This is a genomic window from Streptomyces sp. NPDC049040 (assembly GCF_043197715.1).
Classification (GTDB): domain Bacteria; phylum Actinomycetota; class Actinomycetes; order Streptomycetales; family Streptomycetaceae; genus Actinacidiphila.
Map to the genome: position 1 here is coordinate 1 of NZ_JBICTO010000026.1, position 56,816 is coordinate 56,816.

Sequence of the window (56,816 nt, forward strand, 5' to 3'; positions counted from 1 at the left end):
GCACAACCGGCCACAGCAACCGCCATACCCAAACCGATAGCCACAGCACAAGCGCTGCGCGTCATCCTCGCCATCGTGAAACTCCCTGATCTGTCGTTGTTGTCGCATGCACCGGGAAGGGTCTGCGGTCGGGTCTGCGGGGGCGATGTCCGGCCGCGGTGGCACGCCGCAGTCGGTCGCCGGTCACGGGTTCTGTCACTGCAGGAGGAGGCGAGGCGGCTGAGGGGGTGTGAGCGCTCACTCAGGGCGCGCCGTCAGGAAGGCGTTCGGCTACTGGGGGTGGCGCCCTCTCGCGTCCTGACATCTCCTGCACGGAGAGGCGGAGTTATCTCGTCGATGCTCCGACTCCCCGGTCTGGGCCACTGAAAGTTTCGGTGGCCGTGCGATCGTTTCGGGCACCTTAGGATCGCCGATCGGGGCACGTCAATACATCTCACACCGAATCCCCGACCCCTGGTCGATCTTTTGCCGTCGGCTGGGAGGTGTGAGTGGGAGTTCACCCTGGCGAGGTGTGCGAAAAATTTCGAGCGTGATGACTTATGTTTCGAATATCCGGTGCAGAGAGCCCGGCTGCCCCGCTGGACTCAGAAGCGCTGCCGGAACGGGGCGAGCGTGGCACGCAAGAGGTCCGCGGCGCCCCAATCGGGGTCGAACTGCGCGATCACGGCCAGGTGCTGGCGTAGCTGGAGGATCGGCATGCGATCGCGCCATTCCCGGTCGAGCCCGGTCAGCTCCGCGTACCGCTCGAAGAACACCTGCGCCTCGGGTGGCGGTGCCGTCGTCCACAGGTGGGCCAGGTCGACCTCTGCCCATGTGTACGACACGGCCGGGTCGATCACCGCGGGCTGCCCGTCAGGGGTGGCCATGAGGTTCATCGCCCACAGGTCGCCGTGCGTCAGGCACGCGGGCCTGACCGGCAAAATCTCGGGCAGCCGCTCGCACAGCCGCTCCAGTGCCGCCCGGTCCTGGGCGTCGAGCGCGTCCCGGACGCGGGGCTCGCCGAGCCAGCGCAGCAGGCGGTGCTCGGCGAAGAACGCGAAACCGTCGTCAGCCCAGGTGTTGACCTGCCGGCGACGGCCCAGCCAGTTGTCCCGGTGCCACCCGAAGCGCGGGTGGCGAGAGGTGGTGTGCAGATGGGCGAGAAGGTGGGCGAACCGCTCCCAGAAGGCCTCGGTTTGCGGTCGGGGGTGGAGCACGGACAGCACGAGCAGGTCGCGGTCCGCGAGGATGACCTCGGGTGTGGCGATGCCGCCCGCATCGCTCAGCACCGTGAGCCCTTCGGCCTCCGCGGCGAAGACGTCGTCCGACGGGGGTTCGTCGAACGCCTTGGCGAAGACCGACGAGCCGTCACCGCGGCGTGCGAGTCCCGCGGTTGCGGCGAGGCCTCCGGCCGCCGGCGCGACCGTGAAGACGTCCGTCAGCCCTGCCGCGTGCAGGCGCTGGAGCAGGAAGGGCGGCGCCTCTGCCATGGGTGAACTCCTCGGGCTGCGTGACCGGGTCTGCGTGACCGGGCCTGCGTGGCCCGGTCGGTCGGCCGGCCTGCTCAGCGGCCTTGGCCGAGCATGTCCAGCACCAGCCGGACGACCTCGTCCGTATCGGCCTCGGCCAGCGCCCCGAACGCTCCGCCGTGGCGGGACAGGACGATACCGACGAAGGCCGCCACCGCGAGCTCCGCCCGCAGCCGGGGACGGTCCAGGCCCTCACGGGTGAAGCGCTCGAACAGCGGATCCACGAGTCGCCAGTGCAGCTGGCCGACTGCGGCGGCCTGGACTTCGGGGTCTTCCAGGGGGGAGACCGCGGCACGGAAGACCGGACCCGGTCCGCGCACGTCGACACCGTTCACCAGCATCAGGTTGCGCTCGGGTTCCAGCAGGTCGGCCGGCCTGGCGTTGGCGCGGTCCAGGTCGAGCACCGCGATGTAGAGCTGTGCCTTGCCGCCGAAGTAGCGGGCGATCAGGGCCGGGTCGACGCCTGCGCGCTCGCCGATCTCCCTGATCGTGCTGCGGTCGTAGCCGCGTTCCGCGAACAGGCCGGCGGCCGCCTCCAGCAGCAACTGCCGGCTGCGGGCGGAGTCCCGCCGTTTGACAGGGCTCACCGGCCGGACCGGCCCGCCACCCGGGTGACGCTGTCCTCCGCGGTCTCGGCGTCGGCGATGCTCTCGTCCATCAGCAGTTCCTCGTCCACGGTCGATGGCGTCACGGGGCGCTGCGCTGAGCGCCTCGGCAGGACGATCGCAACGAAAGCAGTGACCACCCAGATCGCACAACCCAGCCAGGCGGCGGTCTGGTAGCCGCTGTTGGCGGGCAGCAGCCGGCCAGGAGCGGTGTGCGCCTCCAGGACGACGGCGCTCAGCACGCTGCCGGTCGTATAGCCGATGGTGCGCAGTACCTGGTTGAAGCTTATGGCGCTGCCGGTCTCGTGCGCGGGTACGGCGTTGACGATCAGGCCGGGCATCACCGCGAAGGTGCAGCCGACGCCGAGTCCGGCGACGCCCATGATCACGAACAGCTCCCACAGCTGGCCGCGGGCGAAGAGGAACAGCACCATCGACAGCAGCGACACCGCACAGCCGATCGGCAGCACCATCGCCGTCGAGGTCCGCCGGGTCAGCAGCGGCACCAGCTTGCTGGAGGCCACGCTTGCGGCGGAGAACGGCAGCAGCACCAGCCCGGTGACCAGCACCGAGGTGCCGAAGCCGTAGCCTGCGGCGCTCGGGGTCTGCACGAAGCGGGTGACCATCGACATCAACATGTACATCGCCACACCGGCTATCAGCCCGGCGACGTTGGCGGTCAGCACGGATCGGTTGCGCAGTGTCCGCAAGTCCACCAGCGGGTGGGCGGTACGCAACTCGTGGACGCTCCAGGCGGCCAGCAGCGCCAGCGCGAACACGACCAGGCCCAGCACCCGGGCCGAGGTCCAGCCCCAGACCTCGCCCTCGCTGAGCGCGAGGAGCAGCGAGGCCAGTCCGACGGCGAGCAGCACAGCTCCCGGGGCGTCCAAGGACTGCTTCTTGCGCCCGCCGGCCTGTGGCACGACCAGCGCGGCGGCCAGCAGGGCGAGACCGCTGATGATCGCTCCGAACCAGAAGCCGGCGTGGATGCCCATCGCCTCGGTGATCAGCCCGGTGAGCGGGTAGCCGAGGCCGACACCGGCCACGGTGGTGATCGAGAGCAGCGCCACCGCGGGGCGGGACTGCTCGGGCGACAGCGCGTCGCGTGCGGTGGCGATGGCCAGGGGGACGAGTCCGAGGCCCACCCCCTGCAGCCCGCGCCCGGCGACCAGGAAGCCGAAGCCCAGCGGCAGGGCCGCGAGCACGCTGCCGACCAGCACCACCGTGATCGCCCCCAGCACCACCCTGCGCCGGTGCGGCCCGTCGCCCAGCCGTCCCATCACGGGGGTGGCGACCGATCCGACCAGCAGCGTGATCGTGAGCGACCACTGCGCGTCGGACAGCGACACATGGTCCACGTCGGCGATCGTCGGGACCAGCGGAGCCCCCAGGCTGCTGATCACCGCGACCACGGTGCCGAGGAACACCAGGACCGGAACCAAGGCGCGCTGCCGCAGGTCAGGCCCTGCGTGTCGGGCAGTCATCGACATTCTCCCCAAGCTTGTCATCACATGATGTCTTCACACGATGACATAACTGGGGCCTGAGCGGCAAAAGAGTGGCCTGGCGGGCGGCGCCGCAGGTCAGACACGCCCTGGCGCGGCAAGCCGGAGTGGCGCATGCTGTGAGACAGCCTTGATCGGGGGGATGACGTGCGGGAGTACGAAGAGGTCGGTCACGAGCGCGCCGTCGCAGGAGTGCGGGGGCCGGACCTCCTGACCCGGCAGCACGCAAGCAGCCTCCCGCCCGCCTGGGTGCGGGGGATTCCCGGCGGCTCGCTCGACAGCGCCCGCGCCGTGCTCTCGATGCAGCGCACGGCCGGAAACGCCGCGGTGGCGACCTGGCTCTCGGCGGCCGGTCGGACCGGCGGCCGCCGGCTCGATGCCCACGTGCAGCGCGACGAGGACATCGCCACCGCCGAGGCGTCGCAGAGCGACCAGGCCGACGGCGATCAAGTGTCCGGCGACGCGGGGATGACGCCTGACGTCTTCCACTGGATGTTCGACCCCGACACCCTCGCCCAGGAGATCGCCAACATCGGCGACTCCGACCTGGGAGCGGCCGACCTGGTGCCCGACACGCCCTGGACTGGAGCCGACGACGACTCGCTCCCCACCGCCCAGGCCCTGTCACTTCAGCGGGACCCGCCGGCCGGCACCGACCCCGGCCTGCGGCTGACGAAACCGGGCAGCGCGGGCGACGTCCTGAAAGCGCTGTCCCAGCTGTCCCAGGTCAGGCAGGGACTGCTCCAGATCAAGCAGATGGCGTTGACCGACTGGAAGAAGCTGGTCGGCGACCCCGTCGCGCTGTCGATCTCCCTGTCCGTGAGCGGGATGATCGCAGCCGGTGCCATCGGCGGGATCGAGAGCAGTCCCGGCACGCGCAGGACGGTCAACCCGTTCCTCTTCGGCAAGGACATCCCGCTCCCGGTGCCCGACGTCCTGGGAGGTGCGAAGCTCCCGGGGCTCTCCTTCAAGGTCCTGGGCGCCGGCGCCGAAGCCAACGGCTTCGTGCTCACTCTCGATTTCGGCAAGGTCCTCGGGTGGAAGGCGCCGTCGGGCTTCGCTCAAGGCGACATCGGTGGCGGCCCCCGGTGAGCCCGTCGGTGTCGACCGTCACGGCAGCAGCACGGCCGCCAGCCGCCGCCACGCGTCCAGCGGAAGCTCGGTCCGCGTGTCGTCGGTGACGACCTGGAGCGCCAGGTGATCGGCCCCTGCGGCGAAGAACTCCTGGGCGCGCGTGGCGATCGCGTCGGCGTCACCGATCGCGAACACCGCGTCCAGCAGCCGGTCGCTGCCGCCGTCGCGCAGGTCGTCCTCGGTGAAGCCGAGCCGCAGCAGGTTGCCGGTGTAGTTGGGCAGCGTGAGGTACATGGCCAGATACGCGCGGGCCGTCGCACGGGCCCGCTCCGGGTCCTGGTCGAGCACCACCTTGAACTCCGGGGCCAGCAAAGCGTCCTGGCCGAGGGCCTCGCGGGCCCGGACGGTGTGCTCGGCGGTGACCAGGTACGGGTGGGCCCCCGCCGACCGGTCCCTGGCCAGCTCCAGCATCTTGGGGCCGAGCGCGGCCAGCACCCTGCCGGCGGCCGGCACCGGCTCCTGCGCGGAGTCCAGCGCGGTCAGGTACTCGCGCATCGCCGAATACGGCTTCGCGTAGTCCTTGGCGAGCACTCCGTGGCTCACCCCGAGCCCGAGCAGGAACCGCCCGGGGTGGGCGCGTTCGAGCGCCGCCCGCTCCTTGGCGACCTCCTCCGCCTCGTACTGCCAGATGCTGAGGATGCCGGTGGCCACCACGATCCGGGGAGCGGCGGCCAGCAGGGGCGCCGCGTACGAGACGGCGGGGCTGGCGCCGAGCCAGATCGTGCCGTAGCCCAGGCTGTCGAGCTCGGCCGCGGCGTCGTCGTGCGCAGCTGAGTACGCGGGGCCGTCGCCGCTCTGGGCAGTGGTCCAGGCGCTGCTCCAGACGCCGATCCTGCCCAGAGGGTTGTGCTGTGGCATGCGAGCCGTCCTCGGTCGTAGAAGATTCGGGATACCTCCGTTGTACACGGCACGGGAGTCCGCCGGGGCGCTCGACTCCCGATCTTCGGCGGTGGCGCCTGGCGCGCACCGCCGCCGCGAAAGACCTCCCGCGATCTTCCGCTTCCCACGTAACAAAGTTGCGTGCCACAGCGTCTGTACAGGTAGTGGCCGCTGTGGCGGCTGGTTCGATTGTTCCGGTAGAGAACTGGAGTTCTGTCTTGTCTTCCCGATTCCTCGGCTCGACCCGTCCGTCCGGCACCAGGCGCCGCGCCCGCGCGGTCGCTTCCGCCGCCGTCGCGTCAGCGGCAACCGCCTCGGTCCTGCTCGCCGCGGGCCCGGCGGGCGCCGCTCCGGCGGCCTCGGGTCCCGCGCCCGACTACGCGGGCCTGCGGCAGGCACTGGCGAGCGTCGTCGCGGCGGGCTCGCCCGGGGCCTTCGCGCTCGTGAGCGACCGCGGCGGCGCAGGAGGGACGGTCAGCACGGGTACCGGCGACCTGGCCACCCAGGCGCCGGTCGACCCGAAGGGGCGGTTCCGGGTCGGCAGCATCACCAAGAACTTCACCGCCGTGCTCACCCTGCAACTCGTCGCCCACCACCAGGTCGACCTCGACGCGCCCGTCACCGGATACCTGCCCGACGGGGTACTCCCGGCAGGATCCCCGATCACCGTGCGGCAACTGCTCGACCACACCAGCGGTTTGTACGACTACAGCAACGACCTGCCCGGCATCCTGGTCGGCGACACGGTCACCGGCTACCAGCAGTTCCGCTACCGGACGTACGCCCCCGCCGCCCTGGTGGCAGGAGCGCTGACGCACGGCTCGCAGTTCACGCCCGGCAGCCGGTACGACTACTCCAACACGAACTTCGTGGTGCTCGGCCTGCTCGTCGAGCACGTCACCGGGCAGCCCTTCGCGAAGGTCCTCACCGACCGGATCCTGAATCCCGCGGGTATGACCGCCACCGGTTTCGTCGTGCCCCGCAAGGAGATCACCGGACCGCACGCCGTCGGCTACCTCACCGAGGACGACCGCTCCAAGCCGCTGTCCGACGCCACCGAGCAGACCGCCTCGTGGATCTGGACGGCCGGTGCGGCCATCTCCACCACCACCGACCTCAACCGCTACTGGCGGGCCCTGACGTCCGGCGCGCTGCTGCCCGCCGCGCAGCTCGCGGAGATGGAGACCACGCAGCCGGCGGACACCACCGGCACCTCGTTCTACGGCCTCGGCATCCGCCAGTACACCCTGTCCTGCGGCACCCAGGTCTACGGCCACGACGGGATCCTCCAGGGCTACCAGACCTACTCCTACACCACGAAGGACGGCTCACGGCAGCTCACCGTCTCGGCCGACGCCTCCAACAACTCCACCGTCTTCGCGGCCGAACGCACCGCCCTCGACCCCGTCTTCTGCGGCGCCCCCGCTTCCCCCGCGGCCACCCGCGGTTCCGCCGCGGCCGCCGCCCACGTCGCCCAGGAAGAGACCACCGGCCGCGCCCCGGCCCTCCTCCGCCACTGATCCACGGCTCGCGCCGCCGTATGCCCGACCGCCGCCGCACCAGGGCGACTTCGCCCGCACGCGGCGGCGGCCGCGGTGCTCAGAGCAGCCAGGGACCCACCAGGCAGAACCCGACCCCGGCCAGGCCCGCGAGCGCGAAGACGAGCCCCGCGCACAGCAGCACCAGAAGGAAGAACACCATGAACACGAGCCCCGCGGTGGACACGGCTTCGTCTTCCTCGTCGCCGGGCAGGAGCCAGACGTGCCGGATCGGCAGCGCGGCCAGGTCCGCGGTCTTGCCGCTGTCCCTGCGCCACAAGACCTGCCGGCTCGTCCCGGTCTGCGCCTGGTAGACCTGCACGAAGCGCCGGTGATACTCCGGGTCGGGCTCCGTACGGACGTACCGTGCCGGAACCCGGCGCGCCCGGTGCACATTCTTCTCCGACCAGAATTCGGCCGTCGAGGACGCGATGCCACCGGCGACCACCCAGACGATGGGACAGACCCAGAGCAGGGCGGGCTCCAGCCACATGCCCCGGACGAGGAACGCCACGGCGGCGTAGGCGAGCAGCAGCCCGCCTGCCGCCCAGGCCGCCCGCAGGGCCAACTGCCCCCGGGTGAACCGCTCCCGCAGGCGCGGCCGTGGCGCGTCCCCTGCCGCGGGGTGGGCGGCCCCCGCCTCTCCCGGCCCGTCCTCCGGCTGCTGATGCCGCTGCGCGGTATCCATGCTCCCCCCCAATGCCTCGACGCTGAGCGGCGGTAGGCAGACGAACCCGCGATCCCGTCACATGCACGAAGGGTCGGGTACAGCGTCGTCGGGAAGCCCCCCGACGACCACGGCCACAGCCTCCGTCGCACCGTACACATCCTGGAGCCGGCCGTCCGCAAACCGAACGCGGAAGCAGCCGTCCCCGATCGCCATGACTCGCGGCAGGTCATGGCAGATGGGAGGTGCAGCCCGACGGCTGAAGGTGACCCAGTGCATGCTCTGCCCCGGCGACAGGGCGCGAAGCCGCGGCTGGGCGAACGCAGCCTCGACAAGCTCGTGCAAGGCCGCGTCCTGCCGGCGCCCGGCGGACTCCCGCAGCCGGCGCCACCGCACCGGTACTGCCTCCCCGCGCTCATACGCCTCGGCCGGCTCCCAGGTCTCGAGGAAGGGCCACTGCGTCACGAGTTCGGACACTCGTGGCGCGCGCAGCCAGGTGTACAACGCACCGGCGACCTCGGCCAGTTGGCTGCTGCCGCCGGCGGCCATCCGGACCCCGCCGGTCCAGCAGTCGACGCGGAAGCTGTGCTCCTGGGGCGCCATCAGGACATTCGCCGACCGATCCCCGGCTGACACCTGCGCCCCCACACGGCGCCAGCCCGGCGAAGACGTCGACTCGACCGTGAGCGCGTAGCCCGCGTGATCCGCCGCCGCTTGAAGCGCGTTCACCAAGGAACCGGCCTTCACCACCTCGGGGTAGAAGGCCGCGTAGTCGTGCGGAACATCGCCGGAAGGCTGCTCGGACATGCGATCGAGTCTGCCAGACATCCCCACCCGCGCGGCCGGCCAATGGTGCGTCACGGATGGGATGGGGGAGCGGTCGGCCTGTCACCCCCGCCGGTGCGGTCCGAGGCGGGGCGGTGTCGCCGCCACAGGCGTTTCACCAGCGCCACAAGCCCCGCCGTGACCGCCAAGGCGAGTCCGCCGAGCCAGGACTGGCTCCAGGGGTGGCCGTGGCCGGTGCGTCCCCCGAAATGCCAGATCAGTACCCCGGCCAGATACGTCCCGACCGCGACCCCCGCCGCTCGTGTGGCTCGCATACGGACCGGTTACCCGCACACCCGTACGTGACGCCTGACCTACGAGGACGCCTGCGCCGTCGCCCAAGCCTTCTCATACAACCGACCGTCCAACCTGCCATGGCCACCGGGGGGCTTGCGGCCCTGGCGAGCCGCGGTGCGTGACGTGCTGCTTCCAGGGCACACGGGCAGTCACACGTGGCTGCGGCGACCGGGAGGTTCCTCGTGGCCCATGGCGGGAGGCGGTTGGGATGAAGAGCACCGGGTTGGCGTACAAGCCGGTCGGCTGGGCGATCGGCGCCGCCAGCGGGGCGGTGGCCGGTTTGCTGTTCAGGAAGGCGTGGACGCTCATCACCGATGACGACGACGCCCCGGACGCCACCGACGAGGACCGCAGCTGGCAGGAGATCCTGCTCGCGGCGGCGATGCAGGGCGCCCTCTTCGCGGTGGTCAAAGCAGCCGTCGATCGAGGCGGCGCCCACTTGGTGAAGCACGTGACGGGCAGCTGGCCCGAGTGACAGCGGCGGTCGGCCGCCGGACGGCCGGCCGCCCCCTGGGCAGCGGAGTGATCGGCAGCCTGCTCTGGGCATCGGAGCCGCCGACGATGTGCGGGGATTGAGGCCGGATCCGCACCGGCGTCGGTACGAGTGCTGAGCTTGCGGACGTCACGTCACTTCTTCGGCTTGGCCGGAGTGCCGTGAGCCGCTGCCTTCTTGGCCTCGTCTGCCTTCCCGTTGCCATTGCCATTGCCGTTGCCGGAGGGGCCGGCAGGGGCTGGTTTGTGCGCGGTGCCGGGCACGGGGTTCTGACCCGCCGGGGGAGCGCCGGCCGCGGGCCCGCCACGGTGCGGCAGGGAAGCCCGCTTGGCGAGGGAAGGGGGCGTGTGCGCGGGGCCGGAAGTGCCGCCCGAAGCGTGCGGGGGAGCGGACGCGGGTGCCGCAGGCGAGGTGGCCGCCGGATCGGCGGGGGCGCCGGCCGGGGCGCTGTGGCGGGTGCCGGCGTCCGGTGCGGACGGACCGGTGTCCATGGCCACCAGCGTCACCCCCGTCACGCCGAGCAGGAGGGCGGCCGTGGTGCCCGCGACGAGCGCCCGGCGGCGCTTCGATCGCAGGGGGGAGTCGAGCGTGGCGCTCACGGTGCGACTCCGGTGAGTGGTGGCGTCGGCGTCGGGGGGCGCAATCGGCGTCGAGGAGATCCTCGCCTCTTCGAGTGCGCGGACGCATCGATCCGCGTCGGGCCGCTCGGCGGGCTCGCTCCGTGTCATCGCCGCGATGACGGAGGCCAGCTCGGGAGGTACCCACTGCGGGATCTCCGGCGAGCGGAAGAGCCGGGCGGTGCCGGCTGCCAACGGGGTTCCCTGGTACTCCCTTTCGCCCTTCAACGCCTCCAGCAGGACCAGGCCGAGCGCGTAGACGTCGCTGGCCGGACCCGAGCCCTTGCCGAGCATCTGCTCCGGCGCCAGATACGGCGCGGTGCCGACGACCATCCCCGGTTCCGCGCGGGTGGGTTCGTCGATCAGGCGGGAGATCCCGAAGTCCGCCAGGTAGGGGGCGTCGCCGGGTCCGAGCAGCACGTTGGAGGGCTTCACGTCCCTGTGGACGATTCCGGCGGCGTGCGCGTGGGCGAGCGCCGAGGCCAACTGCGCACCGATGCGGGCCGCCTGGGCGGGGGGCAACCGGCCCTCCGAGAGGCGTTCGCGCAGGGTGACGCCCTTCACGAGCTGCATCACCACGTAGGCGCCCCCGAGGTACCGGCCCGTGTCGTAGACGGCGACGAGCGCCGGATGGGTGAGCCGGGCCAGCAGGACCGCCTCCTCGCCGAAGCGCGCGGCGGAGACCGCCGTGGCGCCTGGGCGGAAGACCTTGACCGCGACCTCGCGCCGCAGTTTCAGGTCCATGGCCCGGAAGACGTCGGCGGTGCCACCGGCTCCCAGCACCTCGTCCAGCCGATATCGCTCGTCGAGGACATCGCCCGGCTGCGGGCTGCGACGACCCGCAGGACCTTGAAGGGCGACCATGGCACTCTCCGGTGACGGTGATGGTGACGGTTTCGCCCCGCCTACCCTCGCCCCGGCCGCTCATTCGGCCGCTCCCTCCCGGGGAGTGCGGCAGGGCCATCGCTGTGCGGCGCCCCGACCCGGGAAGTCACCCGGTGCTCCGCGAGGGTTCCGTAACCGCTTCTTGGGGGCATATCTCGATGGGAGCGCTCCCATCGCGACGCAAAACTGTTCCGCACAGGGATTACGCACCTTCGTCGCGCTGGTTAGGCTCAAGCCCGGCTGTGCGGGAGCGCTCCCACGAGTGCCCGCGCATCCGGTCCTCACCCGAGGACCCTCTCCCCCCACGAGAGCACGGAGGACAACTGTGACACCCCTCATCCGCCCCCTGCGCCATGCCAGGGCGGCCGCGGCCGCCGCACGCGGGTCGCGGGCGCGCAAGGCTGTGGCGCTCGGCCTGGCCACGGGCCTCGCTGCCGCCGGTATCGCGCTGGGCACCGGGATCACCGCGGGCGCCGCGGTCCAGGGCAGCCTCCCCACCGGCACCCAGCTCTACAAGGACCCCGCCTCCCAGGTCGCCCGCTGGGTCAGCGCCAACCCCGGTGATTCCCGCCAGCCGATCATCGCCCGGCGGATCGCTTCCCAGCCGCAGGCGATCTGGTTCTCCAACTACCGGCCGTCCACGGTCACCAGCGACGTCAGGGCGGTCACCACGCCCGCGGCCGCCGCGGGGCAGGTGCCGGTGCTGGCCGTGTACGAGATCCCCAACCGCGACTGCGGCGGTGCCTCCGCGGGTGGAGCGCCGGACCTGGCCTCGTACGACACCTGGGTGCGCAACTTCGCCGCCGGACTGGGCAGCGGGCAGTCGATCATCATCCTGGAGCCGGACTCCATCGCCCTGACCACCTGCCTGTCCGCGCAGCAGCAGGCCGACCGCTTTGCCTCGCTCTCCCGGGCGGGCGCCGTCATCCATGCCGCCGCGCCCAACGCCAAGGTCTACCTCGACGGCGGCCACTCGGCCTGGAACAGCGCCTCGGAGCAGGCCAACCGGCTGCGCAACGCCGGGATCCTGACCAACGCCGACGGCCTCTTCACCAATGTCTCCAACTTCAACACCACCGGGAACGAGGTCAACTTCGCCAAGAACGTGCTGGCCTCGCTGGGCAACCCGGGCAATCTGCACGCCGTGGTGGACACCAGCCGCAACGGCAACGGACCGGCCGGCGGCGGAGCGTGGTGCGACCCTTCGGGCCGGGCGATCGGCACCTACCCCACGACCAACACCGGTGACTCGGCCATCGACGCCTTCCTCTGGGTGAAGCCGCCGGGAGAGGCGGACGGCTGCGCGGGCGCCGCGGGTACCTTCCTGCCGGACGTGGCCTACGCGCTGGCTTCCGCCGGATCGTCGGACCCGACCCCGCCGACGGCCACTCCCACGACCACTCCGCCCACCACGATCCCGCCGACCACGACGACGCCCACGACGACCCCGCCCACCACGACCCCGCCCACCACGACCCCGCCGGGTGGCGCGGCCTGCTCGGTGACCTACAAGATCGCCAGCGCCTGGACGGGCGGCTTCACCGCGGACGTGACCGTGCGCAACACCGGCAGCAGCACGGTCAACGGCTGGTCGCTCAAGTGGACCTTCCCCGCCGACCAGAAGATCACCAGCGCGTGGAACACCAAGGCCACCCAGTCCGGTGCGGCCGTGACCGCCACCGACCTGGGCTACAACGGGACCATCGCGGCCGGCGGCTCCACCGGCTTCGGGTTCCAGGGGACGGGCTCAGGCACCGGCTCGCCGACCGCCTTCACTCTCAACGGGGCAGCCTGCAGCGTGTCCTGACACGCTGACCGCTCCGTCGCAGCGGCCGGCCCGGATGCTCCCGGGCCGGCCGCCGCGGTATGTCCTCGACACGATCGAGGGCGCTCGGGGGCCGCGACGGGCATGGTGAGGGGCGGGACCGGAGCGGCGCCGGTGAACCGGGACCCGGCGGGTGCGGACGCGCTCAGGTCTTGCCGGCCCTGCCGTGCTCCGTGTGGCGTTGGTGCATGACGCGTCCGATGACCGCCCCGCCGTAGACGACGAACCCGACGCCGGTGAGCCAGGACTGGACGACCAGGATCGTGCCCACCGGCCCGTAGGTCACCGCGTTCGAGGCGACCAGCGGGGAGAACACGAGACCGGAGAAGATCCGCAGGCCGATCAGGCCGAGCGTGGTGGCCACCGCCCCCGGCAGCAGGGCCCGCCAGCTGACCCGTCCGACGAGCAGGAATCGCTGCGACCACCAGAAGAAGAGCAGAGAGATGCCGACGGCGCCCACGACCCCGACGACCTGCTCGGAAACGGTCGTGCCGTGCCCGAGCGCCGCGACCGCGACCAGCAGGAAGCCGATGAACGCCGCGAGCCAGATGACGTGGCGCCACAGGGAGTGCCAGTGGGCGGCCTTCAGCTCCCACGCCTTCTCGTATCCCGTCTGAAGCGCGGTTCCGAAGGTGAGACCGAACGCGGCGAGCACGGCGAGGCCGAAGGCGGTGGCCCGCCGCAGAGCCTGTTCCGGATTCACGACCACCTCGGCGATACGTGCCTGGGACGAGGAGGACAGGCCCAGAACGCGCCCCAGGAACTTTCCCGCTCCCAGGCCGCTGTGCGGGTCGACGGCGCCGACCAGGGTCAGCAGTGGCAGCAGCGTGAGCAGGCTCAGGGCCGCGAAGCTCAGGGCCCGGGACATCAGCTCCATCTGGATGCCTCGGCGCACCACCAGCGCGGCGGAGGACGCGTCCCAGCGCCTCTTCCACCGCTGCCATCGGCGTCCTCGCCCAGATGTGCCTTCGTCCTCGTGGCTCACCCCCTCTTCCTATCTCCTCGCACGTGCCTGCCCGCGGTGTCGACACGGGACCAGGGCGCGATTCACCGGCGCGCCATGGGGTCACGGCCTCACGCCGGGCGCTGCCGGGGGACAGGCCGCCAGGACCGCGGTCGCGGAGGTCGCGGTGGGGAACGCGGAGAAAGCGCTTTTCCAGGAGTGTGGGGTCACCTCGGGGGAGACGTCGTGCCGCCCCGGTCCGATGACGGACCGGGGCGGCGGCTGCGCAGGCGGGCTCGGTGCGGCGGAGCCTTACGCGGTGGCGATTCCGAAGATGTGCATGTCGCCGCCCTGGGTGGTGGCCGGCAGCGTCACGGACGCCAGTTGCTTGCCGGATTGCAGCGTGATCGCCGCGGTGGCGAACACGTCCGTGCCGACCGGGTCGGTCGAGCCGCCCATGACGTCTCGGTAGGTGGTGTGGACGGCGATCGTGTTGCCGAAGGAGGGGGTGTCCCCGCCGCCGCCGAGCGTCCAGTCGCTGAAGCCGATCTCGGCCTGCTGGGTGGTGCCGTCGGTGTAGGTGAGCGTGGCCGTGCCGGACGTGTCGCCGAAGGCGGCACTGCCGAGCAGGCTCAGCCGGGTGGCGCCGGCCGAGGTCTTCGACACGTCGAGCACCTGGTCACCGCCGCCCACGACGATGTTGTCAGGAGCGCCGGGCGCGACGTCGGGCCAGGTGAAGTCGAAGCCGTCGGCCGAGACGGTCCCGCCCGGGGTGGCCCCCGCGGCGGCGAGCGCCTTCGCGGAGTAACTCCAGCCGCCGCCGTCGAAGTTGGCCGTCGGGTTCGCGTCGTCGTAGGAGATGCCATTGCTGTTGACGTACCAGGTGACCGAGCCGTTGACGCCGACCGTCACGCTCAGCCAGGCGGTCGGGGCCTTCGCGCCGTGCTGACCGGTGAGGGTGAACGGTACGCGGTAGACACCGGATTTGGTGTCGGCCGCGACGCTGACGGTCGTCTTGGCGGCGGTGCCGCCGTTCTTGGGCACGGTGACCGTGCCGTGCGAGGGCGACAGGGTGATGCCGGCCGGGGCGTCTGCGCTCCAGGAGACCTTGGCCTTCTTGTCCTGGATGGTCGACAGCGCGAGCGAGGCCGTCGCGGTCTTGCCGGGCTCCACCTTCACCGAGGTGGGGGAGGCGGCCGCGAAGAACGGGGCCTCACCGGTGCGGAAGGACGGCGGAGCGTCCTTGGCGGCGCTGCCCCAGCGGGTGTCGGGGGTGGCGCCGAGGGTGTAGTCCAGGGTGCCGCCGCGGCTGGTGAAGGAGGCGGGCACCCAAGGCTGGTCGGTCTTCTTGCCGTTGACGCGCAGGCCCTGGATGTAGATGTTCGCGGCCGACGCCTGCGGGGCGTTCACCGTGATGGTGTGGCCGGATCCGGTGCGTATCACCGCCTTGGGGAAGATCGGCGTGCTGAGCACCAGGTCGGCGCGGCTGGGCACCTGCGGGTAGAGGCCGAGCGCGGAGAAGACGTACCAGGAGGACATGGTGCCGGCGTCGTCGTTGCCGGGGATGCCGCCGGGGGTGTCGGTCCACAGCTGGTCGGTCTCGGCGCGGACGGTCTGCTGCGTCTTGTAGGGCGCGCCGAGGTAGTCGTACAGGTAGGGCGCGTTGATGTCGGGCTCGTTGGTGGGGTCGTAGCGGGTCTGGTCCTTCGCCGAGAAGTCGAAGGTGCCGTCCGGGGCGCGGAAGAAGGCGTCGAGCCGCTGGATCGCGGCCGTGTCGCCGCCCATCGCCTGGGCGAGCCCGGCGACGTCGGAGTAGACCATCCAGTCGTAGCGGGCGCTGCTGCCCTCGACGAAACCGCTGCCGGTGCTCGGGCTGAACGTGGCGCCGGCCCATGAGCCGTCGGAGTTGCGGTCGCGCACGTAGCCGCCCTGCGCGGTCGCGTTCGGGTCGAAGACGTTGGTCCAGTTGCCACTGCGCTCGGCGAAGGCCTGCTGTGTGGAACGGTCGCCGACCGCGCCCGCGAGTTCCGACAGCCCGAAGTCGGCCGCCGCGTCCTCCAGCGTCTCGGCGGCGCCGCCCCAGCAGTGGCAGTTGTCGGAGGGGACGTAGCCGAGCTTCAGGTACTGGTCCAACGCCGGTCGCTGACCGACGCATTCGACGTTGCAGCCAGCGCTGTCCGAGTCGTCGGCGGTGGGCACGGTGGCGGCCTTGACCAGCGAGGTGAGCGCGCCCTTGACGTCGAAGTCGCGTCCGCCGAAGGCGTAGATGCCGGCGAGGGCCGCGTCCGAGGGGTCACCTGACATGACGCTGGTCTTGCCGTTCTCCAGCAGCCAGCGGTCCCACTCGCCGCCGCGCTGGGCTGCGTAGTTGAAGAGTGATTGGGCGTAGTCGCTGCCGATCCGGGGCTGCAGGAGCGTCAGCAGCTGGACCTGGGCGCGGTATTGGTCCCAGCCGGAGAAGGTGCCGTACTGCGCGTGCTGGCCCTTGGCGAGCTTGTGGACCGCGCGGTCGCCGCCGAGGTAGCGCCCGTCCACGTCGCTGGTGAGCGTGGGCTCCAGCATGGAGTGGTAGAGCGCGGTGTAGAAGGTGCTGAACTGGCCGGGGGTGCCGCCGGAGACCGCAATACGGTCCAGCGCCGCGTTCCAGTCGGCGGTCGCGGCCGCGCGCACGGAGTCGAAGGAGCGCGACGGCGGGTTCTCCGTACGGAGGTTGGCCTCGGCGCCGTCGGCGCTCACGTAGGAGACGGCGACCTTCACCTGCACGTCGCGGGTGCCGGCCGGGAAGGTGATGTAAGCGCCGGAGCCCTTGCCCGCGGTGGGGTTGCCGCTGCTGTTGTAGCCGGTGCCGCCCTCGGCGGAGGTGGATCCGGGGGCGAGCGTGCCGTCGGTCCAGGTGCCGACCTTCGCGAAGGGCTGGTCGAAGTGGGCTGTGAAGTGCAGGGTGTAGACGTCGTGCCGGTTGTTGGCGCTCTGCGGGCCGCAGAAGTTGCCGGCGTCCACCGAGCCGGTGACCGTGCGGGTGGCGGCGTCGACGTTCACCGTGGCCGCGCTGCTGCCGCTCTCGGAGTTGGAGGTGCGCAGCAGCATGCTGGCCGGCTTGTCCGCCGGGAATCCGAACTCGCCCGTGCCGCTGCGCGCGGTCGTGGTCAGTTGCGCCGTGGCGCCGCTGTCGAGGCCGACCTTGTAGTAGCCGGCCTGTGCGGTCTCGGAGTCGTGCGAGAAGGTGCTCGCGTAGACCGCGTCCCGGGTGTCGGAGCTCGGCGAGGTGGTCACGTCGCCGACGAACGGCATGATCGGGATGTCGCCGTTGGCACCGGAACAGCCCACGCCGTTGAGGTGGGTGAGGCTGAAGCCGCGGATCCTGGTGGCGTCGTAGCGGTAGCCCCCCGGGGCCGGGGTGGAGAACTGGTTGCCCGTCGAGGTCTGCGGGCTCCAGGCGAGCATGCCGAACGGGACCACGGCGCCGGGGTAGGTGTTCCCGGCGTTCGAGCTGCCGATCAGCGGGTTGACGTACGAGGCCGGATCGGCCGGTGCGGCGCTCGGGGAGGCAGCCCCGGCGCTCTGCGCGCCGAGACCGAGGCCGAGCAGCGCGGTGACGGCGGTGGCCGCCGTGGCGACCCGGAACCGCAGACGGGTTCTACCGTCGGATGAGAAGGATCTGACTGACACTTTCCTGCCCTTCGGACGTACGGGGAGGAGAGGCGCCCCGGGAGGGTGGTGGGGTGCCCGCCGAGATGGACAACGTTGTCATCGCAACAGCAAGCGATGCTCCTCCGGGGTTCGTGACGTTGTCAAGGCCTCAACGTTCTCCGGGTCTTCGCACCTCAGCCGGGTCGCAGGACAAGTACGTTCATCTTCCCGCGAGTTGCCAGGCGCCCACGCGCGGCCATACCCGCAGCGCGCGCCCGCGCACCGCTCGAGATCGCCGCGCGTCCGCAGGACTCAGGGGGTCGGGTCGACGCTCGTCGTCGTCTCGTAGTCGTCGTCGCTCTCGCCCGGCACCTCGAGGCGTCCACTCACCCCCGCGCGCTCGAGCTCCTCCACCAGGACCGCGAGCATCCGCACCCGCATGGGCGGCGATATGAAGCTCTTGCAGTCCACGTAGACCCAGGGGCCGCGGGGTGAATGGTGGATGTCCGAGACGTAGTTGGGCGTGTAGAGGTCGGTGGTGTCCAACTCCTCGGAGCTGATCTCCCGCCCGTCCTCGGCGACATGGGTGAAGCGCCGCCCGGCCCGGAGCAGCGCGTCCTCCGCGGCGCCGGGGTCGGACGAGCCGATGATGATGACGGATTCGCTCGCATATCCGTCTTCGTTCTCGGCGAAGACCGCCGGGTCGATCTCGATTCCCACTGCAACCCCCTCAGGCGCACGAGCAGGGAAAGCCCGCGCATTCCACGGTATCCGCCCGGCGGGAGCCGGCGGGCTGCCTTCGTGCCGGCGGATCGCGGGCCGGACGGCCCGGCGGGCTCTGCCGTGATCCGGGACCGGCCCGGCGCCCGGTAATCGGCTTGCGACGCCCGAGGCGCCTCTGCTGACATGAACGCATGCGCGTAGCCTCAGAAACCGTCGCTGACGGCGTCCGTGAGCAGCTCTTCACCATCGGGGAAATCCCGGGGGCGCTGTGGACGCCCGCGGCGGGCTCCGGCCCCCGGCCGCTGGTCCTCATCGGGCATGGCGGTGGTCAGCACAGGAAGGAATGGGGCGTCGTCTCCCGAGCGATCCCCTACGTCGTGTCCTGCGGTTTCGCGGTCGCCTCGATCGACGCGCCGGGGACGGGCGACCGGCCGGAACACCCCGAGGTCAAGCGGCTTGTCGCGATCATCCAGGGGCGGGAGGCGGCCGGCGAGCCCGTAGGCCCGGAGTGGCGTGAACTCTGCGACGTCGTGGCGGCGCAACTCATACCCGACTGGCAGACCACCCTGGACGCACTCGGGAAACTGGACTCCGTGGGCGAGGGGCAGCCCGTCGGGTACTACGGCCTGTCGCAGGGCGGGGAAATGGGCATCCGCCTCGTCGCGGCCGAACCGCGTATCACGGCAGCCGTCCTCGGCCTCATCGGAAGCGAGTGGCTCATCGACGACGCGGCGCGGATCACCGTCCCGGTCGAATTCCTGCTGCAACTGGACGACGTGGGCAATCCGCGGGACTCCGTCATGAAGCTGTTCGACGCGCTGGGCTCCACCGAGAAGACCCTGCACGCCAACGTCGGCGGCCACTTCCGAGTCCCGTCCTTCGAAATCGACAGCTCCGTCCGGTTCTTCGCCCGGCACCTCGGCCGCACCGACGGCTCCTGACCACGGCACCGGCGGCATGCACGACCTGGTCGCGGACCTCGCCCGGCTGTGGAAGGACCACGTCCGCGCACCGTTCCCCGCGGGCTTCCGCGGTGTGGACGTCGGCGGCGTGGACCTGATCCTCCTGGACGCCGACGTCGCCGGCCTCGTGCAGGGGGAGTTGAGCGGAGGGCTCGATCACGGGGGCGTCGCCTCCCTCTGGCGCTGCATCGCCGACCTCGACACGATCCTGCCCCTGATCGACGAGGAGTACGGCGCCGCCTACTTCACGAAGCTTCGGACGATGGCCCGGATCGCGGCATCGCCCCACCTTCCCACCGCGATCTGACCGCCGGAAGGCAGGTCCGCTCAGGAGCGGTGATACGCCTGCGGGATGTAGGGCTCAGCGCCGAGTTCCTCGGCGGCGTGGCGCGCCCAGTACGGGTCGCGCAGGAGTTCCCGGGCCAGCAGGACCGCGTCGGCGCGTCCTGAGGCCACGATCTCCTCGGCCTGGGCGGGCCGGGTGATCAGGCCGACCGCGGCGACGGGCATGCCGGCCTCGTTGCGCACGCGTTCGGCGAACGGGACCTGGAAGCCGGGGGCGGACGGGATGCGGGCGTCAGGGGCGTTGCCGCCGGTGGAGACGTCGACCAGGTCCACCCCGCGGGCCTGCAACTCCTTGGCGAAGGCCACGGTGTCCTCGGCCGTCCAGCCCTCACGGTCGTCGTCCGTGTTCTCGCTGAGCCAGTCCGTCGCGGAGACCCGGAAGAAGACCGGCAGGTCCTGCGGCCACACCGCGCGTACTGCCTCGACGACCTCCAGCGGGAAGCGGACACGGTTCTCGAAGGAGCCGCCGTAGGCGTCGGTGCGGTGGTTGGTGTAGGGCGAGAGGAACTGGTGGAGCAGGTAGCCGTGGGCGCCGTGGATCTCCACGACGTCGAAGCCGGCGGAGCGCGCCCGGCGGGCTGCCTCGGCGAACTCCCCGACGATCCGGCGGACGCCGTCCTCGGTCAGCTCCTCCGGCACGGTCGAGGCAGGCCCGAACGGCACGGCGCTGGGACCCACCGGGGTCCATCCGAGCGGCGCGTCGGGCGGGATCGGCGCGCCGCGGTCCACCCAGGTCCGCTCGGTGGACGCCTTGCGGCCGGCGTGGGCCAGCTGGATGCCGGGTACGGTGCCCTGGTCCTTGAGGAACGCGGTCACGCGCCTGAAGGCGTCGACCTGCGTGTCGTTCCAGATGCCGAGGTCGTAGGGGGTGATCCGGCCCTCGGGGCTGACCGCGGTGGCCTCGGTGAGGATCAGTCCCGTACCGCCCGCGGCCCGTGCGGCGAGGTGGGTGAAGTGCCAGTCGTTCGCGGTACCGGTGGCCGCCCCCGTGGGCGCCGCGCTGTACTGGCACATGGAAGCCATCCAGACACGATTGCGCACGGTCAGAGAACGCAGAGCGTACGGCTCGAACAGCTTGGGCATGGGCTGTCTCCGGAGTTGTGGCGGTGCCGGTCGGTGCACGGGTCGAGGGGCCGCCCCGCCTGCCGGCGGGCGACACCTGACGCAACGATACTTGCGCGAGCGGGTATATGTGCGCGCATCGACATGATTTCCGTCACGGACCCCGGCAGTCTCGGAAATCGCGGACCCGGGCGCCCTCGACTGTACTGGGGCGGGTGGACGAAGCTGGGCGCCGGCTGCGGGCCGCGCAGGGCAGGTGAAACGCACGAAGGAGAGGGCGCATGGTTTCGACGTCGAGGATCGAGGCGTTCGTACCCGCTGAGGCGGCGATCACCGCTCCCGTCACCAAGTTCGGAGGCCGGCCGGTGTGGCTCGCCGAGCCGCAGTGGCCGGTGAACGAGGCCTGGGACGAGCCGATGCGCTTCGTCTGCCAGATCGAGCTCGGGGCGGTGCTCGGCGACACGGGGCGGGGCAGGCTCGCCTATGTCTTCGTGACGCACGCCGAGTACGGCGACGAGGTGTTCTTCGACCCCGACATCGCCTTTCCCGACGAGGGCGCCAACGCGGTGATCGTGCAGCCGGGGGGCGTCCACGGCGGCTCGACGCTCCCGATGGCCACCGGGCCCGGCCTCTACCACCGCGCGGACGGGTCCGACGCCGAGTACGGCGTCCGGCTCCGGCCGGGCGAGGACCCCGGATTCCTTCCGCAGTCCCTTCGTGGCGGGCTGACGGCCGCCGACCACGATCGGTACTGGGACGAGGTCGCCGGTGACAAGATCGGCGGAACCCCCGCGTTCTTCCAGGACGACGAGTGGCCCGATGGGGGCCCGTGGAAACTGGCCCTGCAGCTGAATCCGAGCTTCCAGCCATTCCACCTCAATCTCGGCGCCGCGCCGACGGCCTTCGTGTTCGTCTCGCTGGACGCCACGCAGGGACGGTTCCTCGTCCAGGACTCCTGAACCCGCGCCGGCCGGTCACCACGTCGATCGGTGGTGCCCCTCGTCGGCCGCGGAGAATCCGGTACTGCCGTGGCCGACGATCGGGCACCATCACCGGATGGGCATGTCGGATGCGCCCGCGTCGCGGGGACCGTGTACCTGCACCTGGTTCCGGCGGCGGACCGGGCACGCGAGAGGGTGCAGATCGGCAACAACCGCGGGCGCCTGAACGGTTGGACCGGTCACGACCGGGCTTGACGCCGATTGACCGGATTCAACGCCCGCGCACAATCGACGATCGGCAACGGGATGCATTCTTCCGCCCGTTCAGGTTCGGTCCGTGACCGGCGAAGAGAGTCAGCGCATCCTGCTTCTGCGGACCGAAGACCTCTCGGCTGCGGAGCTCCTGGCGCCGTCCTTTCGCTCCTGGCGCTTCCTTGCAGTTTCCACCGCCTTGGCGGCCGGTGGGTTCTTGGGACCCGGCCTCCGGGCTGAGTCCTCCGTCCGCTTCCTCGCCACCGCCTTGGCGGCGGGCGGGTTCTTGGGTCCCGGCGCCCGTGCGGACCGCTCTGCCCGGTTCTTTCTCGCCAGCGCCTTCGCCTTTTCCGCCGGGGGGTTCCTGGGGCCTGGTTCGCGGGAGGAGGGAGTCTGGGCCGGCTTCTTCCTCGGAGATCGGCGCAAGGCGGGCGGCGGCGCTTCCGTTGCCTCGTCCTGGTCTTCCCCTTCTTCCTCGTCGGTCCCGCTGCGGTCCTCCGGCTCTGCGTCTGGCGCTCCCGCTTCGTCGTCGTCCGGTTCCTCGTCGTCCGGTTCCTCGTCTTCCGGCGTCTCGTCCGGGGCCGTCTCGTCGGCCGTGAGGAGGCGGGTGCGTTCCCGCAGAACGGCGGTCAGGGCCTCGATGCCGCCCTCTCCGAGGTCCGCCGCTGAGAGTTCTGAACCTGCCAGTTCGTTCAGAACCTGTTGTCTGAGCTGCTGGAACTCAGGAGCGTCGGCGATCTTCCGTGCCCCCCGGCTGATCAGATCGACCGGATTCACCGCTGGGCCCGCCATGAGGGACAGCAGGCCGAGGGCCAGCTTCCCTCTGTTCTTCCGGCCGGCGACGTATCCCGCCGCAACGCCGGCGGCGAGGGCCGCCCTGATGTCGTTGTCCATGGCGAACGCCCTTTGGGAGAGTGCGACCGTTCGGTGCGAGGGCACTGTGCGGACCTGTCAGGCCCGAGTGCCGGTGCGCCGACCCTGGGCCACTGCGGGACCCGGATCGCCGCGCAATCGAAGGCACCGCTTTTCCTGGCAGCGGCCCTTCCTCCACCCTCCTCCATCGGGCGGGGGGATGCATCTTCGGCTCGGGCGGGCGATCAGGACATACCACCCAAAAGCCCTATAGTTCCCCTATGTCCTCCCGGAGAGATGTGACGGCAGCCGAGCCGGTCGATGTCCTCGCGGTGCTCGACTCCGGTCTGGCGGTGACCACCTGGACCGCGTCGGCCGAGCGCCTGTGGGGCTACCCCGCCGCCGAGGTTCTCCACCGTCCTGTCGCACGCCTGCTGGCCCCGGGCGCCTCCGCTCCCGCTGATGCCCTCGCCGCAGGGCGGCCCTGGGCGGGCCGGGTGCGGGTCAGCCGCCGCGACGGCGACGAGGAGGAAGTCGGCCTCCGGGCCTCAGCTCTGCACGATGGTGACGGCACGGCCGGCTGGCTGCTGTGCGCGTACGACCCGCTCGCGCGCCCGGCGCTCGACCCGGCGGCGCTGCGTGCCCTCGTCGAGCACGCGCCTTTCAGCCTGGCCACCTGGGACGAGGACCTGCGCTGCACGTGGTTCAACGACAGCGTCCACGACCGGGCGATCTTCCGCTCGGGGCCGGAGCTGGGCCGCCATGTCACGGACCTCTTCGACGCCCGGCATCCCGCTTTCCTGGAATCGGCGATGAGGCAGGTGCTGGAGAGCGGTGCGCCGCTGATCCGCCACGAGCTGTGGCCGGCGACGGCGGCGGAGAGTGAGGGCCACTACTCCTGGGTGACCTTCCTGCGCCTGGAAGGACGGGACGGTCGGCCGCTGGGCGTGTGCTCGGTGGCGATGCACGGCAGTGGCGGGCAGGAGCGCGGACGGCTGCGGCTGCTCAGCGAGGCGGAGCGGGCTGTCGGCACCAGCCTGGATCCGATGGTCACCGCACAGGAGCTGGCGGAGACCGCGGTGCCGAACCTCGCCGACTACGCCACGATCGACCTGACCGAGGCGGTCCGGCTGGGGAGGGAGCCGCTGGAGCGGCTGAAGGCCACGAACACCGGCATCCCCGGTTTCTACCGGGCCGGCATGGCCTCCATCCACTCCGACTTCAGGGAGTCGCTCTGGGCCCTGGGCACGGCGGTCTTCGTCCCCCCGGAGTCGCCCTTCACGGCCGTCCTCAAGAGCCGCAGGTCGCATTTCGAGCCGATCCTCGACACCTCACCCGGCGGTTGGCTCGACAACGACCCGGACCGGGCTCGTGTCATCCGGCGGACCGGGATGCATTCCCTGATGATCGTCCCGCTGCACGCCCGGGGGGCGATGCTGGGTATCGCCGTCTTCGTCCGCAGCGAGAATCCGGACCCGTTCACCCCGTCCGACCTGGTCCTGGCCGAGGATCTCGTGGCCCGGGCGTCCTTGAGCCTCGACAACGCGCTCAGCTACACCCGGGAGCGGACCACCGCCCTGACCTTGCAGCGCGCCCTGCTGCCGCACCGCCTGTCGGGCGCCGACGCGGTCGAGGTGGCGTCCCGCTACCTGCCGTCCGACGCGCACCGCGGGGTGGGCGGTGACTGGTTCGACGTCTTCCCGTGCGCCGGCGGCAGGGTCGCGCTGGTGGTCGGGGACGTCGTGGGCCACGGCATCAACGCGGCGGCCACCATGGGCCAGCTCCGTACGATGGTCCGCACGCTGGCCAAACTGAAGATGCCTCCCGACGAGTTGCTCAGACACGTCGACGAACTCGTCGTGGAGATGACCTGGGAGGACAGCCAGGACGGGGACGCCCTGTCGGCGGCGGTCGGGGCGACCTGCCTGTACGTGCTGTACGACTCGAGGGCCCGGCGCTGCACCATGGCCAGCGCGGGCCATCCGCCCCCGGCCGTCATCGCCCCGGACGGTTCCGTCGACTTCGTCGATGTCCCCCCGGGAGCGCCGATCGGCGTGGGGCTCGCCTCCTTCACCTCGGTCACGGTGGAATTGGCGGAGGGCAGCGTGCTGGCGCTCTACACCGACGGCCTGATCGAGACCCGCGACGCCGACATCGACCAGGGCCTGGAGCGGCTGCGTACTGCTCTCGCCGTCCCGGCGGCCTCCCTTGACGACCTGTGCGCCTCGGTCGTCGACACCATGGTTTCCGGTGGCCCAGCCGACGACGACACCACGCTCCTGCTGGCCCGGACCCTCGCCCCCGGACCCGGGCTCGCCCCCGGACCGGCTTCCGATCGTGGCCACGACCCGGCGGCGGGCACCCCGCCCGGTTAGTGCTCCGCCGGGAGCCCTCCGTGTGCCCTGGTCAGCGGCCTGGCGACGATGATGTGACCGCACCCCTGCGGCGCCGGACCCGCATTCGGTAAGCTACGCACACGTCTTTCGTCTATTACACAGGGGTGGTGGGTCATGCGTGACACGGAAATCCGTGACCTGGTGAGCGGCTGGATCGACGGGTGGACCGTTTCCCGTGGCGCGGCCGATCCGGTCGCGGAGCCTTGGGGGTGGACCATCGACGTGGGGCAGGTCGCACAGGTGAGCCGCCATGTGCTGCCGCAGCCGGGCGAGGCCGAGGTGCGCAAGCTGGTGGCGACCACGAGCGCGGCCGGGACCTGGCTGAAGCTCTTTGCCGAGGACGACACCGTGCGTCCGTGGATCGGTGCCGGGTGGCACTTCGCGCCGCCCGGGTACCTGATGACGCTCCCGCTCGCCGCCGTGCGCCCGGAGCCGCGGCCGGGCTACACGCTCACCTCCTGGACCAGGGGCGGGGTCACCAGGGTCCTGGTGCGCAACGGGGAAGGGCACTTCGCCGCACGCGGACAGACAGCGGTGACCGGGGCGACGGCGGTGCTCGACCAGATCGCGACCGCCGCCGAGCACCGCCGCAAGGGACTCGGCAGCCTGGTCGTGCAGACCCTCCTGGCCACCGCGCACGGCGCCGGCGCCGATACCGGCATCCTGGTCGCCAGCCCCGACGGCCAGGCCCTCTACCGCTCCCTCGGCTGGACCACCCGCGCCCCGATGGCAAGCCTCTGCTTCCAGCCGGAAAAAGGCCTGAGTGGCATTCCCCGCCATGGGTGATTCGGAGTCCCTTCTCGACTGGCTGCAGGAGTGGTACGCGCACCAGTGCGACGGCGACTGGGAGCATGAGTGGGGCGTGCGGATCGCCACGCTCGACAACCCCGGTTGGAGCGTCGAGATCGACTTGGAGGAGACCGACCTGGAAGGACGCGAGTACACCCGCCTGGACGTCAGGCGCAGCAGCCGGGACTGGGTACTGGCCTGGACCGCGGAGCAGACCTTCCATGCCGCGTGCGGCCCGGGGAATCTCGCGGAGGTCCTCGCCGTATTCCGGACCTGGGCGACGTCGCCGACCTCCTGAGCCGTAACCGGGCCCGGGCGCGGAGGCGGTGGAGGTCTGCGGGCGGAGCACTAGAGTGGAGCGGTGCAGCCCTCCCCGGAAGACCCGTCGCGACCGGTCAGCGAAGACGACCGCGACAGGGCCGTGCGGCGCATCCAGGACGCGTACGCCGAAGGGCACATCCCGCACGAGGAGATGGACGGGCACGTCCACCAGGTGCTCACCGTCAGGACGCACGGCGACCTGGCGGCGGCCATGGCCTCGCTCCCGGCGGAGAAGCCGGCCACCACGTCCACGATCGGTGCCGCCGGCGGGCGGATCCGGCGGCGCGGCGCATGGCGGGTGCCGCGGGTCCTCAAGGTCGAGTCCGCGTTCGGGAAGGTGCGCCTTGACCTGTCCAGGGCGGTCTTCGAGCATTCGGTGGTCGACATCGAGCTGCAACTCGGTTCCGGCGGCGCCAAGATCACGGTGCCCCGCGGAGCGATCGTCGACATCGAGGGCCTGCGCACCGTGTGGAAGGACCCGCGCTTCGAGCCTTCGCGGCACTCCGTTCCCGGTGCTCCGACGATCCGGATCTCCGGGACGATGGAGTACGGGCGGCTCAGGATCCGCCACGCCCGGCGCTGACGGCAGGACCGCGCGGGAGCGCCGAGTACGGAACGGGGCGATGAGGGGCGTCCGCGTCGGTGGATCCCCTCCCCTTGCCATGAGCCATGCCACCGGGGCCGGAGCTGGAGCCGAGGCCGGGGCCGCGAGGGTCGAAATTCTGCGCGGCCGAATCGAGTTCGCCGGACTCGTCGCGCTGGGAATCCCGCGGAGGGGTAGACGGGCAGGGCGGCGCGGGGCGGTCCGGCGCTCGGTTCGAGGGAGAGTCAGCGGATGCAGTTCGACGATGATGCCGCCCTGGACACCTCCGAGGTGCAGGACAACCGGGGTGGTGCGCTCGGCGGGATCCCCGGTGGCGGAAAGACCGTGGGTGGCGGGGTGATCGGACTACTGGTGGTGCTCGCCTCCGTGGTCTTCGGGGTGGACCCGGGACTGCTGAGCTCGGGCGGGGGCACCACCACCGGCGCGCCCTCCGGTGCGACCGGCAGCGGCGACCTGGCGGCGGAGTGCCGCACCGGTGCGGATGCCAACAGCAAGCAGGACTGCCGGGTCGTGGCCGTGGTCGACAGTGTCCAGGCCTTCTGGAAGCAGACCGAGGCAGCCGCGGGGAAGCCGTACACGCAGGCCACGACCTGGCTGTTCACCGACAGTGTGAACACCGGCTGCGGGAACGCGACGTCCGAGGTCGGGCCGTTCTACTGCTCGGCCGACGACAAGGTCTACCTCGACCTCGGCTTCTTCGACGAACTCAGCAGCAAGTTCGGCGCCAAGGGCGGCCCTTTCGCCGAGGCCTACGTCATCGCGCACGAGTACGGGCACCACATCCAGGACCTCAGCGGCACCATCTCCCAGGGCAGCGGCCAGGGCCGCGACAGCGGCTCGGTGAAGCTGGAACTCCAGGCCGACTGCTACGCCGGGGTGTGGGCCCATCACGCCACCACGACACCTGACCCGAGGAGCGGCAAATCGCTGATCACCGAACTGACCACGTCAGACATCAACCTGGGACTGGACGCCGCCGCATCCGTCGGCGACGACCGCATCCAGCAGCGGTACCAGGGCAAGGTCACCCCGGACACCTGGACGCATGGTTCCGCGGCCCAGCGGCAGCAGTGGTTCACCACCGGCTACCGTACGGGCCGGGTCGCGGCCTGTGACACTCTCGGCCAGGGCGACTGAGGTGGTCCGGCCCAACCGGTCCGCGAGGTGAGAGGAGGCCGCCGATGGCTGCCGGCAGCGTGCCGCAGGAGGGTCAGCCGTGGTGGAAGTCCGCGGTCGTCTACCAGGTCTACCCCCGCAGCTTCGCGGACTCCGACGGCGACGGCATCGGCGATCTGGCAGGCCTCACCGGCCGCTTGGACCACATCGCAGACCTGGGCGTCGACGTGCTGTGGCTGTCTCCTGTCCACCCTTCACCGCAGGCGGACAACGGCTACGACATCAGCGACTACCAGGACATCGACCCCGTCTTCGGCGACCTGGCGGCCTTCGACCGCCTGCTGGCCGCGGTGCACGAGCGCGGGATGAAACTGGTCATGGACCTGGTCGTCAACCACACCTCCGACGAACACCCCTGGTTCCAGGAGTCGCGCGACCCGGACAGCCCCAAACGCGGCTGGTACTGGTGGCGTCCGCCGCGCGAAGGGCGCGAGCCCAACAACTGGGGCTCGTTCTTCTCGGGTTCCGCCTGGGAGCGGGACGCCGCGAGCGACTCCTACTACCTCCACCTCTTCTCACCGAAACAGCCGGACCTCAACTGGGAGAACCCGCAGGTGCGGCAGGCCGTCCACGCCATGATGCGCTGGTGGCTCGAGCGGGGGGTGGACGGTTTCCGGATGGACGTCGTCAACCTGATCTCCAAGGACCCGGCCCTGCCCGACGGTGTGCTGCGCGGCGACGGCCTGTTCGGCGACGGGTCGCCCCACTACCTGTGCGGGCCGCGTGTCCACGACTACCTGCGGGAGATGAACCAGGAGGTGATGGCCCGGTATCCGGGCCGGCTGCTGACCGTCGGGGAGATGCCGGGGGTGAGCGTCGAGCAGGCCCGGCTGTTCACCGACCCGCGGCGCGCGGAAGTCGACATGGTCTTCCAGTTCGAGCACGTCGGACTCGACCACGGCCGGAACAAGTTCGATCCGCGGCCGCTGCGCCTGACCGACCTCAAGGCGTCGCTGGGGCGCTGGCAGGCCGGTCTCGCGGACGTCGGGTGGAACAGCCTGTACTGGAACAACCACGACCAGCCGCGCGCCGTCTCCCGGTTCGGCGACGACAGCCCCCGCCACCGCAAGCGGTCCGCGACCATGCTGGGCACGGTGCTGCACCTGCACCGGGGCACGCCGTACATCTACCAGGGCGAGGAACTGGGCATGGCGAATGCCCCCTTTGGCACCATCGAGGACTTCCGCGACATCGAGTCGCTGAACCACTACGCGGAGGCGCTGCGCGCGGGCGCGAAGCCCGAGGAGGTGCTGCCCGGCCTGCGGGCGATGGGCCGGGACAACGCCCGCACGCCCATGCAGTGGGACGACTCGCCGCAGGCCGGTTTCACGACGGGCACCCCCTGGCTGCCCGTGAACCCCGACCACACCGAGATCAACGCCGCTGCCGCCCGAGCGGACCCCGGCTCCGTCTACCACCACCACCGCCGGCTGATCGCCCTGCGGCACAGTGAACCGGCGGTCGTGCACGGCGACTTCACCATGCTGCTGCCGGACCATGAGCAGATCTACGCGTTCACCCGCGGGTATGGCGACACGGAGCTGCTGGTCGCCGGGAATTTCAGCGGCGACACCGTCACGGCGGAGCTGCCCGCAGGCTGGGACGACGCCGAACTGGTCCTGGGCAACGGGCCGTCGGCTCCCGCCCCGACCGGCCGCCTGGTGCTCGAACCCTGGGAGGCCAGAGTGCACCGGCGCACCCGGCGCCGCGACGGTGATTCGGGACCGTCTCGATGATCCCGGCGGCCGCGGCATCGGGGTCATCGCCGGCCGCGGGTGAGCACGGCCCTTGACGAGCCGGACCGGGCGACCGGGGCCCGAGGTCCCGGCCCGTACGCGCCGCACGTCGCGGTCGCGCCGGGGCATCACTCCCGATCATCCGAGCGTTCATAAGACTATAAGATGGTGCAAAACACCCAAACCTTGAGGTAGGACATAAGGCGGGAGAACGTGCACGGGAACGATCGAGGCCCCGTCCGAGCCGAGGCGCGCGAGGCGGCGACACGGGTCGATCATGCCTTCGACAGCACCGCGCGTGCCGTGGGAGCGCATGTGGGCAACCTCTTCCTGCACGTCCCGGAGCGGCAGGCGCTGCAGATGACGTCGGTGATCGGAGGGCCCAGCAGGCTCGCCAAACCGTGGTCGCCGATAGCGCTGGCGGCGCCGGTGCCGGCGGCCGAGGCGGCCAGGTCCCAGGCACCGGTACTGGTCGCCGACCAGCAGCAGATGGCGCGCCGATTCCCGCAGGCCGCGCTCGTGTTCCCGTACTCGGTGGGGATCTACGCCGTTCCGCTGATGGCCGGCGGAGCCTGCTGGGGGGTCATGCAGCTGCTCTGGCCCGGCAGCCACGCAGCACTGTCCGCCACCGAGCTGGCGGCGACCCGGGAGGCCGCCGAGCAGATGGCCTGGACGCTGAAAGAGGCCGCCGACCAGGGGCATCCGGTGCGTCCGAGGGACGAGCCGCTCGTCGTGCAGCAGCCCCCGCCGGTCCCTCGTGAGGGGCCCGCCGCCGCGCTCACCGAGCGCTTCTCCGAAGGGTTCGTCGCCCTCGACTTCCTCTGCCGGATGACCTTCGTCTCCGCCCGGGCGGCCCGGTTGCTCGGTCGCGACCGCGCGGAGCTGCTCGGCGCCGACATCAGGGACGTACTGCCCTGGCTGGCCGACCCCGCACACGACAACGCCTATCTCTCGGCCTTCCTGAGCCGCGTGCCCACGGGCTTCGCCGCCAGGCGGCCGGACGGCGCCCGGCTGTCGGTCCTGCTCCATCCCGACGCCACCGGCATCAGCGTGCGCATCGTGCCCGCGGACAGCGCGGACAGCGCGGCCGGGGCGCCACAGCACCCAAAGGACGCCGCTGCCGCCGCCCCGACCACCACCGGCACCCTCTTCCACCTGCTGCACCTGACAGCCGCGCTCACGGAGGCGTCGGGAGCCAAGGAGGTGACCGAGTCGCTGATCGAGCAGATGATGCCGATACTCGACGCCCAGGGCCTGGCCCTGGTGGTCGCCGACGAGGGCCGGCTGCGGGTGATGGACTCGCGCGGCTTCCCGCCGCGGACGCGCGAGTACTTCGACGGCATTCCGCTGGCCACCAGGACCGAGGGCACACGGACCATGGAGACCGGCATACCGCGCTTCCACCCCGACACCGCACAGCTGGTGCGCGACTTCCCCCAGCACCGGCTCCACCGCGACATGGCCGCCTTCGCCTTCCTCCCGCTGACCGTCTCCAGCGGCACCTTCGGCTGCTGGGTGCTCGGATACGACGAACCGCATCCCTTCTCCGCGGACGAACGCGCCGAGCTGACCTCGCTGGCCGGGATGATCGCGCAGGCGCTGGAGCGGGCCAGGCTCTACGACGTCAACGCCCACGTGGCGCGTGGCCTGCAGGACGGGCTGCTGCCTCGCCGGCTGCCCGAGGTGCGCGGCCTGGAGGTCGCCGCCAGGTACCGCCCCGCGACGCACGCCGTCGAGGTCGGCGGCGACTTCTACGACCTGGTCGACTTCGGCGACAGGTCACTGGGGGCGGTGATCGGCGACGTCCAGGGGCACAGCGTCCAGGCGGCGGCCCTGATGGGCCAGATCCGCACCGCGGTGCACACCCACGCCCGGGTGGGCGCGCCGCCCGAGGAGATCTTCGCCCGCACCAACCGGTTGCTGATCGAGCTGAGTGGCAGCATGTTCTGCAGTTGCCTCTACGCGCACCTCGACCTGCCGGGGCGGCGGGCCGTCCTGGCCTCCGCCGGTCACCCGCCGCCGATCCTGCGCCATCCCGACCACAGTACCGAGGTCGTCGATCTGCCGCCCGGGCTGCTCCTCGGCGTCGAGGAGGACGCGCCCTTCCAGCCGGTGGAGCTGCCGATGCCGCCCGGCAGCCTGCTCGCCCTCTACACCGACGGCCTCGTGGAGCGGCACGGCGTCGACCTCGGGCTGTGCATCGACAGCCTCGCCGAACAGCTCGCACAGGCGGGGGACGAACCCCTCGACGACATCGCGGACGCCCTCGTCGCGCGGGCCGAGGAGACGGTCGTGCCGCAGAGCAGCGACGACATCGCCTTGTTGCTGCTGCGCTGCCCGGGATGACCGGAGCACGACCGTGCGACGCGACGGCCACCGGCCGGGCTGCCCCCACCCCGGCGCGGGGATGCCTCCATGTCCCGGCGCGGCGGACCTACGGCTTGTGGGTTGTCCAGAGCAGCTCCGCCGGCCAGCGGTGTGCCCAGTCGGGTGGGTCGGTCTCGTTGTAGCCGTTGGGTGTTCCGCTTGCGGGCCGCGGCTCGATGAGGTCGTCGATGACGAGACCCGCGCCGCGCAGGACCTTGACCCAGCCGCCGTAGGTGAGCTGGTAGCTGGTCGCGCCGTCGCCCTCGGCGATGGTGTCGAGCCCGAAGTAGTCCTGCCGCAGCGTCGTGGTCACGCGGCCGGCGGCCTCGTCGTAGCAGGCTTCGAACCATGGGCTCGCGACGTTGAACACCAGGCGTCCGCCTCGGCGCAGGACGCGTGCGGCCTGCGGGACGGCCAGGTGCGGGGGCGCCCAGCTGAGCCCACCGAAGTCGCAGAACACCAGGTCGAAGCTGTCCGCGGCGAAGGGGAGTCGTTCGGCGGCGCCTTGCACCAGCGGGTGGCGGGCCGCTCCCATCGCGCGGGCCGCTGCGGCGAGTTGCGCTTCCGAGAGGTCGAGCCCGACCACGGTGGCGCCCTCGGCGGCGAGCGCCCTGGACCACTGGCCTGCGCCGCAGCCGAGTTCGAGGACCCGCTTGCCGGTGACGTCGCCCAGGGCGTGCAGGTGCGTGTCGGGGACGGAGTACATGCCCCACAGCCGGGGTGCGGCGCCGATCTGCGGGTCGTGCTTGTGCTGGTAGGCGCTGCTGATCCGGTTCCAGAGCCGCCGGTTGGCGGGGATGCTGTCCACGTGCCGACTCCAGCACTGCCTGCCGGGGGCGGTCAACACGACGGGGGCACCGGCCGGCCCCGGCCCTGGCCCGGTCCCGTGATCCGGCAGACCCTAATCCGTGTCGGTGGCGGCCACCACGGCCAGGCGGCGGCCGTCCGGGGTGAGGGCGGCGATGCCGTAGTCGGCGGAGAGGTCGTTGCAGAACCACTCGGCGTCGGTCTCGAAGCGCCACCACGTGCACGCGAGTGCCTGCTCCTCGACCCGGTCGAAGGAGGCGTGCAGGTCCGCACCGGACAGCGCGCAGACGGACCTCCAGGCGGCCAGCCGCCCGTACGCGCCGTACAGGCCCTCGGACCCGATGCCGCCGCTCGCCGCGCTGTGGTAGAGCAGCTTCCACACCTCGGCGAGGGAGCTGGGCGAGACCTCGAAGCGGGTGTCGTCCTCCAGGCCTTCCAGGCACTCGAGCGGCAGGGCGGCGAGCACACCCGGCAGCGCGTCGTGCGGGATCGGCCGTTCCATGGTGAACGCCCGTCCTTCGAAGGTGAGCATGTCGCCTTTTCGCGGCGCTTCGGTGAGCGCGGTCCGCAGATCCACCGAAGCCGTCTCGCGGAACCGGTACGCGGCCCCCTGGCGGCGGACGTCCGGGCCGATCTGCGCCGGCGCGGCCATGTCGTCCGCGCCGCCGGGGCTCCCTCCGCCGTCGTAGGAGTAGCTCGGAAAGAACAGGCCGCGCTCCGGCTCGCGGATCTCCGTGGGCAGCCAGCTCAGATCCGGCGACAACCACGTCGGCATGCGGCGGCGGTTGGCCCGCCTCAGCACCTGGGGATCGGCACCGCGCAACAGCAACTCGTGGTAAAGGCAACCGCCCAGTACGTCCGCCCTGCCGGTGGGAGGCTCCTGCGCGAGCACGTACAGCGCGTCCTCGAAGGACTGCTGGCTGGCGATCATCGACGCGAGCAGGCTCTCGCCGCCGGCCCCTCCGTACACGCGCAGCAGCTGCTCCATGAACCGCCTGCCCGGTGTCACCGCCAACACCTTGAGCACGTAGGAGAGATGGGTCTCGACGCTGCGTGCGTACTCTCTGGAGCGGTCCCGATCCGCCACCAGCGGTCCCACCACTTCGGCGATCCTTTCGGCCTCGCCGTCCCTCGCCCAGCCCGCGAGCGTGGTCCTGTCCGCCATGGCCATCCCTCCCGGCGACGAGGCTACGGGAGCGCGGGGCTGTCCTGCCAACGACGGGACCCGTGTGGGTGTGGGTCATCGGCGGCCGGCGGAGAGCCGGCCGCCGAAGGCGGTGTCGCGGTGGTGCCGCCGGTCGTGCGTCACGGCGTGCGCGGCATCAGGAGGGAGGCATCAGGACGTTGTCGATGAGGTAGACGGCCGCATTGCGGGTCTTGACGTTGCCGCACACGATGTTCGCGGTGTTGTTGACCTTGAAGGTGGTCCCGGATCCGGACGTGGTGAGGCTGGCGCCTTCCAGCGTCTTGAACGACCCCTTGGGCAGTTCGGCGGGCGTGATCCGCTTGTCCCCCACGACGTGGTAGCTGAGGACCTTCTTCAGCTGGGACGGATTCGCCGTCAGCGAGGCCAGCTTGGACGCGGACAGCTTCTTGAACGCGGCGTTGGTCGGCGCGAAGACCGTGGCGTTCTGAGCCGAGTTGAGCGTGTCGAACAGACCGGCCCGCTTGAGCGCCACGACCAGGCTCGCCAGTTGGGGGTTCGTGGCCGCGGCCGTTGCCACATCGGCCCTGGCCATTGCCGTCTTGCTGCCGGAGCAGCCGCTGCCGAAGGTGCCTTCAGAAGGGGTGGGGCTCGGCGAGGCCGCCGTGTCCTGGGCGGAGGCGGCGGGGGCGAATCCGCCCAGGGAGAGGGGCACGGCCACCGCGGCCGCGGTCAGCACCACGGCGGCTCGGAGGGGGATACGGGTCTGCGTCATCTCGGTTCCTCATTCCGCTGCAGGGGGTGGAGCCACGCGGCGATCGCGAGGGACTTGTCGGAGACGATCCGGGGGGCCGGGATCCGGCGCCCCGGGTGGACGCGCACGCTGAGGCCGGTGCGGCGCGAGACATCCCTTCGAGGGTGGCAGCGCCCGGCTGAAGCCGCACCTTTTCCCGCTGCCCGGCGGCCTGCGCCCGCGCACCGCGGGCGGTGGGATCGCCGTCGGCTCAGGGGCGGAAGCCGCCGAGGCGGCCTTCCAGTTGCACCAGCAGGGTGCTCAGCAGGGCGGTGAGGTCGGCCTGCTCGCCGGTGCCGAGGCCGGAGAGAGCCGACGCCTCGTACGCGAGCTGGCCGGGCAGGATGCCGTCGACCAGGTCGCGGCCCTGATCCGCCAGGTGGATGCGGATCACCCGGCGGTCGCGGCTGTCACCGCGCCGCTCCACCAGGCCACGCTCGGTGAGCAGCTTGAGCCTCTTGGTGACCGCGGCGCCCGAGGAGTACGTCTCCTTGGCCAGGTCGCCGGGAGTCAGCGCCCGGCCGGTCCTGCGCAGCGCGCCCAGCAGATCGAATTCGGCCCGGGTGAGCCCTGCCAGCCGCAGCGGGGCGTCCTGCGCCTGCTGGAGGAGCGCGGCACACCGGTTGAGCCGTCCGATCAGCTCCATCGGCGCCGTCGCGAGGCCCGGGTGCACGGCGTGCCACTGCCGGACGACGGTCATGACGCTGTCGTTGCCGTGCGTACGACTCCCCGGGCCCTCTCCTGACCCGGCGGTCCCGGCAGCGGCCTCGGGGGCAGCCCCGGCCGATGGGGCTGCGGGCCCGGAGGCGTCGTGCTCGTGCGCCGTCACCTGTACGTCTCCTCCATCACCGGATGCCCGCCGCAAACCCCGGCGGCGCCCGCTGCCCGGCGGGCCGAGGCCGCCGCCGTGCGCTGCCGGACCGCCGCCGCCAGCGTCGCGTGACCGGATTGTTCCACGCTGAGCAGCCGCTCCTTCGGCAGCGCCCGCTGCCACCACTCGCCGGCCGCGGCGTCGGCGGTGACCCGCAGGTCGACCAGTGCCGCGGCCAGCGCGCGCCGCGCGCCTTCCCGTCCCGCAGGATCGGTCCCGGCGTCGGCCAGCGCCCTCTCGCAGCGGCCCCGGGCGGCCTCGGTCGAGTCCAGGGACCGCTCCAGGTGGCGTCCGGCCCTGCGGTTGGTGACGACGACAGCGGTGGCGAAGCCGACGGCGGCGCCGATGACGGTGTCCACGACCCGGTCGGAGATGAGCCGGCCGGTGGGCTGCTGCTGGGCGAACTGCGTGATCAGCAGGGCCATCGGGGTGACGCAGAGGTTGCCGATCCAGTAGTTGCGGGTGATCAGCGCCTCCGCACCGAAGCCGAAAGCGGCCGTGCAGAGCACCAGCGGGAGCGCCCCGACCCGGGTCAGGGGGGTGATCGCGGCGAGGACCAGCACCCCGCCGAGAGTGCCGACGGACCGCTGGAGGGCGCGGTTCCAGGTGAGGGTCACATTGGCCTGGTAGAGGGAGGCCGCGGCGATCACCGCCCAGTAGGGCCGGCCGACCCCGGCCGCGTACGAGGCGTACCCCGCGAGCGCGCAGCCCAGGAAGGTCCGCAGCACCAGCGGGAGGGCGGCGGATCCCGGTGCCAGCCGGTGCCACCAGGGGGAACGCGGGGGGTTCCGCACGGCCCCGACACCGGCAAGTTCGTGCCCGCCGGCGGTCGACTCGGCGCCGGCGGTCGCATCCGGCAGGCCGGCGACCCGGGGGAGCGGGCGGCGGCCGGGCAGCGCCGCCGCCCAGGCGCGCAGCTGATCGGCGTCGGTCGCGGCGGGCGCGGCCAGCGCGACCTCGGCCCTGACCACCAGCAGGTCGAGCGTCCGGCGGCCGGGGTGATCGACCCCCACGGAGAGCAGGGACTGCCAGGCCGCGTGGATGGCGCCCGCGGCGGCGGACCGCAGCCGTTCGTGCCCGGGCCCGGTACCGCGGGTGTCGGCGTACGCGGCTGCGGCACGCAGCGCGCGGGCGGTGGCGCGCCGCTCGGGACCCTGCGGATACAGCAGCGAGGGGGACATGCCGACCAGCCAGGCGAACGCGCCGGCGGCGAGCACCAGGCCGAGGTCGCCTGGGATCCGCCCCACGGCGACCGGCCCCGGCAGGAAAAGCGTGCCGGAGGTGACGAAGGTCAGGATCAGCGGCCCCGGCGGCCCGATCGCGGTGGCGTCGCACACGGCCTTCTGCGCGGCGGCCAGCGCGGCGGCCACGGCGATCAGCACCGGCACCGACGAGGTCGTCGCGGCCGTCCCCAGCGCCACCGCCACTCCGGCCGCCATGCCGGCGACCACCCACGCCAGCGCGCGGGCGCGGGCGGCGTAGGGGAGGTTGTGGGCGAACAGCGCGCACAGCGATCCGGCCATGGTGAAGGCCGCCAGGTCCAGCCGCCCGAGCGCCAGCAGGATCAGGTTCGGCACCAGCTGGGCGATGAGCACGCTGGTGGCGGGCTTGAACCAGACGTCGGACGGTCGCACCGGCCGCAGCGCGCGGCCGAGCGGCAGCGGCAGGACGCGGGGTGTGGCGACGCAGGCGGATGGAGGGGGAGAGGGGGCGGTGCGCATGATGATGAGATTAACAGGTGTTTTACTCGTGAAAGATATTTGCCTGCTCCCTGAGCCGGCCAGGACGTCTGGACCAGGTGCGGGCACCGAGCCGGTCCGGCGGTCAGGACCGCGTCGAGCGGGTCCCGTCCGCTGGCGATGACCAGCAGCGGGGCGGGAGCGCTACGTACCGCCGACCCTCCGAGAGCCGTGCCGGCCGAGGCGCCGGGGTCCGAGGCCTCCGGCGGACGCCGGACCCCCTCCCCGTACGCTTCGTCCATTCCACCGGCACCGGGACGCCGGCCGGTCGCGCCCCGGCCCGGCTTCCGGCCCGCACGCCAGTCCACCGGCCCGACCAGGAGAGCAGCCGTCCATGCCCATGCAGCCGTGGTTCGCCGACGCCAAGCTCGGCATCTTCATCCACTACGGGATCTACGCCGTCGACGGCGTCCCCGAATCCTGGGCCCTCTACAACGGACAGCTCAGCCGGGAGGAATACCTCGCCCAGCTCGACGGCTTCACCGCCGCCGCCTACGAACCCCGCGACTGGGCGGCGCTCTTCGCCCGCGCGGGGGCCCGCTACGCCGTCCTCACCGCCCGCCACCACGACGGCGTCGCCCTCTGGGACACCGCACAGGGCACCCTCAACGTCGCCGAGCACACCCCCGCCGGTCGCGACCTGGTCGCCCCCTTCGCCGACGCCCTGCGCGCGCAGGGGCTCAAGGTCGGTCTGTACTACTCCCACTCCGACTGGAGCCACCCCGACTACCCCACGGTCATCCACCCCGACCCGCCCCACCACACCGACCCCACCCACCCCCTGGTCACCCCCGCCGACGGGCAGGAGGACCCCGCCGCCTGGCAGCGCTACCTCACCTACCGCAACGCCCAGGTCGGCGAGCTGATGCAGCGCTACCGCCCCGACCTGCTCTGGTTCGACGGCGAATGGGAACGCAGCGAGGACCAGTGGGCCGTCGGCCCGCTCGCCGACCTGATACTCGCGCACAACCCCGACACGGTGCTCAACGCGCGCATGCTCTCCCACGGCGACTACGCCACCCCCGAACAGGGCCTGCCCGTCGACGCGCCCGACGGGCCCTGGGAGCTGTGCCTGACCGTCAACGACTCCTGGGGCTACCAGCACGCCGACCACAACCACAAAAGCGTGCGCCAACTGGTCCGCTGGTTCACCGAGACCATCGCCATGGGCGGCAACCTCCTGCTGGACGTCGGCCCGCGGCAGGACGGCACCATACCCGGCGAGCAGATCGAGCGCCTCGAAGGCCTCGGCTCCTGGAAGGCCCGGCACGACGCCGCAGTGCACGGCACCGTCGCCGGCATGCCACCGGGACACCACCACGGCCCCAGCACCCTGTCCGCCGACCGCCGCACCCTCTACCTGATCTGCTACGACGCCCCGCGCGGCCCCCTCGCCGTCCGCGGCCTGCGCAGCACCGTCAAGCGGGTCACCGTGCTGGGCACCGGCACCGAACTCGCCCACCACGTCACCGGTGGCCTGCACGAGGTTCCAGGACTCACCTGGATCGACGCCCCGGCCGCCGCGGACCTCGACGAGCACGCGACCGTCCTCGCCGTCGAACTCGACGGTGAGCTCGACCTCTACCGGGGCCGCGGGCGCACCTGACGCAGCCGGCCCGGCCGCCGGGCACCGCCGGGAAGCCGTGCCGGCGCCGGGGTGCCCGGCGCGACGGGCGCCGGTGCGGGCCGGTCACGCGCCCGGAGCGGACCACTTCTGGTTGGTGCCGCCGTTGCAGTCCCACAGCACGAGTTGGGTGCCGTCGGTGGTGGAGGCGCCGGGGTCGTCGAGGCAGCGGCCGGAGGCGGGGTTGCGGTAGCCGCCGTTGTACGCCTGCCACTGCTGGTTGGCGCCGCCGTTGCAGTCCCAGATCTCGACCTTGCTGCCGTTCGCCGTCCCGGCCCCGGTCACGTCCAGGCACTTGCCGAGGGCGCGCAGCGTGCCGTCGGCGGACGCGCTCCAGGACTGGGCGCCGGTGCCGTTGCAGCCCCAGATCTGCACCGCGGTGCCGCTCGCGCTGCTGCCGGTGTTGACGTCGAGGCACTTGCCTGCGACGCCCGAGCGCACCGCTCCGGCGCTGACGGCGACCGGCGGCTTGATCCAGCCGGCCGCGTCGGCGGCCTGGACACCCGCGTTGAAGGCGTCGGCCATCTTGCTGAACCCGTTGTCGTTGGGGTGCAGGGCGTCCGAGAGGTCCGCGGTGGTCAGCGCGCTCATGTCGACCAGGCGGACGTGCTTGCCCGCTGCCTGCTTGGCCTGGACGATGCCGGGGAGCTTGGCGTTGAACGCAGGACGCAGGGGTTCCTCGTTGCCGCTGTTGGAGACGATCAGGGTGCCGACCAGGACCGTGGCGTCGGGGGCGTCGTTGGTGATCCGGTCGATCAGGGCGCTGAGCCGGTCGGTGGCGGTGCCCACCTCGTAGAGGCCGTTCAGATCGTTGGTGCCGATCTCCAGGGTGACCACGTTGGGCCGGTACTGGGCCATGACGGAGTCGGTGATGGAATCGATCTGGTCGATCCGCCAGCCGGAGTGGCCCTCGTTGTCCGGGTCGGACATGGGGCCGTTGCGGCCGGAGCCGACGAAGTCCTGGGCGTGCCCTTCTGCTGCCAACTCGTTCCACAGGAAGCCCCGGTAGCTGTTTCCCGACGGGCTGCCGACGCCCCAGGTGATCGAGTCGCCCAGCGGCATCAGCCGTAAGCTCGCGGGCGCGGCGGCCGCGGGCGCCGGTGCGGAGGCTCCGGCGGCCGCCACCGGCAGTGCCGTTCCCATACCGACGGCGGCGGCCATCGCCACGACAAGTCCTGCTTTGCGGTACCTCATGAAGTCTCCTCTGCTGTGCGGGGGGATCGGTGCAGAAGACGCTGGTGCACGGTGATTCCTGCGCCTGCGATCCGAGAGGCGGCGAGCGGGCCGGCGGACACCGTTCACCGGTCGTGTCGCCCGAGTCGGAGCAGTCCGACGGAACGTCGGGAGAACTGGGGCACAGTGTGCGGTCATGTTTGATTCGTGGTCAAGAGCTCGCACAAAAAAACACATTCCCGCAAGTTCGACGCTCCCGCTGACCTCGGCCGGCACTCCCGTCGCCTACGGCCCCCCCTGCGCCGGCGACCGGCCCCACCCTTCCCGTCCATGAAGAGGGGGGCAGGTGGTCCCGGCGGCGGGCAGCCGCCAGTCGAACGGGTGGAGATCCGTCTCCCAGCCAGGCATCGAGGCCAGCGCCGCCGCGTTCGAGGGGGTACGGAGCAGGCAGCGGTGGCGAAGGAGCAGGCGCCGCTCCTCGGGGGTCAGCAGCGCGCCGGGAGCATCGGCCCCGGCCGCCGCGTCGATGTCCTCGCCGCCGCCGGCGTTGACGCACTCGCCGGCCTCGGTGCGGTGGTCCAGGCGGAAGTCCGTGCGCCACTGGGAGTTGTGCCCCCAGCCGTGTGACAGGTCGACCGTCGGCCGGTTGCGGCGCAGGAAGGCCCAGTAGAGGGGGGAGCGGTCGGCCACCCCGCGCTCCGCGTGCCGGGCACCGGCCAGGACCTTCACGCCCGCCCGGCTGAAGAGCAGCGGGCCCAGCCACAGCCCCGGCCAGACGACGTCGATGACACGTATCGGCTCGTCCGGGTCCGCGGCCTGCTCGACCTCCACGATCTCGTGCAGAAACGGATCGAACGTGCCCCTGTCCTCGAAAGGCACAAGGCCCAGGCGGGTGGAGAACCGCAGGTAGTCACGCATCGCCACGGTCGGCCAAGGGAACGGGTGAAGTGCCTCGGCCGCTGCCTCGACGGGCGCCTGGAAGGACAGCAGCAGCACGTCGTTGACACGGCTCAGGGCGTAAATTTCCCAGCTCAGGTCCGCGCGCGCCGGGGCGGCCCCGTCGAAGGCCGCACGGCACAGCCGTTCCGCGGCTTCGGCCAGCCGGGTCCGATAGCCGGATCCGGCCCTGTCGAGCCAGGCGGCCACAACGGCGCCGTAGGCATCAGGGCCCTGGTGGTCGCGCAAGGCCTCGAAGAGCTCGCGGGCATCCACCGGTTGCTGTTCTCGGCCCATACGGGCAGCGTATCGGTGTCCGCGCCCAGGTCGTGGACCGTCATCTCCGATGAAAGAGGACTTCTGATGGCCGAACTGCCCCCCGGTGTCGAGCGGATCAGGAAGATCGAAGCCGGCCGTCCGCGCGTGGACTGGCCCTTCGTCGAGCACGTCGTGCAGTTCACCTACGGAACGGGCGAGGAGGAGGTCGTCCTCGCGAACATCGGGGCGAACGGACCGCTGCCGATACCGGCCGCAGGCCAGGTCGTCCGGCTCCACGACGCCTACGTGCGGGTGGTGTTCGTGGGCGTCTCCTACGGGGCGACCGCGGACGGGGCGCCCATCGTCCACGCGCTGGCCCGGGTCGAGTCGGCGGAGGCGCCCGCGGGCAGTGTGCCGTGAGCCGGGTTCCGACGGCTCGCCGGCGTGATCGTACGCATATATGCGTATGGTCACCGCGCTCACGGAGGCGCAGGCTTGCCCCACCCCCGAGCGCCCCGTCGACCCCCGCGGCGGGGCGCACCCCTGTCGCCTGCCGGATGAAGCGTCACACAGGCCGCATGCGGGTGAACGCCGGGTGTCGTACAGGGGAAGATTCCATGACCCGTGTCGGGGATCCCGAAGCGGCCCGGCCTTTTTGGTAATTCTGGACCCAAATGATCCCCTTGCTCTTTCGGGACGACACTGGTGCAACGTGGACCCTGTCGATATCTTCTGTCGCATGAAATCAGCCGAGTATTTCAGGCGCTTCGGTGCTGTCGTCACGGCCTTTGCGGCAGCCGTGGCCCTGGGAGTTCTGGTACCCGCGTCCGCGGAGGCCGCAGCTCAGATCCCCACGTACTGGACTTTCTCGAACTCCATGGTGGGCAATGGCAATACCTGCCTGACAGGGGGCAACATCCAGTCGAACGGTACGGCCCACGCGTTCATGGCGACCTGCAACGGGAGTTTTTTCCAGCAGTGGGACTGGCGAGGCTCGGATGACAGCACGTATCCCGCGCTCGAACTCCAGAACAAGGCCACGGGTCTGTGCCTTGCGACCGATCACAAGAGCTATGACGGGAATGCCGTCTGGGTGAGCAGGTGCGATTGGAGCGACGGCAGGCGGTTCATGTGGATGAGCGCAGGAGGAGGCTACCACTACCTCCTGGCCAACTTGAACCTCCCCAATGTCTTTCTGACTCCGCGGGAATCCGGTGCCGTGTACGCCAACAACACGAGCGACGCGTACATGGACTCGTGGGTCGGCAGCCACTCGTGAGCCCGAGCGCGGTCGTCCCGTAGACCGCCCTGCGCGTGCCGCCCGGGCGCGGCATAGGACCGGCCACCAGGTCAGAAGCACTCTGGTGGCCGGTCACCGGTGTTCAGGACGTTCTAGAAGGTGCCGTTCCACGCGAAGTCCGGCAGTCCGTTGTACACGGCGCCCGAGGCCGCGGGCCGCAGTTCAGAATAGTCCCCGTAAGGGGGATGGGTGAAATCCGACATGAGCTCTCCGCCGGAGTTGGGCATGTCGTCGTTGAAGACGTACCGGAAGCGCATGCCCGGCCGCCATTCGCAAGTGCTGGCCCAGACGGCGTTGTAGTCGTCGCTCTTGTAGTCCGTGGCCAGGCACAGTCCCGTCGCCTTGTTCTGCAATTCAAGGAAGCTGGGGTTCGTGGGGTCCTCGCCGCGCCAGTCCCACTTCTGGTAGTAGCTTCCCGTGCAGGTCGCCATGAAGACCGACGATGTGCCCTGGGAGTTTTTCTTGCCTCCGGTCAGGCACTGGTTCGGGTAATACGTGTTGTTGCTGAAGCTCCAGTACACCGGGTCGGGAGCAGCGGCGTGTGCCGCAGTGGCAGGTGCCAGAAATCCCAGTCCTGAGGCCGCGGCAAAGAGGAGGGCCGCAGTGCTCGTGCGCTTCTTGCGGAGAGTTCTATTCACGCGCCAAACGTAGCCGGAAGTTATGCGGCACGCCAGCCCCGCTGGGAAATACGATTCGGGCTTGTGCGCCCGGTTCGCCGGCGGGCGGTGGGGCGGCCGGATTATTTCACCGGCCGCCGGATGAATCAGCGGAAACGGTACGGGGTCACGTACTCGGGCACCACGATGCGGGAGCGGGGCGAAGCGGACCGCACCTGCCGGACGAAGCCGTCCCAGTCCACCGCCGGATCCCGCTGCGGTGCCTGGGCCAACGAGGTCTCGAAGTTGTCCCAGTGCACCGGTACGACGGTGGGGGGACCGCCCAGAGCCGTCAGCAGCCGCGACACGTAGTTTCGGGTCGAGCTGCTGGTCGGCGTCGCGATCATCGCCACGTCGGGTGCCAGCCCGGCCGCGTCGCGCTCGCTGAAGTCACTGGCCCCCATGAGGAAGGCCGACGGGCCGCCGTCGAAGGTCACATGGAAGGCCAGGGTGTCGCCCTCCGGGAGATCCGCGATCGTCTCGGGCCTCGGCCGGTCCGCGGGCCCGTTGAGGGTGCCGGGGGCGAAGTAGCCGCGGCTCGCGTTCCTGCTGTGGCGGCTGGAGACGACCTCCACCGCGTACCCGCCGAAGTCGAGGATCTCGCCGCCCTTGACGACGATGATCCGGGTGGTGTCCACACCGAACGCCTTGAGCAGGTGATACGTCGTCTCCGTGCCGACGATCTGCGCGGACGTGGCGGTGGCGATGAAGGGCACGTCGTTGAGGTGGTCCCAGTGGCTGTGGCTGACCAGGACCACTTCCGGCCGGCCCATGTGCGCGGAGACCAGCTCCTCGTTCGTGGTCAGCTTCGTCTTCGGGTCGAACTTCCCGGTGAACAGCCCGGTCGGGAACCGGGTGAGGTACGGGTCGAACAACACCGTTCGGCCGTCGACGTCCATGCGCCAGCCACTGGTGCCGAACCACTGGAAGACCACCTCGGCCGCGGCGCCCTCCCGGGGCCCTCCTGCCGCCCGTGCGGGGGCCGCGGCGGCGGCCGCACCCGTGGTGGCCAAAGCGGGCGCGGCCGCTCCGGCCGCAGCGCCCTGGAGCAGCAGCCGACGGTTGAAACCGGGTCCCCTGGTTCTGTTCATGCGATCAGCACAGCAGCGGCCAACACCCGTTGTCCAAGACCGATCGCTGTCTACTGCGATATCCCGATGGATATCAGTGCAGTTCAGGCGGTCGATCCATGGCGCAGTCCTGACACGGCGATGTGCGCTGCCAGGGCGGATGCCACATCCCCTGGTGCCCCTGTGTGAGGATCGGGCGGGTGGTCAGGGACCGGCAGGAAAATGCTGGTACTTTGCGAGCCCTTGGTCCGCAGGGAGCCTTCTCCGGAACGACCCGCGGGCGGAAACGGCCATACGGGCCATACAAGCCATACGAGCCATACTGCTGAAGAAGGATGCCGTCGATGCGGGGAACGACCGGAATACGCAAGATCTCGCGGACCGCGGCCACCGCCGCCGCGCTCACCTCAGTGCTGTTCGGTGCGACGGTCGCCCTGCCGATCGCGCCCGCCGCGTCCGCGGCGACCACGTACTGGTCGTTCGACAACGCCAAACGCGGTTGCCTCGAGTCCACCGCCTCCGGCTCGGTCTTCGAAGGTGCCTGCGACAGCGGCAACCTGCAGCAGGACTGGTACTGGACGGGTTCCATGAACTCGCAGGGCCGCCGCATGCTGGCGAGCCGGGTGAGCGGCAGGTGCCTGGCGACCGACGTCAAGTCCGGCCTGGATCAGGCCAACGCCGTCTGGACGAGCTTCACCTGCGACGGAAACGCCAAGGGGCAGCGCTGGCGCTTCGACTACAACGGCATCGAGACATACGGCCAGTTCGACAGCGGTTACGGTACGGCCCTGCGAACCTCTCCCGGATTGCCGGAATCCGTCTACGGCGACCAGTTCATGACGGTTGCCTTGGATTACTACTACTGGTCGACGTCCCTCTCTGGCTGACTTGTGACGGCCTGGGCGACTGTGCCGTGGACGGCTCCTGCATCGGGCCCTCCGAAGGTCGGTCAGTCGCCCAGGATCCGCTCCCAGAGCAGCCCGTCCCGCCAGCTCCCGTCGAGGAAGATCGAGGAGTGCGCGACGCCGTACGGGCTGAACGCGTTGCGGCGCAGCACCCGTTGCGACGGCAGATTCTCCAGATTCGTCGACGCCTCGGCGCGGTGCAGGCCGAGTTCGTCGGTCATCACCCGGAGTGCGAGCCCGACCGCGCGCCCGGCGTGCCCCTGATTCTGGGCGACGGAGCCGATCCAGTAGCCGACGGAGCCGCGGCGCAGGTGCGGCTGCGGCAGGATGCCTCCGACGGTGACCTGCCCGATCACCTCGTCGTCGGCGAGGACCACGCCCGGCCAGACCGTGCCGGCCCGGTGTGCGGCCAGCAGGCCGTCAATCCGCTTGGCCTGGCCCTCCGGGGTGAGGAGGTCCGGCGGTTGTGCGGGTTCCCACGGCCGGACCTCCTCGACGTCGCGTGCTCGATGTGCGGCGATCGCAGCGGCGTCGGCGGGTTCGATCAGGCGGATTTTGGTGCGGCTGTGCATGGACCGATCCTCGTGCGTGGTGCGCCGGATGGAGCTGCCAGCCTATGCGTCCCGCGAGAAACGCCACCGCGCGGCCGGGGCAGCTGTCTTGACGCCCCCGGGTCGTCCGCTCCACACTCGCTCAGCAGCCGCCCCACCCTCATCATGGCAACGCAAACATTCACTCTCCCTGTGCACCTGTCGTAGCCGGGCGGCGGACACCGAGTCCGCGCCCGGCCTCATCGTGAACGAAGGGAACGCACCGTGAAACGACCGTCAAGGGCACCAAGAGAACCCGGCAGCGGGACCACCGGAAGGCACAGGGCATTCAGTCCGGGACGGATGATCGCCGTCCTCGCGGCAATCCTCGGCTTCCTCGCAGTGACCCAGCCGGCCCAGGCCGCGACGGTGACCCAGTACCCAGGCGCCGTCTGGCAGGACACCTCGGGCAACACCATCCAGGCGCACGGCGGCGGCCTCATCAAGGACGGCGGCACCTACTACTGGCTCGGCGAGGACAAGACCAGCGGGTCGCCCTTCCAGAACATCAGGTGCTACTCCTCGACCGACCTGAAGAACTGGACGTTCGTCCGCAACGTCCTGACCCGCCAGTCCAGCGGCGACCTCGGACCCAACCGGGTCGTCGAACGCCCGCACGTCATCTACAACAGCTCCACCCAGACGTACGTGATGTACATGCACATCGACAACAGCAACTACTCCGAGCGCAAGGCCGGCGTCGCCACCAGCAGCAGCGTGTGCGGTGCCTACACCTACCGCGGCAGCTCGAAACCGCTCGGCCACGACAGCCTCGACGACAACCTCTTCCTCGACGGCGGCACCGCCTACTTCATGAGCGAGGACCGCACCAACGCCAAACTCCAGATCTACCGGCTCTCCTCGGACTTCCTCAGCGTCTCCGCCCTGGTCATGACGCTGCCGCAGTACGAGGCGCCGGCCATGGCGAAGATCGGCAGCACCTACTACCTCTTCGGCTCGCACCTGACCGGCTGGTCCACCAACGACAACCAGTACGCCACCGCGACCTCGATCACGGGCACCTGGTCGTCATGGCGCAGCTTCGCCCCCTCCGGCACCAACACCTGCAACTCCCAGGCCACGTCCATCCAGCCCGTCGCCGGCTCCAGCACCACCAGCTACGTCTTCATGGGCGACCGGTGGAATTCGGGCAACCTCACCGACTCGCGCTACGTCTGGGAGCCGCTCACCATCAGCGGCACCACCGCCTCGATCACCTGCCGCAGTTCGTGGACCATCGACACGCAGACGGGCACCGTCGGCAGCGCCGATGGGGGCGGCAGCGCCTCGGCCTTGCGCGGGACCGCCTCCGGCCGGTGCCTCGACGTACCGAACGGGAGCACGGCCAACGGCATCCAGCTCGACATCTGGGACTGCAACGCCGGCACCAACCAGCTCTGGACCCTCAACGCTTCGAAGGAACTGGTCGTCTACGGCAACAAGTGCCTCGACGCATCCGGTGGCGGCATGACCGCGGGAACCGCGGTGATCATCTACGACTGCCACGGCGGCACCAACCAGCAGTGGAACCTCAACACCAACGGCACCGTGACGAACGCCGCGTCAGGACTGTGCCTGGACGTCACAGGCGCCGCCACCGCCAACGGCGGCCTTGTCGAACTCTGGACCTGCAACGGCGGAAGCAACCAGCAGTGGACCCGGCAGTAGCAGGATTCACCGGCGTGGCGGCCGGTGGACGGGCGATGCGCCTGTCCACCGGCCGCTGCTTGGGAGGTGGTGCTCAGCGGCGGGTCAGGAGGGAAGGTTCCAGCGCTGCGCGTTGGTCGAGTTGCAGTCGAAGATCTGCAGCTGGGTGCCGTCTGCGGTGCTGGAGCCCGGGATGTCGAGGCAACGCCCGGACTGGGGGTTGACCAGCGCCTTCGTGCTGGAGTTGTACGTCCACGTCTGGCTGCCGGTGCCATCGCAGCCCCAGAGCTGTACCAGCGTGTTGTTGCCGGTGCCGCCGTAAGAGACGTCCACGCACTTGCCGAGCATTTGGAGCGTGCCGTCGGCGGCGACGGTGACCACTGCTGGACCGTTCGTTGGAGCAGATCGCACAGTCTGCCGCGGACGTGCGCTGGTTCGACCGGGAAGCGATTCGCGCCGCTTCGGATGTGTGGGACAACAACCTCTTCCCGTTGTTCTGGGCCGCGAGTTCGTCCGACGCCGACGAACGCGACCGGCGGGCAATGACAGCGCTGGAGTGGATGGCCGGTCTCGGCGAGGCGCGGCGCACGTGGATGGCCGAGCGGGCCGCGATCTCCGGCCACGACATCGAGTCGCTGCTGCCGCCGGCCGAACCGTACAATCCGGGCCGCGACCACCTCGGGCACGTCATGACGCCGCTGCGCGCGATCACCCGGGGGAACGTGGAGGATCTGGTCCCCGACTACGACCTGGCAACGGCGTCTGTCCGCCACCTGCGAGTGGAGCGTGCCGGTGTTCGCCTGACCGCCTTTCTGGCGTTGGCCGTCGACCGCACGTTCTCCGTCGGGGATGGCACGAGCGAGTCACCTGCCCTCCTGGATCTGTGGCTGGACGGCGTCACCGAGACCGCTTTCGACGTCACGGGGACGCGGGGAGTGACCCTGGACGCCGGATCGCGGGAGATCGGGATATCCCTGGGTACGGGCGGTCGGGTCCGCGCGGCAACCGGTCGATTCCGCCTCGACGACCGCTCATGGCACCTCTCGGCCGCCGGCCGGCGTGCCGACGCCGTCACCCCGCCCCGCACCGCGCACCCGGGCCGACTCCCGCCCCCGCCCGTCGAGGGCCTGGGCGCCGATGCCCATGCCGCGGCCTCCCTTCTGCGGGGCGTCATGTGGGAGCTTCGTTCGGTGCGCTACGCCCGCCGTTGCGACCGTGTCCCGGTGCTGCCCTTGTGCCGGGCCTTCTCCGGCGCGGGCGAGGCGATCCTGGCAGCGGGATCCCGGCGCGGCAGGCGCCGCCGCGAAGCCGCCTTCCGTGACCTGATACGCGCCTGGGCCGAGCGAGCCGACCCCGAACTCGCCCGCTGGCTCGCGGGCACCCTCGAGAAATTGGCCGGCCGCACGGACCTCATCGAGGTGCCTCGGGCCGCCGAGCGGACTCCTCCCTCCCTCGCGGACGGCACACCCGTCCTCGGCGTACCCACGGAGGCGGCTCTCACCATGGCCGCCTGGACGGCGGGGGACGCCGACCGCTGCTCGGAGCGCTCCGCCGTCGCTCAGCTTCAGTTCGCGCTGCCGCCTCGACCCGACGAGAGCCCGTCGGCGCCCTGGCGGCTGCGCACCGTCAGCTGTACCGAGCCTGACGCCTTCCACCTGCGCAGCGGGGCGTTCGAGGGCCCCGGCCCGCTCGTCCAGACGGGGCGGCCCACCGCGGCGTGCCGCCTCGACCTGCACCGAGGGGCCTTGCTGGTCGCGGCCGGCGACGGCTGGAGCGCGTCAGTGAGCTGACCGCGCGTCCTCGTCCGTCCACCGGGGCCCGGCCCGGATCCGCCGCGTTCCCTCCTCCCGAACGGGTGACATTGCACGTCCCCCGGCTTCCGGCTCGTTGATCACCGAGAGCCGCGTCCGGCATCCCGGCCGACGCCGGTGGGACGTGAGGGAGGCCGTGATGGAGAGGCTGGACGTCGGCGACGCGCGGATCGCGTACACGGACGAAGGCCAGGGAGACCCAGTGCTGCTGCTGCACGGGTCGTTCTCCGCGGACTGGTTCACCCCGGTCGGCCGCCGGCTCGCCGCGCGCCACCGCGTCCTGAAGGTGCACCGCGCCGGGTACGGCCGGAGCGAGGACCTGGCGGGCGGGGCCTCGGTGGCCGCCCACGCCCGGCACGCGGTGCGGGTGCTGGAGGCGGCCGGTGTGCGGCGCGCCCATCTGGTCGGCCATTCCTCCGGTGCCGCCGTCGCCCTCCAACTCGCCCTCCGCCGACCCGACATGGCAGGGACGCTCGTCCTGCTTGACGCCGCATTCCCCTACGCGCCCGACGAGCCGGGAAACCCGGCCATGCCGCGCGCCGTCGAGGTGGCGGCCGAGGGGGACTACGAGCGGGCTTTCGACGTGTTCCTCGGCGGCGTGAGCGGGCCGGGCTTCCGCGAGGTGTTCGTGCGCGAACTCGGCGAGGAGGGGCTGCGGCAGGCCGTCGCGGGCAGCCGGTACTTCTTCACCACCGAGGGGCCCGCCCTGCGATCGTGGGACTTCGGGCCCGAGCAGGCGGCTGCCGTCACCGCCCCTGTGCTGCTGGCCGTGGGCGGGGAGGGGGAGCGGCTGGGCACGGCCTACCGGGCGCGCGGCGCCCAACTGGCCTCATGGCTGCCGGACTCCGAGACCCGGGTGCTGCGGGGCGTCAGCCACGCCTCGCCGCTGGAGGACCCGGCGTCGGTCGCCGCGGCGGTCGAGGAGTTCGCGGCCCGCCGCCGCCGGTGACGCGAGCGCCACCCCGGCACACGTGAAGTGGGTGCGGACTTCGCCGAGTCCCACGGCCGGATGTGGCTCTCCCGGCCGAACCCGTGACCCGCCGCGTCCCTGGCGGTGTCAGTCGTTCCCGGCCTCGTCGAAGGCGGCCCAGGCGTCCGCAGTGGGGCCGACATGAGCGAGTTTTTCCGGGTTGTTCACCGTGTGGATCGTCCGGATCCGCCCGTCGAGCACGTCGAGCGCCCAGGTGCTCAGGACCCGGCCGTGCCGGTCCCTGAAGATCGCGCCCGGCTGGCCGTTCACCTGCCGCGGCTCCACGACGCCGCCCCCGCCCGCCACCAGCGGGGCGAACACCGCGAGCACCCTGACCACCTGCTCGGCGCCCACGAGGACGGGCCTGAACTGCGGGGCCTTGCCGCCGCTGTCGCCGACCATCCGCACATCGGCGGACAGCAGGTCGGTCAGGCCGCCGACGTCGCCTTCCGTGAAGGCGTCGAAGAACCGTGCGGCGAGTGCGTCGCGCTCTTTGCGGTCGGCCTCGAACCGGGGCCGACCCGCCTCCATGTGGCGGCGGGCCCGCACCGCGAGCTGGTGGCACGCCGACGGCGTCCGTCCGACGGCCGACGCGATCTCGGCGAAGCCGAAGGCGAAGACCTCACGCAGCACGAAGACCGCCCTTTCGAGCGGGGTGAGGCGCTCCAGCAGGAGCAGGGCGGCCATCGACAGCGAGTCCGCCAATTCCGCGGACCGCGCGGGATCCTGGTACGGGTCGGTCAGCAGCGGTTCAGGAAGCCACGGCCCGACGTACTCCTCCCTGCGGACCCGGGCGGAGCGCAGCACGTCGATCGAGATCCGGGTGACCACGGTCGACAGGAACGCCTTGGCCGACTCGGGCCGGGTGGCGGTGGCCTGGTAGCGCAGCCACGTCTCCTGGACCGCGTCCTCGGCCTCGCTCACACTCCCCAGGATCCGGTAGGCGATCGCGAACAGCAGCGGGCGCAGCTCCTGGAATTCCTCGGCCTTCGTCACGTCCACCCCTCCTTGTCCACGCTATCGCCACGGGTCGGCGCGGCTCCCCATGCCAGGAGCCGCGCCTTGGGAAGACCGCTACCAGGGCAGCGGACCGTCCGCGCCGAAGAAGCCGGCTGTCGGACCGTCCGCACCGAGGGTGGCCAGCCGCACCACGACCTCGGCGCCCTGCGCGACGGTGAGGAAGCCGGTGTGGTTGTTGCTGTCCGTGTCGACGTAGCCGGGAGCGGCGGCGTTGACGAGGATGCCGTCCTTGCGCAGCTCGTTGGCGTACTGCACCGTCAGCGCGGTCACCGCGCTCTTGGACGGCGAGTACGCCGCGGACGGCAGCAGCGTGGCGAAGGGGCCGTGCAGATCGCTGGTGAGAGCGAGCGACGCGGCGTGACTGCTGACGTTGACGATGCGCGGCGCCGGTGACCTGCGCAGCAGCGGCAGCATCGCGTTGGTCACCGCGATCACCCCGAAGACATTGGTCTCGAACACCCTCCGCACCATGTCCAGGTCGACGGAGCTGGGGACCTGGTCATGGGCGTCCTGCGGCGAGACCTGTCCCGACCCGGTGATGCCCGCGTTGTTGACCAGCACATCGAGCCGGCCGAAACGCTCCTCGATCCGCTCCGCCGCCGCGCGGGCTGCGGCCTGGTCGGTGACGTCCAGCGCGACGGCGTGCGCGTCGGCGCCCGCCGCACGCAGCGCCTCCGCAGCCTCCTCGCCCCGCTGCGGGTCCCTGGCACCGATCAGGACCGTCATGCCCAGATCGGCGAGTTGCCCGGCAACCCCGCGGCCGATCCCCTTGTTCGCCCCGGTGACCAGAGCGACCTTCCGGTGTGCGGCGTCCCCGCTCATGACTGGCTCCTTCCTGTGGGAGGTGGGTCCGCTTCGAACCCTGTCTTCACCATCCGAGACGAGACAGGCGGGCCGTCTCTGACACGCGACCGGAGATCGCCGCCCGCGCCGCCGCCGGGGTCGTCGCGCCGAGCGGCAGGGAGGCGCAGCCGACACGGCAGCGCCCGGCGCGACGACCCCGCACGACCGGCGCGCACCGCCGCGAGAAAACCAGGTGCCTGCCCCTCATGCGCGAGGGCACAATGACCGCCGATGCCCCAGCTGATCGCCGACCGGCTGCTCGCCGCTGTCGAACCACTGCCCCATTCGCTCCGGCTGCGCGAGGTGGCCCGCACCGCCGCCGCCCTCGCGACATCCGACCTGCTGGACCTGCTCGCCGAGTGGGACGGCCGTGGCGTGTACGAGCGCAGGCTCGCCGCACTTGCCGCGTCCGCCGGGCGGCAGGCACGCCATCTGATCGACCGGATCGACGACCAGGACCCGGTGGTGCGCCGCTACGCGCACCGGGCGATCCAGGACCTCGCCTTCCCCGACGACGTCATCGAGTCCACGATGCTCGACGCCTCGAAGGCCGTCCGCGACGAGTTGGCCCGCGCCATCCTGCGCGCCGGGCGTTCAGCGGTGGCCGAGCGGCTGGTGCCCGCCGTCCGCGACCGCTGGGGCGCCGCTGAGGCGTCCCGGCTGCTCCCGGTCTGCTCGGCCGACGTCGTCGCCGCCGAACTGCCGGAGCTGGCACACGCGATCACCCTCTCCGCCTCGCTCGGACGCCGCCACCCGGTCGCCGTGCTGGACGTGGCCGAGCGCAGGCTCGCCGACCTGCCGTACGCCGCGCGGCAGACCTTCTGGAAGGACAACGCCCGCGGCATCGCGGCAGGCGCCGTCAGCGAACCGGCCCGGGTGCTCGAGCTGCTGGAGCGCCACCCCGTGAGATCCCTCCCCGGGCCGCTGACCGACAGGCTCGCCGACCTCGCCGCGGTCTCCGCCGAGCGGACCGTCCGCTTGATACTCGCGATCGACCGGCGCCGCTACGAGCCGCCGCTGCGGGCGGACCTGGTGCGCCTGCTGGCGGCCGCCCGGCCGGACGGCCTCGCCGCGCTCGCGCGCCGTGACCACAAGGACCACCTGGCGCTGCTGCGGCAGATGCCCCCGGGCCGGCGGGCCGCCTTCCACGACGAGGTGGCGGCGATTCCCGGCCTGGACCGCTCGTGGTATTCCGTCGATGTGCTCGCCGCGCTGCCCCTGCCCGAGCGGCACGTGCGGGCGCGCGCCCGGCTCGCGGCCGACAGCCAGGACACCGGCCCGCTCATCCTGCTGCCGGTCGCCGAGGCGCGGCAGAAGCTGCTCGACGAGACCCGCGCGGCCGACTCCTGGGAACGCGGCTGGGCATGGGAATCCCTGGTCCGGCAGGCCGAACTCTCCGGGGAACCGGCCGCCCTGCCCGAGGTGCTCGAACTGCTCGCCCGGCTGCGCAACGAACAGGATCCGGTCCGTCGGGAAGCACTCGATGCGGTGGCCGAGGTGCCGCCCGGGCGCTTCGGCGAGGGCACCGCCGGATCGCTGGAGCGGCTCACCGATGACGCACTGGCGGCACGTGACTGCTCCGCGGGCACGCGCGCCGCGATCGTCCGCCTCGCCGGGGCGGTCCTCGGCGAGTTCGCGGGAGGCACGGCCCGGGAACTGCTCGGCTGGGCCGTCCGCACCGTCGAGAGGACCGGCGGCGAGGGTCTGACCCTCGACCCCAGGAGCGAAGGGGCGGCGGTGGACGAGCTGCGGGCCGCCCTGGAGCGCTCGGCGCGGTCCCGGGACGCCGCACTGCTGCTCGCGCTGGCCGAGACGCTCCGCGCTCCGGCCGTGCGGACCCCCGCCCTCGTGGAACTCCTCGAGCGCGTCCTGCACTCGGGCAGCGACAGCGCCGTCGCGCGCGCGGCCGCAGTGCTGCTGCGTGACTCCGCCACCAGCCCGGAACGCGTCGTCACGCTGCTCGCGCTGCGGCCTTCGGCCATCGGACTGGCCCCGGTGCGGGCCGTACTGACCCGGGTACGCACCGATCTGCTCGGCCCTCTGCTCGCCACCCCACTGACCGCCGCCGACCTCGCCGCCGCCGACCGCTGGCTTCCCGCGCAGCAGCAGGCGGCCGCCGAACAACTGGCCCGTACGGTCGGCGATTCGGCGCGGTCCCTGGACGAGCGGGCTGCCGCGCTACGGTCCGCGGCCCGCATCCCCGGCTTCGGCGAGGCCCTGCTGCGCCGCCACACGGACTGCGCGGAAGTCGTCCTCGCCGAGGCCGCGCTGGGCGCGCTGCCCTGGACCGAGCGTCCTGCGGCAGCACTGCCCGAGCTGCTCTCGCACGCCGCCGACGACAGGGCCCGGGTCGCCCTGTATGCGGCCGGCCGCGCGGCCCGGTTCGCGAGGAGCGACGAACTCCGCGCGGAGCTGCGGCGGATCGCGGTCGGTCCTGGGACGAAGGTGACCAGCCGCAAGCAGGCCGTCCGGCTCGCCGCCGAGCACCTGGCCCTCGCCGACGCCACCGACCTGCTGCGTGCGGCGTACGCCGTCCCGGGACAGCACGAGGACGTTCGCGCCGTAGTACTGGCGGCCATCAGCCGGCGGATCGCCGACCTGCCGATGTGGGACGTGCTCACCGACGCGGCCGGCGGACCGCCCAGGCTGCGGACGGTGTTCATGGAGCACCTGCGCGCGCACGAGGTACCCGTGCAGCAGCGTCCCGCGCTCGCCGGTCTGATGTTCCGAGTGGCACTCGGCGACGACTCCCTCATGGCGATGGTCGCGCGAGGGCAGCTCGTCGAGTGGGGCCGCTACGCGCCCGAAGCGGTGCGGGCACTCGCCCGCGTGGTGACCGATCTGGCCGAGCGGGAGCGCTGGAAGGAGGCGGCCAGGCTGCTGGCCGGGATGGCGCTGTCGGACGCCCCGCACCCGGTCGGCGGCTGTGCGCCGGGCAGCGTCCTGGCGGACGCCCTGACCGCGCTCATCGGGACCCTGCGAGCGGGGGAGCCGGCACTTCCCGGCCGCGACCAGCCGGCCCGGCAGCGGATCGCCGAGCTCACCGGCTCGTACTACTGGAGCCCGGACGCCCCGCCGGGAGCCCTGCTTTCCACGAGCCGCGAGGTCGCCTCGCTGCTGCTGACGGAACCCGTGCTGCTCCCCGAGGCCACCCGCCGACTGGTCACCGTGCTCGAGATGGACGCACCCGACCTCGGCGATCGCATGGCCGAGCTGGCCGATCTCGTCGCGGATCGTCCCGCGCTCGCGGTGACCACCGCGGAATCGCTGCGCAGGTACTGCGAAGGACGGCGGAAGGACCCCGAGCACATCCTTGCGGCCGCCCGACGGCTGGCCGCAGGCGACGCCCTCGCACCGGGCCTGTTCGCCGTCGCACTGACCGCGGCGGCTGCCAGGCTCGGCTGGCCCGCCGCCTGGCGCGAGGTTCTCCACGGCCTGCGCCGCCATCCGCAGCCGGACGTCCGTGAGGCCGCGCTTGCGGTCTTCACCGACCCGGAGTGAGCGCGCCCGACCAGGACCGGGCGTCCCGGGGCTGCCATCGCTGCGCTGCACGACGCGGGTTCGGACTCCACCGCGATGTGGCGACGCCTCGGCAGGCCCTAAGGACGGCTGCCGTCGAAGACCACCGACCAGGGCCGCGGCTCGCCGGCTGCTTCGAGCGCGGGCCGGCGGTGCGGGGCGCCGCCGCCACTGGTGATGGCGCGCGCTGCGGTGCGGGCGAAGGCTTGCGCGGCCGGGTGTTCCGACCCGCGGGGCCAGACGGCGGACATCCGCAGGACCAGCGGGCGGCCGGCCAGCGGCCGCCAGGCGGTCCGCGGCTCCTTGGCCGCGGTGCGCCCGTCGTCGAAGGCCACCCCGTGGCCCGACGCGACCAGGCCGAGGAGGAACTCGGCGGTGCCAGCGTGCCGGATGGCTGCGGGAGTGTATCCGGCGGTGCGGCATGTCCTGAGGATCTCGTCGTACCAGCCGGGGGCCGCCGGGCGGGGGAACATGACCAGGTCGTGGCCCGACAGCTCCGCCAGGTCGACTTCCGGGCCCAGCGCGGGCGCCGAAGCCCGGTGCAGCACGACACCCAGCTCGATCTCGGCCGCCGGACCCTCGGTGAGGCCGTCCGCGTCGTTCAGCGGGTGGTGCAGCAGTCCGACGTCCAGGTCGCCCGAGCGGAGCAGCCCTGGCTGTTCGGCCCCTTCCTTCTCCTGGAAATCGAGGCGCATGCCGGGCAGTTCGCCTGCGCACGCGGTGAAGAGGGCGTGCAGCGCGGCGGCGGACGTCTGCGGGGGAACACCCACCCGCAGGGTGCCCGCCCTGCCCGCGCCGGCGCCGGCCATGGCCGTCCGCAGCCGCGTCTCGTCCGCGAGGAGCCTTCTGGCCTCGTCGAGCAGCAGCGTGCCCGCGGGTGTCAGCCGCACCTGGCGCTGTGAGCGGTCGAAGAGCTCCGCACCCAGGTCCTTCTCCAGCCGGCGGATGGATTGACTCAGCGGGGGCTGGGCCATGCCGATGACGTCGGCGGCGCGGCTGAAGTGCAGTTCCTCGGCGACGACGATGAACAGGCGCAGGTGGCGGAGGAGGTCCACCCGGCGAGCTTATGTGATCATCCAGGGGTGCGGAAAACGACCGAGGAACGCATCGCCCGACTGTTCACCGACGTCGAGGCGACGGTCCGGCTGCATGCCGTCGATGTGTGCAGCGGGCGGGAGATCTCGGTGGCCGCCGATGAACAGGTCGTCCTGGCCTCGGTGTTCAAGATCCTGCTGGTGCTGGAGTTCGCCCGGCAGGCCGCGG

At 71.5% G+C, this 56,816-nt stretch carries 49 protein-coding genes (1 of these 49 running past the window's edge); 23 read left to right on the plus strand and 26 right to left on the minus strand.

The features are described from left to right. Positions 1–584: 584 nt before the first annotated feature. The 3 genes from ACGFMP_RS34325 to ACGFMP_RS34335 form a co-directional block, all read right to left on the minus strand. Positions 585–1,469, minus strand: coding sequence for a fructosamine kinase family protein (locus ACGFMP_RS34325; protein ID WP_393677587.1), 885 nt, complete (start codon positions 1,467–1,469; stop codon positions 585–587). A 74-nt stretch (positions 1,470–1,543) separates the two neighbouring features. Then, on the minus strand, positions 1,544–2,095 hold the full coding sequence (locus ACGFMP_RS34330) for a TetR family transcriptional regulator (protein WP_393677588.1): 552 nt from the start codon (positions 2,093–2,095) through the stop codon (positions 1,544–1,546). Beyond that, a complete protein-coding gene (locus ACGFMP_RS34335; RefSeq protein ID WP_393677590.1) occupies positions 2,092–3,597 on the minus strand; it encodes an MFS transporter in 1,506 nt (501 codons plus the stop codon). Before ACGFMP_RS34335 ends, ACGFMP_RS34330 begins: the two co-directional genes overlap by 4 nt. Before the next feature lie 168 nt (positions 3,598–3,765). Between ACGFMP_RS34335 and ACGFMP_RS34340 the strand changes: the two genes are divergently transcribed. Continuing rightward, a complete protein-coding gene (locus tag ACGFMP_RS34340) occupies positions 3,766–4,710 on the plus strand; it encodes a hypothetical protein (RefSeq protein WP_393677591.1) in 945 nt (314 codons plus the stop codon). 18 nt (positions 4,711–4,728) lie between these two features. On the opposite strand, the gene ACGFMP_RS34345 is transcribed toward ACGFMP_RS34340, so the two are convergent. Further along, complete coding sequence (locus ACGFMP_RS34345) at positions 4,729–5,610, minus strand: LLM class F420-dependent oxidoreductase (protein WP_393677593.1); 882 nt, start codon at positions 5,608–5,610, stop codon at positions 4,729–4,731. 239 nt (positions 5,611–5,849) lie between these two features. On the opposite strand from ACGFMP_RS34345, the gene ACGFMP_RS34350 reads away from it, so the two are divergent. Continuing rightward, a complete protein-coding gene (locus ACGFMP_RS34350; RefSeq protein ID WP_393677594.1) occupies positions 5,850–7,151 on the plus strand; it encodes a serine hydrolase domain-containing protein in 1,302 nt (433 codons plus the stop codon). A gap of 79 nt (positions 7,152–7,230) precedes the next feature. Here the strand turns inward: ACGFMP_RS34350 and ACGFMP_RS34355 are convergent, their stop codons facing one another. Both ACGFMP_RS34355 and ACGFMP_RS34360 read right to left on the minus strand, forming a co-directional pair. Then, positions 7,231–7,857: a hypothetical protein gene (locus tag ACGFMP_RS34355; protein WP_393677596.1), complete on the minus strand. Its 627-nt coding sequence runs from the start codon at positions 7,855–7,857 to the stop codon at positions 7,231–7,233. A gap of 57 nt (positions 7,858–7,914) precedes the next feature. Further along, positions 7,915–8,385, minus strand: a complete 471-nt coding sequence (locus tag ACGFMP_RS34360) for a DUF6193 family natural product biosynthesis protein (RefSeq protein ID WP_393677687.1) — start codon at positions 8,383–8,385, stop codon at positions 7,915–7,917. A 781-nt stretch (positions 8,386–9,166) separates the two neighbouring features. Here ACGFMP_RS34360 and ACGFMP_RS34365 point away from each other — a divergent pair. Beyond that, on the plus strand, positions 9,167–9,433 hold the full coding sequence (locus ACGFMP_RS34365; protein WP_393677597.1) for a DUF4235 domain-containing protein: 267 nt from the start codon (positions 9,167–9,169) through the stop codon (positions 9,431–9,433). 152 nt (positions 9,434–9,585) lie between these two features. Here the strand turns inward: ACGFMP_RS34365 and ACGFMP_RS34370 are convergent, their stop codons facing one another. Further along, positions 9,586–10,932, minus strand: coding sequence for a serine/threonine-protein kinase (locus ACGFMP_RS34370; protein WP_393677598.1), 1,347 nt, complete (start codon positions 10,930–10,932; stop codon positions 9,586–9,588). Positions 10,933–11,278: 346 nt separating this feature from the next. On the opposite strand from ACGFMP_RS34370, the gene ACGFMP_RS34375 reads away from it, so the two are divergent. Further along, positions 11,279–12,760 (plus strand): glycoside hydrolase family 6 protein, encoded by a 1,482-nt coding sequence (locus ACGFMP_RS34375; protein ID WP_393677600.1) that lies wholly within the window; start codon positions 11,279–11,281, stop codon positions 12,758–12,760. A gap of 163 nt (positions 12,761–12,923) precedes the next feature. On the opposite strand, the gene ACGFMP_RS34380 is transcribed toward ACGFMP_RS34375, so the two are convergent. The 3 genes from ACGFMP_RS34380 to ACGFMP_RS34390 all read right to left on the minus strand — a co-directional run bounded on the left by ACGFMP_RS34380 (position 12,924) and on the right by ACGFMP_RS34390 (position 18,071). Next, positions 12,924–13,763 carry a YhjD/YihY/BrkB family envelope integrity protein gene (locus tag ACGFMP_RS34380; protein WP_393677602.1) on the minus strand — a complete coding sequence of 280 codons (840 nt, stop codon included), beginning with the start codon at positions 13,761–13,763 and terminating at the stop codon, positions 12,924–12,926. A 270-nt stretch (positions 13,764–14,033) separates the two neighbouring features. Then, positions 14,034–17,390 carry a GH92 family glycosyl hydrolase gene (locus tag ACGFMP_RS34385; protein WP_393677604.1) on the minus strand — a complete coding sequence of 1,119 codons (3,357 nt, stop codon included), beginning with the start codon at positions 17,388–17,390 and terminating at the stop codon, positions 14,034–14,036. Between the two features lie 273 nt (positions 17,391–17,663). Further along, positions 17,664–18,071: a hypothetical protein gene (locus ACGFMP_RS34390; protein WP_393677606.1), complete on the minus strand. Its 408-nt coding sequence runs from the start codon at positions 18,069–18,071 to the stop codon at positions 17,664–17,666. Between the two features lie 194 nt (positions 18,072–18,265). On the opposite strand from ACGFMP_RS34390, the gene ACGFMP_RS34395 reads away from it, so the two are divergent. Both ACGFMP_RS34395 and ACGFMP_RS34400 read left to right on the plus strand, forming a co-directional pair. Then, positions 18,266–19,015, plus strand: a complete 750-nt coding sequence (locus ACGFMP_RS34395; protein WP_393677607.1) for a dienelactone hydrolase family protein — start codon at positions 18,266–18,268, stop codon at positions 19,013–19,015. Between the two features lie 16 nt (positions 19,016–19,031). After that, positions 19,032–19,343 (plus strand): hypothetical protein, encoded by a 312-nt coding sequence (locus ACGFMP_RS34400; RefSeq protein WP_393677609.1) that lies wholly within the window; start codon positions 19,032–19,034, stop codon positions 19,341–19,343. 20 nt (positions 19,344–19,363) lie between these two features. Here ACGFMP_RS34400 and ACGFMP_RS34405 read toward each other — a convergent pair whose 3' ends face one another. Further along, positions 19,364–20,464 (minus strand): NADH:flavin oxidoreductase/NADH oxidase, encoded by a 1,101-nt coding sequence (locus tag ACGFMP_RS34405; protein WP_393677610.1) that lies wholly within the window; start codon positions 20,462–20,464, stop codon positions 19,364–19,366. Between the two features lie 260 nt (positions 20,465–20,724). On the opposite strand from ACGFMP_RS34405, the gene ACGFMP_RS34410 reads away from it, so the two are divergent. Then, positions 20,725–21,402, plus strand: a complete 678-nt coding sequence (locus tag ACGFMP_RS34410; RefSeq protein WP_393677611.1) for a hypothetical protein — start codon at positions 20,725–20,727, stop codon at positions 21,400–21,402. 336 nt (positions 21,403–21,738) lie between these two features. Here ACGFMP_RS34410 and ACGFMP_RS34415 read toward each other — a convergent pair whose 3' ends face one another. Further along, entirely contained in the window at positions 21,739–22,530 is a 792-nt protein-coding gene (locus tag ACGFMP_RS34415) for a hypothetical protein (protein WP_393677613.1), read from the minus strand. Positions 22,531–22,769: 239 nt separating this feature from the next. On the opposite strand from ACGFMP_RS34415, the gene ACGFMP_RS34420 reads away from it, so the two are divergent. From ACGFMP_RS34420 to ACGFMP_RS34450, 7 genes are all read left to right on the plus strand, one after another. Then, entirely contained in the window at positions 22,770–24,863 is a 2,094-nt protein-coding gene (locus ACGFMP_RS34420) for a SpoIIE family protein phosphatase (protein ID WP_393677615.1), read from the plus strand. A 135-nt stretch (positions 24,864–24,998) separates the two neighbouring features. Beyond that, entirely contained in the window at positions 24,999–25,670 is a 672-nt protein-coding gene (locus ACGFMP_RS34425) for a GNAT family N-acetyltransferase (RefSeq protein WP_393677616.1), read from the plus strand. Next, positions 25,663–25,971 carry an immunity 53 family protein gene (locus ACGFMP_RS34430; RefSeq protein ID WP_393677618.1) on the plus strand — a complete coding sequence of 103 codons (309 nt, stop codon included), beginning with the start codon at positions 25,663–25,665 and terminating at the stop codon, positions 25,969–25,971. Before ACGFMP_RS34425 ends, ACGFMP_RS34430 begins: the two co-directional genes overlap by 8 nt. A 63-nt stretch (positions 25,972–26,034) precedes the next feature. Continuing rightward, positions 26,035–26,577: a DUF1707 domain-containing protein gene (locus ACGFMP_RS34435; protein ID WP_393677620.1), complete on the plus strand. Its 543-nt coding sequence runs from the start codon at positions 26,035–26,037 to the stop codon at positions 26,575–26,577. 252 nt (positions 26,578–26,829) lie between these two features. Further along, positions 26,830–27,735: a neutral zinc metallopeptidase gene (locus tag ACGFMP_RS34440; RefSeq protein ID WP_393677621.1), complete on the plus strand. Its 906-nt coding sequence runs from the start codon at positions 26,830–26,832 to the stop codon at positions 27,733–27,735. Between the two features lie 44 nt (positions 27,736–27,779). Continuing rightward, positions 27,780–29,510, plus strand: a complete 1,731-nt coding sequence (locus ACGFMP_RS34445; RefSeq protein WP_393677623.1) for an alpha-glucosidase — start codon at positions 27,780–27,782, stop codon at positions 29,508–29,510. Positions 29,511–29,723: 213 nt separating this feature from the next. After that, entirely contained in the window at positions 29,724–31,856 is a 2,133-nt protein-coding gene (locus tag ACGFMP_RS34450; protein WP_393677624.1) for a SpoIIE family protein phosphatase, read from the plus strand. 88 nt (positions 31,857–31,944) lie between these two features. Here the strand turns inward: ACGFMP_RS34450 and ACGFMP_RS34455 are convergent, their stop codons facing one another. The 5 genes from ACGFMP_RS34455 to ACGFMP_RS34475 form a co-directional block, all read right to left on the minus strand. Then, the gene (locus ACGFMP_RS34455; RefSeq protein WP_393677626.1) at positions 31,945–32,685 is read right to left on the minus strand and encodes a class I SAM-dependent methyltransferase; all 741 of its coding nucleotides are present in this window, start codon (positions 32,683–32,685) and stop codon (positions 31,945–31,947) included. A 93-nt stretch (positions 32,686–32,778) separates the two neighbouring features. Next, on the minus strand, positions 32,779–33,849 hold the full coding sequence (locus ACGFMP_RS34460) for a DUF6183 family protein (protein ID WP_393677628.1): 1,071 nt from the start codon (positions 33,847–33,849) through the stop codon (positions 32,779–32,781). Positions 33,850–34,006: 157 nt separating this feature from the next. Next, positions 34,007–34,603, minus strand: a complete 597-nt coding sequence (locus ACGFMP_RS34465) for a fasciclin domain-containing protein (protein ID WP_393677630.1) — start codon at positions 34,601–34,603, stop codon at positions 34,007–34,009. Between the two features lie 229 nt (positions 34,604–34,832). Next, a complete protein-coding gene (locus ACGFMP_RS34470) occupies positions 34,833–35,321 on the minus strand; it encodes a MarR family winged helix-turn-helix transcriptional regulator (protein ID WP_393677631.1) in 489 nt (162 codons plus the stop codon). Positions 35,322–35,446: 125 nt separating this feature from the next. After that, a complete protein-coding gene (locus ACGFMP_RS34475; RefSeq protein ID WP_393677632.1) occupies positions 35,447–37,213 on the minus strand; it encodes an FUSC family protein in 1,767 nt (588 codons plus the stop codon). A gap of 352 nt (positions 37,214–37,565) precedes the next feature. Between ACGFMP_RS34475 and ACGFMP_RS34480 the strand changes: the two genes are divergently transcribed. After that, positions 37,566–38,837, plus strand: a complete 1,272-nt coding sequence (locus ACGFMP_RS34480; protein ID WP_393677634.1) for an alpha-L-fucosidase — start codon at positions 37,566–37,568, stop codon at positions 38,835–38,837. Positions 38,838–38,921: 84 nt separating this feature from the next. Here the strand turns inward: ACGFMP_RS34480 and ACGFMP_RS34485 are convergent, their stop codons facing one another. After that, on the minus strand, positions 38,922–40,049 hold the full coding sequence (locus ACGFMP_RS34485) for a ricin-type beta-trefoil lectin domain protein (protein WP_393677636.1): 1,128 nt from the start codon (positions 40,047–40,049) through the stop codon (positions 38,922–38,924). Positions 40,050–40,313: 264 nt separating this feature from the next. Continuing rightward, complete coding sequence (locus tag ACGFMP_RS34490; RefSeq protein WP_393677638.1) at positions 40,314–41,261, minus strand: hypothetical protein; 948 nt, start codon at positions 41,259–41,261, stop codon at positions 40,314–40,316. Between the two features lie 66 nt (positions 41,262–41,327). On the opposite strand from ACGFMP_RS34490, the gene ACGFMP_RS34495 reads away from it, so the two are divergent. Together ACGFMP_RS34495 and ACGFMP_RS34500 are read left to right on the plus strand one after the other, a co-directional pair. After that, on the plus strand, positions 41,328–41,642 hold the full coding sequence (locus ACGFMP_RS34495; RefSeq protein ID WP_393677639.1) for a hypothetical protein: 315 nt from the start codon (positions 41,328–41,330) through the stop codon (positions 41,640–41,642). Positions 41,643–41,961: 319 nt separating this feature from the next. Next, positions 41,962–42,501 carry a hypothetical protein gene (locus ACGFMP_RS34500; protein ID WP_393677640.1) on the plus strand — a complete coding sequence of 180 codons (540 nt, stop codon included), beginning with the start codon at positions 41,962–41,964 and terminating at the stop codon, positions 42,499–42,501. 113 nt (positions 42,502–42,614) lie between these two features. Here the strand turns inward: ACGFMP_RS34500 and ACGFMP_RS34505 are convergent, their stop codons facing one another. Further along, positions 42,615–43,160 carry a hypothetical protein gene (locus ACGFMP_RS34505; RefSeq protein ID WP_393677642.1) on the minus strand — a complete coding sequence of 182 codons (546 nt, stop codon included), beginning with the start codon at positions 43,158–43,160 and terminating at the stop codon, positions 42,615–42,617. Positions 43,161–43,285: 125 nt separating this feature from the next. Beyond that, entirely contained in the window at positions 43,286–44,269 is a 984-nt protein-coding gene (locus ACGFMP_RS34510) for an MBL fold metallo-hydrolase (protein WP_393677644.1), read from the minus strand. A gap of 323 nt (positions 44,270–44,592) precedes the next feature. Between ACGFMP_RS34510 and ACGFMP_RS34515 the strand changes: the two genes are divergently transcribed. Further along, entirely contained in the window at positions 44,593–45,135 is a 543-nt protein-coding gene (locus ACGFMP_RS34515) for a hypothetical protein (RefSeq protein WP_393677646.1), read from the plus strand. Between the two features lie 62 nt (positions 45,136–45,197). Here ACGFMP_RS34515 and ACGFMP_RS34520 read toward each other — a convergent pair whose 3' ends face one another. Beyond that, a complete protein-coding gene (locus ACGFMP_RS34520) occupies positions 45,198–45,725 on the minus strand; it encodes a GNAT family N-acetyltransferase (RefSeq protein WP_393677648.1) in 528 nt (175 codons plus the stop codon). Between the two features lie 321 nt (positions 45,726–46,046). Here ACGFMP_RS34520 and ACGFMP_RS34525 point away from each other — a divergent pair, with 321 nt between their 5' ends. Continuing rightward, positions 46,047–47,411: a ricin-type beta-trefoil lectin domain protein gene (locus ACGFMP_RS34525; RefSeq protein ID WP_393677650.1), complete on the plus strand. Its 1,365-nt coding sequence runs from the start codon at positions 46,047–46,049 to the stop codon at positions 47,409–47,411. 84 nt (positions 47,412–47,495) lie between these two features. Here the strand turns inward: ACGFMP_RS34525 and ACGFMP_RS34530 are convergent, their stop codons facing one another. Beyond that, the gene (locus ACGFMP_RS34530) at positions 47,496–47,771 is read right to left on the minus strand and encodes an RICIN domain-containing protein (protein ID WP_393677652.1); all 276 of its coding nucleotides are present in this window, start codon (positions 47,769–47,771) and stop codon (positions 47,496–47,498) included. A 14-nt stretch (positions 47,772–47,785) separates the two neighbouring features. On the opposite strand from ACGFMP_RS34530, the gene ACGFMP_RS34535 reads away from it, so the two are divergent. Next, positions 47,786–49,180 (plus strand): hypothetical protein, encoded by a 1,395-nt coding sequence (locus ACGFMP_RS34535; RefSeq protein WP_393677653.1) that lies wholly within the window; start codon positions 47,786–47,788, stop codon positions 49,178–49,180. Between the two features lie 160 nt (positions 49,181–49,340). Then, entirely contained in the window at positions 49,341–50,150 is an 810-nt protein-coding gene (locus ACGFMP_RS34540) for an alpha/beta fold hydrolase (RefSeq protein WP_393677655.1), read from the plus strand. Positions 50,151–50,258: 108 nt separating this feature from the next. On the opposite strand, the gene ACGFMP_RS34545 is transcribed toward ACGFMP_RS34540, so the two are convergent. Both ACGFMP_RS34545 and ACGFMP_RS34550 read right to left on the minus strand, forming a co-directional pair. Then, positions 50,259–51,167 carry an RNA polymerase sigma-70 factor gene (locus ACGFMP_RS34545; protein WP_393677657.1) on the minus strand — a complete coding sequence of 303 codons (909 nt, stop codon included), beginning with the start codon at positions 51,165–51,167 and terminating at the stop codon, positions 50,259–50,261. A gap of 78 nt (positions 51,168–51,245) precedes the next feature. Continuing rightward, a complete protein-coding gene (locus ACGFMP_RS34550) occupies positions 51,246–52,013 on the minus strand; it encodes an SDR family NAD(P)-dependent oxidoreductase (RefSeq protein ID WP_393677659.1) in 768 nt (255 codons plus the stop codon). Between the two features lie 252 nt (positions 52,014–52,265). Here ACGFMP_RS34550 and ACGFMP_RS34555 point away from each other — a divergent pair, with 252 nt between their 5' ends. Next, the gene (locus ACGFMP_RS34555; RefSeq protein WP_393677660.1) at positions 52,266–55,535 is read left to right on the plus strand and encodes a hypothetical protein; all 3,270 of its coding nucleotides are present in this window, start codon (positions 52,266–52,268) and stop codon (positions 55,533–55,535) included. Positions 55,536–55,633: 98 nt separating this feature from the next. Here ACGFMP_RS34555 and ACGFMP_RS34560 read toward each other — a convergent pair whose 3' ends face one another. Next, a complete protein-coding gene (locus tag ACGFMP_RS34560; protein WP_393677661.1) occupies positions 55,634–56,608 on the minus strand; it encodes a LysR family transcriptional regulator in 975 nt (324 codons plus the stop codon). A 27-nt stretch (positions 56,609–56,635) separates the two neighbouring features. On the opposite strand from ACGFMP_RS34560, the gene ACGFMP_RS34565 reads away from it, so the two are divergent. After that, on the plus strand, positions 56,636–56,816 hold the beginning of the coding sequence (locus ACGFMP_RS34565) for a serine hydrolase (RefSeq protein ID WP_393677663.1). It continues 740 nt past the right edge of the window; the window shows 181 of its 921 coding nt (coding positions 1–181); it begins with the start codon at positions 56,636–56,638; its stop codon lies off the right edge, out of view.

Excerpts from the sequence above, each read along its gene's own strand:
- ACGFMP_RS34325 (WP_393677587.1), bottom strand. The coding sequence starts at position 1,469 with ATGGCAGAGGCGCCGCCCTTCCTGCTCCAGCGCCTGCACGCGGCAGGG.
- ACGFMP_RS34335 (WP_393677590.1), bottom strand. The coding sequence starts at position 3,597 with ATGACTGCCCGACACGCAGGGCCTGACCTGCGGCAGCGCGCCTTGGTT.
- ACGFMP_RS34345 (WP_393677593.1), bottom strand. The coding sequence starts at position 5,610 with ATGCCACAGCACAACCCTCTGGGCAGGATCGGCGTCTGGAGCAGCGCC.
- ACGFMP_RS34355 (WP_393677596.1), bottom strand. The coding sequence starts at position 7,857 with ATGGATACCGCGCAGCGGCATCAGCAGCCGGAGGACGGGCCGGGAGAG.
- ACGFMP_RS34360 (WP_393677687.1), bottom strand. The coding sequence starts at position 8,385 with ATGGCCGCCGGCGGCAGCAGCCAACTGGCCGAGGTCGCCGGTGCGTTG.
- ACGFMP_RS34365 (WP_393677597.1), top strand. The coding sequence starts at position 9,167 with ATGAAGAGCACCGGGTTGGCGTACAAGCCGGTCGGCTGGGCGATCGGC.
- ACGFMP_RS34370 (WP_393677598.1), bottom strand. The coding sequence starts at position 10,932 with ATGGTCGCCCTTCAAGGTCCTGCGGGTCGTCGCAGCCCGCAGCCGGGC.
- ACGFMP_RS34395 (WP_393677607.1), top strand. The coding sequence starts at position 18,266 with ATGCGCGTAGCCTCAGAAACCGTCGCTGACGGCGTCCGTGAGCAGCTC.
- ACGFMP_RS34400 (WP_393677609.1), top strand. The coding sequence starts at position 19,032 with ATGCACGACCTGGTCGCGGACCTCGCCCGGCTGTGGAAGGACCACGTC.
- ACGFMP_RS34405 (WP_393677610.1), bottom strand. The coding sequence starts at position 20,464 with ATGCCCAAGCTGTTCGAGCCGTACGCTCTGCGTTCTCTGACCGTGCGC.
- ACGFMP_RS34410 (WP_393677611.1), top strand. The coding sequence starts at position 20,725 with ATGGTTTCGACGTCGAGGATCGAGGCGTTCGTACCCGCTGAGGCGGCG.
- ACGFMP_RS34415 (WP_393677613.1), bottom strand. The coding sequence starts at position 22,530 with ATGGACAACGACATCAGGGCGGCCCTCGCCGCCGGCGTTGCGGCGGGA.
- ACGFMP_RS34420 (WP_393677615.1), top strand. The coding sequence starts at position 22,770 with ATGTCCTCCCGGAGAGATGTGACGGCAGCCGAGCCGGTCGATGTCCTC.
- ACGFMP_RS34425 (WP_393677616.1), top strand. The coding sequence starts at position 24,999 with ATGCGTGACACGGAAATCCGTGACCTGGTGAGCGGCTGGATCGACGGG.
- ACGFMP_RS34430 (WP_393677618.1), top strand. The coding sequence starts at position 25,663 with ATGGGTGATTCGGAGTCCCTTCTCGACTGGCTGCAGGAGTGGTACGCG.
- ACGFMP_RS34440 (WP_393677621.1), top strand. The coding sequence starts at position 26,830 with ATGCAGTTCGACGATGATGCCGCCCTGGACACCTCCGAGGTGCAGGAC.
- ACGFMP_RS34445 (WP_393677623.1), top strand. The coding sequence starts at position 27,780 with ATGGCTGCCGGCAGCGTGCCGCAGGAGGGTCAGCCGTGGTGGAAGTCC.
- ACGFMP_RS34460 (WP_393677628.1), bottom strand. The coding sequence starts at position 33,849 with ATGGCGGACAGGACCACGCTCGCGGGCTGGGCGAGGGACGGCGAGGCC.
- ACGFMP_RS34465 (WP_393677630.1), bottom strand. The coding sequence starts at position 34,603 with ATGACGCAGACCCGTATCCCCCTCCGAGCCGCCGTGGTGCTGACCGCG.
- ACGFMP_RS34470 (WP_393677631.1), bottom strand. The coding sequence starts at position 35,321 with ATGACCGTCGTCCGGCAGTGGCACGCCGTGCACCCGGGCCTCGCGACG.
- ACGFMP_RS34475 (WP_393677632.1), bottom strand. The coding sequence starts at position 37,213 with ATGCGCACCGCCCCCTCTCCCCCTCCATCCGCCTGCGTCGCCACACCC.
- ACGFMP_RS34480 (WP_393677634.1), top strand. The coding sequence starts at position 37,566 with ATGCCCATGCAGCCGTGGTTCGCCGACGCCAAGCTCGGCATCTTCATC.
- ACGFMP_RS34485 (WP_393677636.1), bottom strand. The coding sequence starts at position 40,049 with ATGAGGTACCGCAAAGCAGGACTTGTCGTGGCGATGGCCGCCGCCGTC.
- ACGFMP_RS34490 (WP_393677638.1), bottom strand. The coding sequence starts at position 41,261 with ATGGGCCGAGAACAGCAACCGGTGGATGCCCGCGAGCTCTTCGAGGCC.
- ACGFMP_RS34495 (WP_393677639.1), top strand. The coding sequence starts at position 41,328 with ATGGCCGAACTGCCCCCCGGTGTCGAGCGGATCAGGAAGATCGAAGCC.
- ACGFMP_RS34500 (WP_393677640.1), top strand. The coding sequence starts at position 41,962 with ATGAAATCAGCCGAGTATTTCAGGCGCTTCGGTGCTGTCGTCACGGCC.
- ACGFMP_RS34510 (WP_393677644.1), bottom strand. The coding sequence starts at position 44,269 with ATGAACAGAACCAGGGGACCCGGTTTCAACCGTCGGCTGCTGCTCCAG.
- ACGFMP_RS34515 (WP_393677646.1), top strand. The coding sequence starts at position 44,593 with ATGCGGGGAACGACCGGAATACGCAAGATCTCGCGGACCGCGGCCACC.
- ACGFMP_RS34520 (WP_393677648.1), bottom strand. The coding sequence starts at position 45,725 with ATGCACAGCCGCACCAAAATCCGCCTGATCGAACCCGCCGACGCCGCT.
- ACGFMP_RS34525 (WP_393677650.1), top strand. The coding sequence starts at position 46,047 with ATGATCGCCGTCCTCGCGGCAATCCTCGGCTTCCTCGCAGTGACCCAG.
- ACGFMP_RS34540 (WP_393677655.1), top strand. The coding sequence starts at position 49,341 with ATGGAGAGGCTGGACGTCGGCGACGCGCGGATCGCGTACACGGACGAA.
- ACGFMP_RS34550 (WP_393677659.1), bottom strand. The coding sequence starts at position 52,013 with ATGAGCGGGGACGCCGCACACCGGAAGGTCGCTCTGGTCACCGGGGCG.
- ACGFMP_RS34555 (WP_393677660.1), top strand. The coding sequence starts at position 52,266 with ATGCCCCAGCTGATCGCCGACCGGCTGCTCGCCGCTGTCGAACCACTG.